At 69.5% G+C, this 45,724-nt stretch carries 40 protein-coding genes (1 of these 40 cut by a window edge); 23 read left to right on the forward strand and 17 right to left on the reverse strand.

Translation table 11 applies throughout. The annotated features are described in order from the left end of the window. On the forward strand, positions 1-137 hold the 3' end of the coding sequence (locus D457_RS0117055) for a suppressor of fused domain protein (RefSeq protein WP_017581889.1). The gene continues 952 nt to the left of window position 1, outside the view; the window shows 137 of its 1,089 coding nt (coding positions 953-1,089); its start codon lies beyond the left edge, outside the window; its stop codon occupies positions 135-137. A gap of 116 nt (positions 138-253) precedes the next feature. Beyond that, a complete protein-coding gene (locus D457_RS0117060; RefSeq protein ID WP_026116732.1) occupies positions 254-1,480 on the forward strand; it encodes an MFS transporter in 1,227 nt (408 codons plus the stop codon). On the opposite strand, the gene D457_RS0117065 is transcribed toward D457_RS0117060, so the two are convergent. Continuing rightward, the gene (locus tag D457_RS0117065; RefSeq protein ID WP_017581891.1) at positions 1,463-1,885 is read right to left on the reverse strand and encodes a BlaI/MecI/CopY family transcriptional regulator; all 423 of its coding nucleotides are present in this window, start codon (positions 1,883-1,885) and stop codon (positions 1,463-1,465) included. The two genes, D457_RS0117060 and D457_RS0117065, sit on opposite strands and share 18 nt — an antisense overlap. A 586-nt stretch (positions 1,886-2,471) precedes the next feature. On the opposite strand from D457_RS0117065, the gene D457_RS0117070 reads away from it, so the two are divergent. The 7 genes from D457_RS0117070 to D457_RS34830 all read left to right on the forward strand — a co-directional run bounded on the left by D457_RS0117070 (position 2,472) and on the right by D457_RS34830 (position 9,414). Next, positions 2,472-6,101, forward strand: coding sequence for a multifunctional oxoglutarate decarboxylase/oxoglutarate dehydrogenase thiamine pyrophosphate-binding subunit/dihydrolipoyllysine-residue succinyltransferase subunit (locus D457_RS0117070; protein WP_017581892.1), 3,630 nt, complete (start codon positions 2,472-2,474; stop codon positions 6,099-6,101). A 32-nt stretch (positions 6,102-6,133) separates the two neighbouring features. Next, complete coding sequence (locus tag D457_RS0117075) at positions 6,134-6,313, forward strand: DUF6104 family protein (RefSeq protein ID WP_017581893.1); 180 nt, start codon at positions 6,134-6,136, stop codon at positions 6,311-6,313. A 329-nt stretch (positions 6,314-6,642) separates the two neighbouring features. Continuing rightward, the gene (locus D457_RS0117080; RefSeq protein WP_017581894.1) at positions 6,643-7,494 is read left to right on the forward strand and encodes a DUF4097 family beta strand repeat-containing protein; all 852 of its coding nucleotides are present in this window, start codon (positions 6,643-6,645) and stop codon (positions 7,492-7,494) included. Continuing rightward, positions 7,495-8,457: a PadR family transcriptional regulator gene (locus D457_RS0117085; protein ID WP_017581895.1), complete on the forward strand. Its 963-nt coding sequence runs from the start codon at positions 7,495-7,497 to the stop codon at positions 8,455-8,457. It abuts the gene before it with no gap. Between the two features lie 88 nt (positions 8,458-8,545). Next, a complete protein-coding gene (locus tag D457_RS0117090) occupies positions 8,546-8,725 on the forward strand; it encodes a hypothetical protein (protein WP_017581896.1) in 180 nt (59 codons plus the stop codon). A gap of 255 nt (positions 8,726-8,980) precedes the next feature. Next, entirely contained in the window at positions 8,981-9,190 is a 210-nt protein-coding gene (locus D457_RS0117095) for a type II toxin-antitoxin system HicB family antitoxin (RefSeq protein ID WP_017581897.1), read from the forward strand. Continuing rightward, entirely contained in the window at positions 9,190-9,414 is a 225-nt protein-coding gene (locus D457_RS34830) for a type II toxin-antitoxin system HicA family toxin (RefSeq protein WP_017581898.1), read from the forward strand. The genes D457_RS0117095 and D457_RS34830 overlap by 1 nt, the downstream gene beginning before the upstream one ends. 59 nt (positions 9,415-9,473) lie before the next feature. Here D457_RS34830 and D457_RS0117100 read toward each other — a convergent pair whose 3' ends face one another. After that, entirely contained in the window at positions 9,474-10,667 is a 1,194-nt protein-coding gene (locus D457_RS0117100; RefSeq protein ID WP_017581899.1) for an NAD(P)-dependent malic enzyme, read from the reverse strand. Positions 10,668-11,048: 381 nt separating this feature from the next. On the opposite strand from D457_RS0117100, the gene D457_RS0117105 reads away from it, so the two are divergent. From D457_RS0117105 to D457_RS0117135, 7 genes are all read left to right on the forward strand, one after another. Beyond that, on the forward strand, positions 11,049-11,960 hold the full coding sequence (locus D457_RS0117105; protein ID WP_017581900.1) for an ABC transporter substrate-binding protein: 912 nt from the start codon (positions 11,049-11,051) through the stop codon (positions 11,958-11,960). A 101-nt stretch (positions 11,961-12,061) separates the two neighbouring features. After that, a complete protein-coding gene (locus D457_RS0117110) occupies positions 12,062-13,021 on the forward strand; it encodes an amino acid ABC transporter permease (RefSeq protein WP_017581901.1) in 960 nt (319 codons plus the stop codon). Next, positions 13,021-13,851, forward strand: a complete 831-nt coding sequence (locus tag D457_RS0117115; protein ID WP_017581902.1) for an amino acid ABC transporter ATP-binding protein — start codon at positions 13,021-13,023, stop codon at positions 13,849-13,851. Before D457_RS0117110 ends, D457_RS0117115 begins: the two co-directional genes overlap by 1 nt. A 184-nt stretch (positions 13,852-14,035) precedes the next feature. Further along, positions 14,036-14,626, forward strand: a complete 591-nt coding sequence (locus D457_RS0117120) for a class I SAM-dependent methyltransferase (protein ID WP_017581903.1) — start codon at positions 14,036-14,038, stop codon at positions 14,624-14,626. Positions 14,627-14,802: 176 nt separating this feature from the next. After that, positions 14,803-15,294 carry a GNAT family N-acetyltransferase gene (locus D457_RS0117125; RefSeq protein WP_017581904.1) on the forward strand — a complete coding sequence of 164 codons (492 nt, stop codon included), beginning with the start codon at positions 14,803-14,805 and terminating at the stop codon, positions 15,292-15,294. A gap of 123 nt (positions 15,295-15,417) precedes the next feature. Next, positions 15,418-15,843 (forward strand): ATP-binding protein, encoded by a 426-nt coding sequence (locus D457_RS0117130; RefSeq protein ID WP_017581905.1) that lies wholly within the window; start codon positions 15,418-15,420, stop codon positions 15,841-15,843. A gap of 41 nt (positions 15,844-15,884) precedes the next feature. Continuing rightward, positions 15,885-16,643, forward strand: a complete 759-nt coding sequence (locus D457_RS0117135) for an RNA polymerase sigma factor SigF (RefSeq protein WP_017581906.1) — start codon at positions 15,885-15,887, stop codon at positions 16,641-16,643. Positions 16,644-16,710: 67 nt separating this feature from the next. On the opposite strand, the gene D457_RS0117140 is transcribed toward D457_RS0117135, so the two are convergent. After that, positions 16,711-18,090, reverse strand: coding sequence for an acyltransferase family protein (locus D457_RS0117140; protein WP_026116735.1), 1,380 nt, complete (start codon positions 18,088-18,090; stop codon positions 16,711-16,713). A 93-nt stretch (positions 18,091-18,183) separates the two neighbouring features. After that, positions 18,184-18,582, reverse strand: a complete 399-nt coding sequence (locus D457_RS0117145; RefSeq protein ID WP_017581908.1) for a hypothetical protein — start codon at positions 18,580-18,582, stop codon at positions 18,184-18,186. A gap of 115 nt (positions 18,583-18,697) precedes the next feature. Between D457_RS0117145 and D457_RS0117150 the strand changes: the two genes are divergently transcribed. Together D457_RS0117150 and D457_RS0117155 are read left to right on the forward strand one after the other, a co-directional pair. Further along, positions 18,698-19,660, forward strand: coding sequence for a diacylglycerol/lipid kinase family protein (locus D457_RS0117150; protein ID WP_017581909.1), 963 nt, complete (start codon positions 18,698-18,700; stop codon positions 19,658-19,660). A 286-nt stretch (positions 19,661-19,946) separates the two neighbouring features. Continuing rightward, positions 19,947-20,201, forward strand: a complete 255-nt coding sequence (locus tag D457_RS0117155; RefSeq protein WP_017585070.1) for a WhiB family transcriptional regulator — start codon at positions 19,947-19,949, stop codon at positions 20,199-20,201. 99 nt (positions 20,202-20,300) lie between these two features. Here the strand turns inward: D457_RS0117155 and D457_RS0117160 are convergent, their stop codons facing one another. Beyond that, positions 20,301-21,845, reverse strand: coding sequence for a sensor histidine kinase (locus tag D457_RS0117160; protein ID WP_017581911.1), 1,545 nt, complete (start codon positions 21,843-21,845; stop codon positions 20,301-20,303). A gap of 145 nt (positions 21,846-21,990) precedes the next feature. Here D457_RS0117160 and D457_RS0117165 point away from each other — a divergent pair, with 145 nt between their 5' ends. Further along, positions 21,991-22,731: a GntR family transcriptional regulator gene (locus D457_RS0117165; protein WP_013154702.1), complete on the forward strand. Its 741-nt coding sequence runs from the start codon at positions 21,991-21,993 to the stop codon at positions 22,729-22,731. A gap of 174 nt (positions 22,732-22,905) precedes the next feature. Here D457_RS0117165 and D457_RS0117170 read toward each other — a convergent pair whose 3' ends face one another. The 4 genes from D457_RS0117170 to D457_RS0117185 all read right to left on the reverse strand — a co-directional run bounded on the left by D457_RS0117170 (position 22,906) and on the right by D457_RS0117185 (position 27,493). Next, positions 22,906-24,240: an HD-GYP domain-containing protein gene (locus tag D457_RS0117170; protein WP_017581912.1), complete on the reverse strand. Its 1,335-nt coding sequence runs from the start codon at positions 24,238-24,240 to the stop codon at positions 22,906-22,908. Next, positions 24,240-25,607, reverse strand: coding sequence for an HD-GYP domain-containing protein (locus D457_RS0117175; RefSeq protein ID WP_017581913.1), 1,368 nt, complete (start codon positions 25,605-25,607; stop codon positions 24,240-24,242). Before D457_RS0117175 ends, D457_RS0117170 begins: the two co-directional genes overlap by 1 nt. A 903-nt stretch (positions 25,608-26,510) precedes the next feature. Continuing rightward, a complete protein-coding gene (gene rsrA / locus D457_RS0117180) occupies positions 26,511-26,825 on the reverse strand; it encodes a mycothiol system anti-sigma-R factor (RefSeq protein WP_017581914.1) in 315 nt (104 codons plus the stop codon). Continuing rightward, on the reverse strand, positions 26,825-27,493 hold the full coding sequence (locus tag D457_RS0117185; protein ID WP_017581915.1) for a sigma-70 family RNA polymerase sigma factor: 669 nt from the start codon (positions 27,491-27,493) through the stop codon (positions 26,825-26,827). The genes rsrA and D457_RS0117185 overlap by 1 nt, the downstream gene beginning before the upstream one ends. A gap of 363 nt (positions 27,494-27,856) precedes the next feature. Here D457_RS0117185 and D457_RS0117190 point away from each other — a divergent pair, with 363 nt between their 5' ends. The 3 genes from D457_RS0117190 to D457_RS0117200 all read left to right on the forward strand — a co-directional run bounded on the left by D457_RS0117190 (position 27,857) and on the right by D457_RS0117200 (position 29,740). Further along, positions 27,857-28,678: a class I SAM-dependent methyltransferase gene (locus tag D457_RS0117190; protein ID WP_026116737.1), complete on the forward strand. Its 822-nt coding sequence runs from the start codon at positions 27,857-27,859 to the stop codon at positions 28,676-28,678. A gap of 90 nt (positions 28,679-28,768) precedes the next feature. Continuing rightward, positions 28,769-29,185 carry a DUF4345 domain-containing protein gene (locus D457_RS0117195; protein WP_017581917.1) on the forward strand — a complete coding sequence of 139 codons (417 nt, stop codon included), beginning with the start codon at positions 28,769-28,771 and terminating at the stop codon, positions 29,183-29,185. 9 nt (positions 29,186-29,194) lie between these two features. Continuing rightward, a complete protein-coding gene (locus D457_RS0117200) occupies positions 29,195-29,740 on the forward strand; it encodes a GNAT family N-acetyltransferase (protein WP_017581918.1) in 546 nt (181 codons plus the stop codon). 95 nt (positions 29,741-29,835) lie between these two features. Here the strand turns inward: D457_RS0117200 and thiC are convergent, their stop codons facing one another. The 8 genes from thiC to D457_RS0117240 form a co-directional block, all read right to left on the reverse strand. Further along, positions 29,836-31,503 carry a phosphomethylpyrimidine synthase ThiC gene (thiC, locus tag D457_RS0117205; RefSeq protein WP_017581919.1) on the reverse strand — a complete coding sequence of 556 codons (1,668 nt, stop codon included), beginning with the start codon at positions 31,501-31,503 and terminating at the stop codon, positions 29,836-29,838. 233 nt (positions 31,504-31,736) lie between these two features. After that, positions 31,737-32,591 carry an SOS response-associated peptidase gene (locus tag D457_RS0117210; RefSeq protein ID WP_017581920.1) on the reverse strand — a complete coding sequence of 285 codons (855 nt, stop codon included), beginning with the start codon at positions 32,589-32,591 and terminating at the stop codon, positions 31,737-31,739. A gap of 201 nt (positions 32,592-32,792) precedes the next feature. After that, positions 32,793-33,863, reverse strand: coding sequence for a DUF3068 domain-containing protein (locus tag D457_RS0117215; RefSeq protein ID WP_017581921.1), 1,071 nt, complete (start codon positions 33,861-33,863; stop codon positions 32,793-32,795). Next, positions 33,860-38,350: an alpha-(1->3)-arabinofuranosyltransferase domain-containing protein gene (locus D457_RS0117220; RefSeq protein WP_039831372.1), complete on the reverse strand. Its 4,491-nt coding sequence runs from the start codon at positions 38,348-38,350 to the stop codon at positions 33,860-33,862. The genes D457_RS0117215 and D457_RS0117220 overlap by 4 nt, the downstream gene beginning before the upstream one ends. Next, complete coding sequence (locus tag D457_RS37070; RefSeq protein ID WP_017581923.1) at positions 38,347-39,846, reverse strand: glycosyltransferase family 4 protein; 1,500 nt, start codon at positions 39,844-39,846, stop codon at positions 38,347-38,349. Before D457_RS37070 ends, D457_RS0117220 begins: the two co-directional genes overlap by 4 nt. 232 nt (positions 39,847-40,078) lie before the next feature. Beyond that, the gene (locus tag D457_RS36480) at positions 40,079-40,219 is read right to left on the reverse strand and encodes a hypothetical protein (RefSeq protein WP_017542507.1); all 141 of its coding nucleotides are present in this window, start codon (positions 40,217-40,219) and stop codon (positions 40,079-40,081) included. Continuing rightward, the gene (locus D457_RS0117235) at positions 40,216-42,111 is read right to left on the reverse strand and encodes a hypothetical protein (RefSeq protein WP_017581924.1); all 1,896 of its coding nucleotides are present in this window, start codon (positions 42,109-42,111) and stop codon (positions 40,216-40,218) included. The genes D457_RS36480 and D457_RS0117235 overlap by 4 nt, the downstream gene beginning before the upstream one ends. After that, on the reverse strand, positions 42,111-44,108 hold the full coding sequence (locus tag D457_RS0117240) for an SGNH/GDSL hydrolase family protein (RefSeq protein WP_017581925.1): 1,998 nt from the start codon (positions 44,106-44,108) through the stop codon (positions 42,111-42,113). The genes D457_RS0117235 and D457_RS0117240 overlap by 1 nt, the downstream gene beginning before the upstream one ends. Before the next feature lie 191 nt (positions 44,109-44,299). Here D457_RS0117240 and D457_RS0117245 point away from each other — a divergent pair, with 191 nt between their 5' ends. Further along, positions 44,300-45,211, forward strand: coding sequence for a hypothetical protein (locus D457_RS0117245; protein ID WP_017581926.1), 912 nt, complete (start codon positions 44,300-44,302; stop codon positions 45,209-45,211). The last annotated feature ends 513 nt before the right edge of the window (positions 45,212-45,724 follow it).

Below are 45,724 nucleotides of genomic sequence, written 5' to 3' on the forward strand. Positions count from 1 at the left end.
TCCAGGGCGACCCGGTGCGGTGGCTGTGGATCGTGCCGATCACCCGCCCCGAACACCTCTTCGCCAAGGAGCACGACAGTGCAACCCTGGTGGAGAAGCTGGCCGCCGAGGGCCGCAGCTGGGTCTTGGGCCGGTAGTACACCCCAGCGCTGGGTCCTAGGGCGATAGCCCCCCGTCCTCGGAAAACCGGTTGACCCACGCCTCCGGCTCGGGAAGGGTGCTCCGGTCGGCAGGCTGACCGGGGGGACGGAGCATGGCAGGGACGCGGGGCCCGGCCCCGGGCATCATGGCGCCGCTGGCCCACGCGCCCTTCCGCACCCTGGTCGCGGGCCGGGTGCTGATGCTCTTCGGCAACGGCATGGCGACGGTCGCGCTGGCCTTCGCCGTGCTGGACGTGACCGGATCCCTGGCCCAGGTGGGCCTGGTGGTGGGCGCACGCTCGATCGCCAACGTGGCTCTGCTCCTGCTCGGCGGGGTCCTCGCCGACCGGCTGCCACGGGCCCTGGTGGTCCAGGGCGCCTGCGTGCTGGCCGCGCTCACCCAGGGGCTGCTGGCGCTGACCCTGCTCACCGGAACCGCCACGCTCGCGGTGATGATGGTGCTGAGCGCGCTGAACGGGGCCGCGGCCGCCGCCAACCTGCCCGCCCTGGCGGCGCTGACCCCGCAGACCGTTCCGCACACGCTGCTGCGCCAGGCCAACGCGCTGGCCGGGATCGCCAAACAGCTGGGCATGTTCGCCGGGATGTCGGCGGGCGGTGTGTTGGTGGGCCTGGTCGGCCCGGGGTGGGCGATCGGCGTCGATGCGCTGCTGTTCGCCGCGGCCGGGACGGTCTTCCTCTTCCTGCGGGTGCCCTCGACGGCGGTGCCGGGCGGCGGCGGTGTGCTGCGCGACCTGCTGGACGGGTGGAGCGAGTTCGTGGCCCGGCCGTGGGTGTGGATCATCGTGCTGCAGTTCATGGTGGTCAACGCCGGATGGTCGGCGACCACCAGCGTGCTGGGCCCGGGTATCGCCGACGAGACGTTCGGCCGGACCACCTGGGGCCTGGTGATGGCCGCCAACAGCGTGGGGCTGCTGGTCGGCGGGATCCTGGCGGCCCGTTGGCAGCCGCGGCGCGCGCTCTTCTTCGGGACTTCGCTGGTCACACTCCAGACCCTGCCGTTCTTCGTCCTGGCCGATCCCGCTCCGGTGGTGCCGTTGCTGTTCGCCGCGATGTTCCTGGGCGGGGTGGCGGTGGAGCAGTTCAGCGTGGCCTGGGAGGTGTCGGTGCAGGAAAACATCCCGCCGGAAAGGCTTTCCCGGGTCTACTCCTACGACGCGCTGGGCTCGTTCGTGGCGATGCCGGTGGGCCAGATCGCGATCGGCCCGGTGGCCGAGGCGATCGGGCCGGGGCGATCCATCCTCATCGTGGCCGGCCTGACCGTCACGGCCACCCTGGCGGCGATCGCCGCCCCCAGCGTGCGCTCACTGCGCCGTCGCTGACGGAGCCGTTGACGATCGCACCGTCGGTGAGATGCGCCCCGCGCCGCGCCGGTCGCGCACCTGGCTGAAGACCTGGTGGAGGCGGGCCATCTCCTCCTCGTCGAAGCGCTCCACGAACCGCAGCAGGGTCGCACCGGGGTCGGGGCCGGTGTCGAGCACCTCCCCCATCACTCTGGCGGTGTACTCGGCGTGGCTCTCCCTGGCCCAGTAGACCCAGGCCCGCCCGGCCTTCTCCCGGTCCACCAGGCGCTTGTGGAAGAGGATGTTCGCGACCGTCATGACGGTCGTGTAGGCGACGTCCCGGTCGTAGACCATGTTCTCCCGGACCCCGCGCACGGAGAGCGGCACCTCCGTACGCCACAGGGCGCCCATGATGGCCGCCTCCAGTTCCCCGAGCCCTCTCATCGGCCTCCCACCCGCATGTGTCGGCGTTGACGTGGGGTGATCGTAGGCAGCGGGCGGACCCTCATGTGGCAGAACGGGGAAGAGCACACAGATCCGGACATCGCCGTCGTCGATCACCGGCGTTTCGCCGTCGAGCGCAGGTCGCGCGCCGTCGGTCGGGCACTGCCGGGACTGTTCCGTCACCGGTCGGCCGCCGCCAGGCCGCCGTTCAGCCGCGCCGACGTGGCTTGTGTTGGAATCGTGGTGCGCGCCACATCGGGGCTAACCGGAGGCGGTCACAGCAAAGCAGACCCAAAAACCCGACAAACAGGATCAAACGCTCCACTTCGACCACGCAAAGCAAGGGGACCGACACGTAGAGACAAGGTTCGTGTGAAAGATTGTTAGGTATCTCCCAGTTTCAACAAGACCGATGTTCCCGTCCGGGAGGTCTGTACAAGTAGCCTGGTACCCGACGAGTGCTGGCCAGGTCAGATTCTCCCTGTCAAGGGGAGCGACTTCATGCTTCTTTGAGCCCGCCTTGCCAGCAGCCACCCGTCTTTCCTACACATTCACAAGCGAGCTGCGGAAGTGGGCGATCTCCGCCGTGTCGTCTGAGGCGTCTCAACCCCTGACAGATTTCGGCCCGAACGAGTGGCTGGTCGAGGAGCTTTACCAGAAGTACCTCACCGACCCGAATTCGGTTGACAAGGCTTGGTGGAACTTCTTCGCGGACTACAAGCCCGCGGACTCGGCCAACGGGAAGGGTGGGGGAACTGCGGCCGCGAAGGCGCAGCCCGAGAAGGCCCCCGCCGCACCCGCGCCGAAGAAGAAGGCCGCTGCGGCCCCGGCACCCAAGAACACCGACGATGCACTCCAGGTCAACGAGGAGCGGCTGCGTGGCGCACCCGCCCGTACCGCGACCAACATGGAGTCCAGCCTGACCATGCCGACCGCGACGAGCGTGCGCGCGGTACCGGTCAAGCTGCTCTTCGACAACCGCATCGTCATCAACAACCATCTCCGGCGCGGCCGCGGTGGGAAGGTCTCCTTCACCCACCTCATCGGCTACGCCATGGTCAAGGCCGCCATGGCCATGCCCGAGATGAACTACTCCTACACGGAGATCGACGGCAAGCCCGGCGTCGCCAAGCCCGAACACGTGAACTTCGGCCTGGCGATCGACCTGCAGAAGCCGGACGGTTCCCGTCAGCTGGTCGTGCCCTCCGTCAAGAAGTCCGACGAAATGGACTTCAACGAGTTCTGGAGCGGCTACGAGGACCTGGTCCGCAAGGCCCGCAACAACAAGCTGGCCGTTCCGGACTTCCAGGGCACCACAATCAGCCTGACCAACCCGGGCGGCATCGGCACCGTGCACTCCGTGCCGCGCCTGATGCCCGGGCAGGGCACCATCCTCGCCGTCGGGGCCATGGAGTACCCGGCCGAGTTCCAGGGCGCGTCCCAGGACACGCTGAGCGAGCTGGGCATCAGCAAGGTCATGACGATCACGTCGACCTACGACCACCGGATCATCCAGGGCGCCCAGTCGGGTGAGTTCCTGCGCCGGATCCACCAGCTGCTGCTGGGCGAGGACGGTTTCTACGACGAGATCTTCAACTCGCTGCGTATCCCGTACGAGCCGGTCCGCTGGGTCCAGGACATCCACGTCAACACGGCGACCCAGCTCGACAAGACCACCCGGGTCCAGGAGCTGATCCACGCCTACCGCGTGCGCGGCCACCTCATGGCCGACACCAACCCGCTCGACCACGAGCAGCGCAAGCACCCGGACCTGGACGTGCTCGAGCACGGCCTGACCCTCTGGGACCTGGACCGCGAGTTCCCCACCGGGGGCTTCGGCGGCAAGCAGGTCATGAAGCTGCGCAACATTCTGGGCGTGCTGCGCGACACCTACTGCCGCACGGTGGGTATCGAGTACATGCACATCCAGAGCCCGGAGGAGCGGGAGTGGATCCAGTCGCACGTCGAGCGCGAGCACGAGAAGCTCGACCGCGACGAGCAGCTGCACATCCTGCACCGGCTCAACAGCGCGGAGGCCTTCGAGACCTTCCTGCAGACCAAGTACGTGGGTCAAAAGCGCTTCTCCCTCGAGGGCGGCGAGTCGCTGATCCCGCTGCTGGACGGTGTGATCTCCAAGGCCGCCAGGGACGAGCTGGACGATGTCGTCATCGGCATGGCCCACCGCGGCCGCCTGAACGTGCTGGCCAACATCTGCGGCAAGTCCTACGGGCAGATCTTCGGTGAGTTCGAGGGCAACCTCGACCCGCGCAGCGCGCACGGTTCCGGTGACGTCAAGTACCACCTGGGCACCGAGGGGACCTTCGAGACCCGCGAGGGCGACAAGATCCAGATCTCGCTGGCCGCCAACCCGTCCCACCTGGAGACGGTCAACCCGGTCGCCGAGGGCATCGTCCGCGCCAAGCAGGACGTGCTGGACAAGGGCCCCCACGGCTTCACCGTGCTGCCCATCCTCATCCACGGTGACGCGGCGTTCGCCGGTCAGGGCGTGGTCGCCGAGACGCTGAACCTGTCCCAGCTGCGGGGTTACCGCACCGGTGGCACGGTCCACGTCATCGTGAACAACCAGGTCGGCTTCACCACCTCGCCGACCGACAGCCGCTCCAGCGTGTACGCCACCGACGTCGCGCGGATGGTGCAGGCGCCGATCTTCCACGTCAACGGGGACGACCCCGAGGCCGTGGTCCGGGTCGCGCACCTGGCCTTCGCCTACCGTCAGGCGTTCAACAAGGACGTTGTCATCGACCTCGTCTGCTACCGCCGCCGCGGCCACAACGAGGGCGACAACCCCGCGTTCACGCAGCCGCTGATGTACGACGTCATCGACGCCAAGCGCTCCACCCGCAAGCTGTTCACCGAGTCCCTCATCGGGCGCGGGGACATCACGGTGGAGGAGGCCGAACAGGCCCTGCGCGACTACCAGACCGAGCTCGAGCGCGCCTTCACCGAGACCCGCGAGGTCGAGAAGAAGCCGATCGAGGCGGGCGCCGTGGTCAAGCCCGAGGTGTTCACCGAGTCCCGTCTGGACCACTCCAAGGTCGAGACGGCCATCAGCACCGAGACGGTCAAGCGGGTCATCGACACCCAGGTGACGATGCCCGACGGCTTCACGCCGCACCCGCGGCTGGCGCCGCAGCTGTCCCGTCGCGCCACGATGGTGGAGAACGACGCGGTCGACTGGGCCACCGGTGAGCTGCTGGCCTTCGGTTCGCTGCTGCTGGACGACCACCCGGTCCGCCTGATCGGCCAGGACAGCCGCCGCGGCACCTTCGGCCAGCGCCACGCCACGCTGATGGACCGCGAGACCGGCGAGACCTACACGCCGCTCAAGCAGTTCGACAACGGCACCACGAAGTTCCACGTGCACGACTCGCTGCTGAGCGAGTACGCGGCGCTGGGCTTCGAGTACGGCTACTCGCTGACCCGCCCGGACTCCCTGGTGATGTGGGAGGCGCAGTTCGGTGACTTCGTCAACGGCGCGCAGACCGTCATCGACGAGTACATCAGCGCCGGTGAGCAGAAGTGGGGCCAGCGCTCCAGCGTGACCATGCTGCTGCCGCACGGCTACGAGGGCCAGGGCCCGGACCACTCCTCGGCCCGTATCGAGCGGTTCCTGCAGCAGTGCGCGCAGGAGAACATGACCGTCGCGATGCCGAGCACCCCGGCGAGCTACTTCCACCTGCTGCGTTGGCAGGCGAAGTCGCCGTTCGAGCGTCCGCTCGTGGTGTTCACGCCCAAGTCGCTGCTGCGCCTGAAGGCCGCGACCTCGGCCGCCGAGGACTTCACCTCGGGCCACTTCCGGCCGCTGATCGGGGACGACTCGATCACGCCGGAGAAGGTCCGTCGCGTGGTCATCTGCTCGGGCAAGATCTACTACGACCTGGACGCGGCCCGTCGCAAGAGCGGCGACAAGCACACCGCGATCATCCGGGCGGAGCGGCTCTACCCGCTGCCGATCGAGGAGATCCGCGAGCAGCTCAAGGCCTTCCCGAACGCGGGCGAGGTCCTGTGGGTCCAGGAGGAGCCGGCGAACATGGGTCCGTGGCCCTTCGTCGCGCTGGTCTTCTCCGAGCAGCTCGACCGTCCGTTCACCCGGATCTCGCGTCCGGCCTCCTCCGCGCCCGCGGCCGGTTCGGCCAAGCGCCACGAGGCCGAGCAGCGTGCCCTGGTGGACACGGTGTTCCCGCCCGCCGAATAGGCCCGGGAACACGAGTAGGACTGGAAAACACTATGTACTACACCGATCGCGGGATCGAGGAGTTGGAGAACCGCCGCGGCGAGGAGGAGGTCAGTTTCGCCTGGCTCGCCGAGCAGCTGCGGGTGTTCACCGACATCAACCCCGAGTTCGAGACCCCGGTCGAACGACTGGCCACCTGGTTGGCCCGGTTGGACGACGAGGACGAGGAGTAGTCACACGGAGCCGCACTGACCGCCGAAAACGGCCGAGGGGCCCGGGTCATCACGACCCGGGCCCCTCGGCCGTTTTCGGCGGTCACACCGCGGTCGCGCGCTTCGGTCCTCCTCCTGAGAATGATCTTGCTACCAGAAGCAAGTTCGGCGCCGAACTTGCTTCTGGTAGCAAGATCACGGGGATTGGGGATAGCGGTCCGTGACGCCCGGCTCTCCGGGGCCGACCCCGAGCTCTCCCTGATCGGACCCTGAAATCCGCGACATATCTTGAGTTTGCCGGACTCGCGACATATCGTGAAGACATCGAGAGCGAGCGGAAAGGGTTCACGATGGCACGATGGACCATCGACAGTCCGATGACCCACACCTTGGACGGCATCGTCGCCCTGAAGGTGCGGATCGTCCACGGACAGGTCAACATCATCCCCACGGATGACCCGGTCACCTTCGAGATCACCGACATCGAAGGCGAGCCCCTGGAGGTCACCCAGGAGGCGGGCATCCTCACCATCCACTACAAGGACCTCACTGGCCAGGGCCTGCTGGACCGGCTCAAGCCCATCCAGCTGGGCGGATACCGGGACCTCTCCTCCCGCCGAGCCACGGTCAACCTCCGGGTGCCCCGGGAGTGCCCGGTGGAGGTGACCACAGCCAGCGCCCCCGTGGTGGCGGCCGGGCTGAACTCCCGCACCCGTATCCGCAGCGCCAGCGGCGAGGTCACCCTGGACCACGTCTCCGGTGAGGCCGACATCAACACCGCCTCGGGCGACGCCTCGGTGCGCAACCCGGGCGGCACCCTGGGCTTCAACAGCGCCACCGGACAGCTCGCGGTGGCCGGTGGCCGCCTGGCCGAGCTGCGCGCCAAGACCGCCTCCGGCCACGTTCTGGTCGACACGGACCTGGCGTCCTCCGCGCGGGTCCGGGTGAACACGGTCTCCGGCGAGGTGGCCCTGCGGGTGCCCTCGGAGAGCTCGGCCACCGTGGAGCTGCGCGCCGTCACCGGCAAGGTGGATTCCGACTTCGGTCTGGACCGCCGCACCGCCCCGGCCCGCAACTCCCTGAGCGGCAAGATCGGCGTGGGCGTTGACCCCGCCTCCATCAGCATCAACACCGTGTCCGGCCGGACCGCGCTGCTGCGGCGCGCGCCCGAAGCCCCGGCCGCGATCCCCGAGGGGGCCTGAATGAGCACCATCTTCGGCCACGGCAGACTCCGGCTGTACCTGCTCAAGCTGCTGGACGAGAGCCCCAAGCACGGCTACGAGATCATCAGCCTGCTCCGCGACCGCTTCCTGGGCGTGTACTCGCCCTCCCCCGGCACCATCTACCCGCGGCTCGCGCGGTTGGAGGAGGAAGGGCTGGTCACGCACACCGAGGAGGGCGGCCGCAAGGTCTACAGCCTCACCGACAAAGGGCGCGAGGAGCTGCGGGCCCGCGAGAGCGACCTGGACGACCTGGAGCGGGAGATCACCGACTCGGTGCGCGACATCGCCCGGGCCGTGAAGCAGGACGTGCGCGCGACCATCAGCTCCCTGCGCGACGAGCTCAAGTTCGCCTCGGGCGCGGCCCGCGGTTCGAGCGCTGAGCGCGACGCCAAGGACTCCGAGAGTTCGAAGAGTTCCGAGGAAGACAAGCGCGAGAAGCGCGAGCGCTGCGACGACAGCGGCATGTGGGCCCGCGAGTGGGAGCGGTTCGCCCAGGGTTTCGGCGCCTTCGGTGCCGCCTGGGGCAACCGCACCGACTCCGACCGCGACACCGAGGGCGGCTCCGAGCGCGAGGGCGGCGACCGCCCCGACTTCGAGCACGCCCTGCGGGACTTCTCGACCAAGGTCCGCGACATGGTGCGCGGGGCCGGTCAGGTCGGCGAGTCCGCCACCCACGACCTGCGCCGCATCCTCGACGACACCGTCGAGGTGATCCGCCGCGACCTGGGCCACTGGGGCCCGCCCGACCGGGGGCCCGGGGGCGCCGAGGACAAGGACTCCGCGCCCGGCGACTCCGGCCGGGACGCACCCGAGTCCCCTGAGCCCGAGGCCGCGAAGGACAAGGGGTCCGGCCCGGAGGACTCGGGCGCACACCCGATGCCGCCTTCGGGCGGCGACCCCTGGTCCGCCGCCACCGGCGAGGACGACCAGAAGAAGGACTGACCGGCGGGCGAGGGCCCGGAGGAGCACGCGGGGGCGTGCTCCTCCGGGCCCTTCGGTCGCGCATCATCCGACGGACGAGGAAGTACCGTTGCTGGTTCCGTACACGATCGAGCAGGACGGGGACGGGGTCTGGTGCGCCCACGCGGTGCTCCGGCCAGGGGTCTCCGCCCGCGGCGAGGGGGACACCCCGGATGCCGCCCTCGCCGAGCTGCGCGTGGCCTTCGCCCTCCTGACCGAGGAGCTCGACACGCCGGCGGAACTGATGTAAGGGTCAGAGCGAGGCCAGGGCCAGTAGGAGCGTAAGCCCGGCCAGAGGGTCTGCGGCAAGCTCGTCTCCTCCCGGGCGGCCCCGAGGTGTGCGTGGCCAGCTCCACCAACGTGATGTCGTCGAACCGCCGGGGCGGCGGGGCCGAGCCCGGGCAGTAGCTCCCGACTGTGGTGTCCAGGGTGGCCTCGACCCGATTCCACTGATCGACAATACCTAGTTAGGGTAAATTCGGATTGCCTAGGAGAGGGGGACCGCATGTCCCGCACCGTGCACATCCCATACACGATCGAACAAGACGAAGACGGAGTCTGGTGTGCCCACGCACTGCTCCGACCTGGCGTCGGTGCCCACGGCGAGGGGGACACCCCGGAGACGGCCATCGCCGACCTTCGGGAGGCGGTCAGCCTCATGATCGAGGAGTTCGGACCTCCTCAGGAACTCGAGCTCACTCTGGACGTCGCCTGATGCCGCCTGTACCGAGTGTTCGTGGTGACAAACTAGTCAAGGCGCTAGAGCGCGCGGGGTTTCACATGGTGCGTATTCGCGGCAGCCACCATGCGATGCGGCACCCGGACGGCCGAGGGACCTCTGTTCCTGTCCACGGGGGCCAAGACGTGGCGAAAGGCACGCTTCGAGGGATCCTCAAGGACTGTGGCATGAGTGTTGAGGAACTTCAGATGTTGCTGTGAGCGACGAGGGCCCGCGGACCGGTACGGTCCGCGGGCCTTGGCCGTGTGTTTCGGTGTGCCTAGCGGCGGGCGACGCCGTCCTGGCGGGCCTGGGCGGCGACGGCGGCGGAGACCGCCGGGACCACCCGCTCGTCGAAGGAGCTCGGGATGACGTAGTCGGCGCTCAGGTCGTCACCGACCAGCCCGGCCAGCGCCTTGGCGGCGGCCAGCTTCATGTTCTCGGTGATGTCGCTGGCCTGGACGTCGAAGGCGCCCCGGAAGACGCCCGGGAAGGCCAGCACGTTGTTGATCTGGTTCGGGAAGTCGCTGCGCCCGGTGGCGACGACGCTCGCGTACTTGCGGGCGACGTCCGGGTGCACCTCCGGGTTGGGGTTGGCCATGGCGAAGATGATGGCGTCCTCGGCCATCGTGGCCACGACCGACTCGGGGACCTCTCCGGCGGACAGGCCGACGAAGACGTCGGCGCCCTTGAGGGCGCTCTCGATGGAGCCCTGCAGACCGGCCTTGTTGCTGATCGAGGCCAGTTCCTGCTTGATCGGGGTCAGGCCCTCGCGGCCCTGGTAGATCATGCCCTTGGAGTCGGCCACGGCGATGTCGCCGATCCCGCCGTCGATGAGCATCTTGGTGACGGCGACCCCGGCGGCGCCCGCGCCGGAGACGACCACCCGCAGGTCGGCCAGGGTGCGGCCGGTGAGGCGGGCGGCGTTGTGCATCGCGGCGACGGTCACGATCGCGGTGCCGTGCTGGTCGTCGTGGAAGACCGGGATGTCCAGGCGCTCGCGCAGCTTGGCCTCGATCTCGAAGCAGCGCGGGGCGGCGATGTCCTCCAGGTTGATGCCGCCGAAGGACGGCGACATGCGCACGACGGTCTCGACGATCTCGTCGGTGTCGGTGCAGTTGAGCGCGATCGGCACGGAGTCGACACCGCCGAACTGCTTGAACAGCAGCGACTTGCCCTCCATGACCGGCAGGGAGGCCTCCGGTCCGATGTTGCCCAACCCGAGCACGGCGGTGCCGTCGGTGACGACGGCGACCAGGTTGCTCTTCCAGGTGTAGGTCTCGACCAGTTCGGCGTCCTCGGCGATCGCGTCGCAGACGCGGGCGACGCCGGGGGTGTAGGCGAGGGACAGGCCCTCATGGTCACTGACGTCCACGGTGGAGGTCACCTGTAGCTTGCCGCCGCGGTGCATGGCGAAAGCCGGGTCCTCGTCCAGATGGGACGTGTTCTGGGTACGCGAAGAAAAGGTGGTCACTACTCAAACCCCTCGGTCTGATGCTACGTCCCGCGTCGGCCATGACGAGGGACGGTGGGCAACGGATCACGCGCGAAGACGTAAGGGTGCTAGGGGAGCCCTTCACGGCGCCGGTCGGCCATGACCGGTGGTGTTCGCCGGAAGGGACGGTCTTCGCTGGACTCTTATCCGAGTACTGCGCGTCCGCATCTCACGGGGATGACCCGTTACGCAATCCTCTCACAACGGTGACCAGAGGAAAATCGCGGGTGGACACGATGGGATGTTACCGACGTATCGCCAGATCAAGCATAATGTCCTGCATCCCGACATCGGCAGTCCGCGTTCACCGTCGCACCCGGTTCTGACCAGGCACTCCGTGCTCCCAGAAGGAGACCCCACATGGCACTGCGCAAGCCCCACTCCGGGCCGTTCGCCCTCGGCGCCCTGGCCGCCGCCGGCATCCTGGCCCTGACAGCGTGCGGCAACGGTGGGGAGGGTGCCGACGACTCGGCAGCACCCGAGGTCTCCGCCGACGAGGAGCTCGCCGCCCTGGTCCCCGACGAGATCCGCGAGGCCGGTTCCGTCTCCATCGGCGTCGAGGCCGAGTACCCGCCCGGCGAGTACCTGGACGAGGACGGCGAGACCGTCCTGGGCTTCAACGTCGACCTGGTCACCGCCGCCCTGAGCAAGCTCGACCTCGAGGCCGAGTGGGTCCCCGCCAACTTCGACGCGATCATCATCGGCGTCGACAGCGGCCAGTACACCCTCGGCGCCTCCTCCTTCACCATCAATGAGGAGCGCATGGAGACCGTGAACATGGTCAGCTACTTCTCCTCCGGGACTCAGTGGTTCTCCCTGGCCGGCAACCCCGAGGACATCGACCCCGACAACGCCTGCGGCCAGCGCATCGCCGTGCAGACCGGTACCACGCACGACGCCGACGCAGAGGCCCGCAGCGAAGCCTGCGTCGAGGCGGGCGAGGACGCCATCACGATCGAGAAGTTCCCGAACCAGCAGCTGGCCACCACCAGCGTGATCTCCGGGGTGAACGACGCCTCCCTGGCCGACCTGCCCACCTCGCTGTTCGCCCTGCAGGAGACCGGCGACCAGCTCGAGTTCATCGGTGAGCAGTACGACGCCGCACCGTACGGCGTCGTCGTCAACCAGGAGGACACCGAGCTGGCTGACGCCCTGGCCGCCGCGTTCAACGCCATCATGGAGGACGGCACTTACGACACCGTCCTCGAGGAGTGGGGTATCGAGACCGGCGCCATCGACACCTCCGAGGTCAACCCCTCCGTCGAGGAGTAGGCCTCGAACCGCCCCGCCGCACGCCGAGCTCGCACAGGGCCGGCGTGCGGCCGTTTCACCCGGATCCGTCCGGGCGCCCGCCACTAGCGAAAGTCTGATCCGTGACGTCACCGAGTGCATCGGCGGACGATCCGGGGTCGAAGGAACCGACCCGGAGCCGTTCGGCCGACCCGATCACCGCCGTCCCCGTCCGTTACCCGGAACGCTGGGTCGCCGCCGGAATCGTGCTGGTCCTCGCCGCGATGTTCGTGAACATGCTGATCACGAACCCGGCGTTCAACTGGCCCTTCATGTTCGACCACATGTTCTCGGACCCGGTCCTGCGTGGTGTCTGGGTGACCCTCAGCGCCACCATCCTGGCCATGATCATCGGCATCCTGCTGGGCGTCATCCTCGCGATCATGCGCCTGTCCGGGAACCCGGTCCTGGTCTCGGTCTCCTGGATGTACACCTGGTTCTTCCGCGGCGTGCCCCGCCTGGTGCTGGCGGTGCTCTTCGGCAACATCGCCATCCTGTACTCGACCATCCACATCGGGCTCCCGTTCGACAACTACTGGATGCCGTGGCTGGGTCTGGAGGGCGACGCACGCTTCTTCGAGATCGACGTCCGCACGCTGCTGAGCGGCTACATGGCCGGTCTGCTCGCCCTGGCCCTATCCGAGGGCGCCTACATGGCCGAGATCATCCGTGCGGGCCTGCAGTCGGTGAACAAGGGCCAGACCGAGGCCGCCCAGGCACTCGGGATGAGCCGGAGCAAGATCATGCGGCGCATCACCCTGCCGCAGGCGATGCGCGTGGTCATCCCGCCCACCGGCAACGAGACCATCGCGATGCTCAAGGACACCGCCCTGTTGGCGTACGTGCCGGTGACCATCGAGCTCTTCTACCAGCTCCAGGCGGTCGGTACCCGCACCTACCAGATCTTCCCGATGCTGGTGGCGGCGTGCCTGTGGTACCTGGCGATCACCAGTGTCCTGATGGTCGGCCAGTACTTCATCGAACGCAGGTTCAGCCGGAGTGAGCGCGGGGTCCGGGACCGCATCGTGGGAGGGGCGCACTGATGACCGAGGAGAACGGCGTGACCGCGCACGACGGGGTCGTGGAGACCGCTGAGGGCGCGGAGCTGCCCGCGGACGCCCTCGTGGTGGCCGAGGACGTGCACAAGAGCTTCGGGCGCCTGGAGGTGCTCAAGGGTATCGACCTGGAGGTCAAGCGCGGCGAGGTCATGTGCATCGTCGGCCCCTCAGGGTCGGGCAAGTCCACGTTCCTGCGCTGCATCAACCACCTGGAGAAGCTCACCGCGGGCCGCCTGTGGGTCAACGGCGAGCTGATGGGCTACCGGCAAAAGCGCGGCCGCCTGTACGAACTGCGCGACGGTGAGATCGCCGCGCAGCGCAGCGACATCGGGATGGTCTTCCAGAGGTTCAACCTGTTCCCGCACCTGACCGTGCTCGGCAACGTCACCGAGGCACCGGTCCAGGTCAAGCGGGTTCCGCGGGCGAAGGCCACCGCGCACGCCATGGAACTGCTGGAACGAGTCGGGCTGCCGGACAAGGCGCACGCCTACCCCGAGCAGCTCTCCGGCGGCCAGCAGCAGCGCGTGGCGATCGCCCGCGCGCTGGCGATGGAGCCGTCGCTGATGCTGTTCGACGAACCCACCAGCGCCCTGGACCCGGAGCTGGTCGGTGAGGTCCTGGACGTCATGCGCGACCTCGCCAAGGGCGGTATGACCATGGTCGTGGTTACCCACGAGATGGGCTTCGCCCGCGAGGTCGGCGACTCGCTGGTCTTCATGGACGACGGCGTCGTGGTGGAGGCGGGGACCCCGGACGAGGTGCTCTCCAACCCCCAGCATGAGCGCACCCAGGCCTTCCTGTCTAAGGTCCTCTAGGAGCGACCGGTCCCACGGACCACCGTACGAATCACCGCGCGGAGCCCCGCGTTCCCCACCGGGAGCGCGGGGCTCCGTCATGTTCACCTCCGTGTCCAACGCTGTGTGCCCGCGTCGCCCTTGACCGGAGGGGCTCGCGGCCCCAAAGTCATCAGGGGGATCCCACCCGCCCCAGGGGAGAGGCATGAACGCGCGTACGGAGAAGGCCCGTGAGTTCTGGGAGGGCCGGGCGAAGAGATACGACACCGGGGCCCGGATCGAGCCTGCGGGTATCCGCAACACCCGCAGGCTCCTGTGCGGCGGCGCCAGGGGGCGCACCCTGGAGGTGGCCGTGGGCACCGGGATGAACCTGGAGCACTACCCGCCGCAGGTGAAGCTGACCGGGGTGGACCTGAGCCCCGCCATGCTGGAGCGGGCCCGGGAGAGAGCCGAGGAGCAGGGCCGCCCGGTGACCCTGGTGGAAGGCGACGCCCAGGAGCTGGACTTCGCCGACCAGTCCTTCGACACCGTGCTGTGCGCTCTGGCGCTGTGCACGATCCCCGACCAGGGGCGCGCGCTGGCGGAGATGCACCGGGTCCTGGCGCCGGGGGGCCGGCTGCTGCTGGTCGACCACATCGAGTACACCCGGTTCCCGTTCCGGCTCCGTGAGCGCCTGCGCAAGCACCCGCGCAGGCTGCCCCGGACCGTCGCGGAGGAGGCCGGGTTCGAGGTGGGCCACCACGACCGGCTGCTCTTCGGCATGGTGGAGCGGCTGGTCGCGCACCGGCCGCACTAGGAGAGGCGGGACAGCGGCGGCGCCAGGCGAGACGGGACAGCGGCGCCCTGACGGCGGGCCGGACCTCTGCTGACGGGCGAATCGTCCCTGGGCCCCGGCTGTCCCGCGAACCCCCTCCGTCCAGCGCATACTCTGGGGAGCGACCGTAGCCGTAGCTCCGCTCCCGAGGTGGTCCGATGATCCGTCCTGCCCGACCCGACGACGTTCCCGTCATCCACGGGATGATCCGGGAGCTCGCGGAGTACGAGAAGGAACCCGACGCGGTCGTCGCCACCGAGCAGGACCTGCACACCGCCCTGTTCGGACCGGACGCCGCGGTGTACGCGCACCTCGCCGAACACACAGATTCCGACGGCACCCCGGTCGCGGCCGGGTTCGCCCTGTGGTTCCGCAACTACTCCACCTGGACCGGCAGGCACGGTATCTACCTGGAGGACCTGTATGTCCGGCCCGAGCTGCGCGGCCACGGATACGGGCAGGCCCTGCTGAAAAACCTCGCCCGGATCTGTGTGGAGCGCGGCTACACCCGTCTCGAATGGTCGGTTCTGGACTGGAACCTTCCGGCGATCGGGTTCTACGAGACCCTGGGTTCAACGCCCATGGACGAATGGACGGTCCGCCGTATGGACGGCGACGCGCTGGCCGCACTGGGCTCTGAGAAGGGCTGAGCCAGGCCATTCGTCTCGTGTTCGGGCCTCTGGCCGGACACGATCTGTTCTCCCTGCGTCAGTGGCAGGGTGAAACGAGATACATTGCTCTCAAGCGGCAACCTCGCCCCCCGAAGGAGGGACGTGACCGAAGAAACCGCTGTGCCCACGGCCGATGCCACCGGTGTACGCGACGCTGTCACCGTCAACATGCCTGCCGACAGCGCTTACCTGTCTGTCCTGCGCACGGCGACGGCAGGGCTGGCCGCCCGACTCGACTTCACCCTCGACGAGATCGAGGACCTGAGGATCGGGGTCGACGAGGCCTGCGCGATGCTCCTCTCACAGGCGCTGCCCGGCACAGAACTGACCACGGAATTCGAACTCACCCCCGAGGGGATGCGCATATCCGTCTCGGTGCTGACCGCGGACGGCCGCCTTCCCGCCCGTGACACCTTCGCCTGGACCGTCCTGTCCGCTCTCGCGGGGGATGTCGACGCGGGGGTCGGTCCGGACGACCGCGTCTACATCGTCCTGTACAAACGCCGAGGCACCCTGGAGCCGGCGTGAGCGAAAGGGGGCCCGCTCTGACAGCGAAGACCGAGCACGCGGTGCCCGACCGGGCGCGCGCGAGAGAGTTGTTCGAGCGCCTTAACGAACTCGACGCGGACGCACCTGAGCGCCGGGCGATCCGTGACGAGCTGGTGGAACTCCACCTGCCGTTGGTGGAGTACCTGGCCCGACGGTTCCGCAACCGCGGTGAGTGGCTGGACGATCTCACCCAGGTGGCCACGATCGGGCTGATCAAGTCCATCGACCGGTTCGACCTGGAGCGCGGGGTGGAGTTCTCCACCTACGCGACCCCGACGATCGTCGGTGAGATCAAGCGTCACTTCCGGGACAAGGGCTGGGCGGTACGGGTTCCCCGTCGCCTCCAGGAGCTGAAGCTCTCGCTGACCAAGGCGGTCAGCGACCTGTCTCAGCGGGAGGGGCGCTCCCCGACCGTCGCGGAACTGGCCGCGCACCTGCAGATGACCGAGGAGGAGGTGCTGGAGGGCCTAGAGTCCGCCAACGCCTACTCGACGGTCTCGTTGGACGCTCCCGACAGCGGTGACGAGGACGCCCCTGCGGTGGCCGACTCACTGGGGATCGTCGACGAGTCTCTGGAGGGCGTGGAGTACAGGGAGTCGTTGAAGCCGCTCCTGGAACAGCTGCCGCCCCGGGAGAAGCGCATCCTGCTGCTGCGCTTCTTCGGGAACATGACACAGTCGCAGATCGCCCAGGAGCTGGGAATCTCCCAGATGCACGTGTCGCGCCTGCTGGCGCGCACACTGGCGCAGCTGCGACAGGCACTCACCACGGACGACTGAAGTCTCCCGTGGCGGCCCCGGTGTCTTCCGAAAACGAAGCACCGGGGCCTCCTTCGCTCTCTGGGGGCTACTCCGCTCGCCTCTGTTCCGCGCCAGCGTGTCGGCGGCGTGCCAGACGCAGCACGGTCGCGCCCGCGACGTAGGAGGCGAACGCGGCGGTCGGCAACATGCCGACGCCGTGGTCCTCAGGCCCCGCCAACGCCACCCACACCAGTCCGAGGATCACGGCCAGCAACGCGGGCCAGGTCACCGCGTTCCAGAGGACCTGTCCGGGCGGGAGCTCACGGAGGCCTCCCGCACGCCAACCGGCACTGGACGGGGTGGTGCGCGCCTCGATACGGCCGAACACCGCCAACAGCACGGCCATCACCGCCGAGACCGCGAGCAGCCACGGGATCCGGAACAGCAGCCATTGCGGCGAGCCCACCGCCGGTTCGGGGAAGAGACCGGTGCCGTGGAGCAGCGCCCCGGCGAGCACGGCGGCCAGCATGTGCCACAGGAACAGGGACAGAACCACCGAGTTCACGGCGACGACCACCGTCCAGGGGCCGATTCGGCGCAGCATCCGCCTCGCCGGCCTCGCCAGCACGAGGACGACCGCCGTCTGGACCAGACCAAGCAGTAGCAGCACGAACGTCGGTGGAGAGGCGTTGCCCAGGTCTTCCCCCGGGACGTCCACCATGCTCACCGGGTAGGGCCCGAACACCGTCAGCGTGACCAGCAGGCCGAGACCGGCTACCGCGACACCCCCGGGTACGAGCGGCCCGGTACCCGTCCAGCGATCGCGCCACAGGAACCCCACCTGGTGCATCGTGAGCCAGACAAGCAGGTAGTTGAGGTCACCCACCAGCGGCACCCCAGCACCCAGCCGCAGCACGTCGAGCAGCAGGACCACGCCGATCAGCAGGACTGGCACGACCGTACCCGCCCTCCGGTGCAGGGCGTACATGGCGGGGGCGCACAGCACCACGCCGAGGTAGGCGGCGAGGAACCACAGGGGGATCGAGGCGGCCCACACCCCGACCGCGATCAGGTCACGGTCGGCCCCGGCAAGCCCAGCGGCCAGTGCGGAGGCCCACAGCAGGGCGAGGAAAGCGCTGGTGGGGCGCAGCAGCCGGTCGGTGCGGCCGAGGAGCCAGCCCGCGCTGTCACCGCCTTTGCACTGGTGCGACGCCAGGGATGCGGCGTTGGAGTACCCCCCGACCAGGAAGAACACCGGCATGACCTGGAAGAGCCACGTCATCGGGCGGGCCCAGGCCAGCTCGGCCAGGGCGTTCTCGCCAGTCATACCGTTGGAAGAGACGATCACGACGGCGAGCCAGTGCCCGACCACCACGAGGAGGATGGCCAGGGCTCTGAGGAAATCGACGTACCGGTCCCGACTTGCGGGAGTATTGCGCGCCGCCCGCCTCACACCCCCGCCGAAGGTCTGGCCTCGGCTCGTCATCGCTCACCACTTCGTGGGCGCCCTACGGTGTTCCCAGCTAGTATGCCCAGCTCACCGGGGGGCACGCACGGATTCCGCAAGGGTTCATCGGTACTACCGGCGTTCGTTCCCGACCTCGGTGAACAGCACCGCGGTCGTCGGCGGTGCCAGAACAGCGGCCGCGGCGATGACGGCGGTGCCGATCATCACGGAGCCGATCACGAACTGCCCACCGGTGAACATGTAGTAGGCGATCACGGCCATGAAGAGCTGGGTCACCACCACCGGGGTCCGGGCCCAGTCCCGCAGCTGCCACAGCCCGTGCGCGACAAAGACCAGCAGCGCGCCGACCCCGACACCGATCACGGCGAGTGGGATGGCCGACGAGACCGGGTCGGTGGCCTGGCCGGTGATCGCGGTGTAGAGGCTGTAGATTCCGGCGATCGCCGCGACCAGCCCGATCAGGGCCTCGAGCGCGGCGGCGATGACGATGGTAATGGGACGCGAAGACACCTGACGAGCCTATACGCGCTCCCGGTGTTCCCCCTCCCGACCCCGGATCGTCCGCCGGCGCTTCATCCCCGCCTTCCGTATTACCAGTTGGTAGGGGAACGCCTACACTGGCGACGTGCGATCCCTCTTCATCATGAATCCCCAGGCGACCACGACCACTTCCCGTACCCGTGAGGTGATCCTCGGCGCTCTGACGGAGGAGTTGGACGTCACGGCCGTGGAGACCGCGTACCGGAACCACGCCCGCGAGCTGGCCCGTGGGGCAGCCGCGGAGGGGTACGAACTCGTGTTGAGCCTGGGCGGTGACGGCACCGTCAACGAGGTCGTCAACGGGCTCCTGTCCACCCCGGAAGGGCTGACCCGCCCCGGTTATGCGGTGATCCCCGGCGGCAGCGCGAACGTGTTCATCCGTTCCCTGGGCGTGCCCGGCGACCCGGTCGACGCGACCGGCGCGGTACTGAAGGCCATCAAGGCCGACCGTTGGCGGGATATCGGGCTGGGCCGGATCACCAGCGACCAGGACGACCGCTATTTCACCTTCTGTGCGGGTTTCGGCTGGGACGCCGACGTGGTGCACCAGGTGGAACTCGAACGCGAGGTAGGCCGGAAGGCGACACCCGCGCTGTACGCGGAAGCCGCGGCGAAACTGTTCTTCCAGGGGGATCTGCGCGATCCGTCACTGAGCGTCGCCACTCACGGAGGGTCCTTGGACGACGCGTATTTCGCCTTGGTCACCAATACGACACCGTGGACCTACGCGGGCGCCTTCCCACTCCAGCCGACCCCGGACTCCCGTTTCGAGCTGGGACTGGACGCTTTCGCGCTGACGAAGCCTTCGCACCCGCTGGGCGACGTGGCCGTTGTGCAAGACATGCATACCGGCTGGGTTCTTTCCCAAATGTTCTTGCCCAAGGGCCTTCCCGCACGTGGGGACGGGTACGCGACCTGGCACGACCAGCCGTCGCTGCGGATCTCCTCGACCCACCCGAGAGCCTTCCAAATCGACGGTGAATACCTGGGCGAGCGTGAAGAGGTCAACTTCCAATCGGTACCGAAGGCATTACGAATCTTCTGTTAATTGCAGGGAAAGCGGCCATTCCCGATCACTGTGACGCACCTGACACGGGGAACAGGACCTTTGGCCTCGCGAGCTCTTGCATGGCCCCGGTGATCCTGTCACGCTCAAGATATCGCCGCGAGTTACGGGCGAGTTAATTTGGGCGCTTCCCACGTGGCCGTGGGGTGAAACCTCAACTACCTCGGCCTTGACGACCCGCCGGTGGATCCCATCCACCGGGCGCCCTTGCACATTCCGATCGTGAAAAGCTTCACAAATGATCGCCTCACTGTGAGGAGTGGACCGCATGGACTGGCGCCATGACGCAGCCTGCCGTGACGAAGACCCCGAACTCTTCTTCCCCATCGGCAACTTCGGCCCCGCACTGATCCAGATCGAGGAGGCAAAGGCAGTCTGCCAGCGCTGCCCGGTCAGCTCGGCTTGCCTGAAGTGGGCGCTGGAGAGCGGCCAGGACGGCGGAGTCTGGGGCGGCACCTCGGAAGAGGAACGACGCCGCATCAAGCGCCGTGGTTCCGCGCTACGACCCATGGTCCGTAGCTAGCCGCCCCCAAGCACGAACAGACGATGACGCCGACCGACCCCCCGCTGGCGCGGCGGGGGACGGCGCACGGCCGCACGGCCCCCCACCGGGCTCATCACCTCAGGGAACCTCGCGTTCCTCGTGTTCCAGTGGCAGGCTGATCGCCACCTCGGTCCCTCCGGTCTCCTTCGGCTTGATCGCCAGGGTCCCTCCGAGCTCTCCCACGATCAGGGTCCGCACGATCTGCAGGCCCAGACTCGTGGTCCCCTCCAGGTCGAAGTCCTCCGGCAGTCCGCCGCCGTCATCGGAGACGGCCAGCTCCAGACTGCTCGGCCCCGGGAACCCGGGCCCGGCGTCGAACCTACGCACCTTCACCTCGATCAGGCCCGGCCCCTGATCCAGCCCGTGCTCCACCGCGTTCTGCACCAATTCGGCCAGGACCATCGAGAGCGGCGTGGCCACCAGCGCGTTCAGCAGCCCGAAGTGCCCGTCCCGGCGCGGCACCACCGCGCTGCCGGTCGAGGACACCTCCGCCGCCATCTGCATGACCCGATCGGCGATGTCGTCGAAATCCACGACCTCGTCCGGGGTGTGCGAGAGCATCTCATGCACGATCGCAATCGAGCCCACCCGGCCCACCGCCTCGTCCAGGGCCGCCCGCGCCTCGGGGATGTCCAGGCGCCGCGACTGCAGCCGAAGCAGCGCCGCCACCGTCTGGAGGTTGTTCTTCACCCGGTGGTGAATCTCCCGGATGGTGGCGTCCTTGGTCATGAGCTCGCGCTCGCGCCGCCGGAGCTCAGTGACGTCGCGGACCATCACCAGCGCGCCGATCCGCACCCCGTCGATGACCAAAGGTATGGACCTCAGTTGGACGGTGACCCCGCGCGCGTCGACCTCGGCCTCCTGCGGGGCGCGGCCGCTCGCCGTGTAGGTGAGGTTCTCGTCGCGGGCCTCGCCCTGTACGGCGAGTTCGAGCGTGGTGCGGTCCAGGCGCGCGCCCACCAGGTCAGCGGTCAGGCCCAGCCGCCGGTAGGCCGAGAGAGCGTTGGGGCTGGCGTAGACCACTTCACCGTTTTGGTCCAGTCTGAGTAGACCATCGCCCACCCTCGGCGAGCGGACCATGAGCGGCCCCTGGTCGCTGAACGGGAAGGCCCCCTCGGCAATCATCTGGGCCAGGTCGCCCGCGCTCTGGAGGTAGGTGAGCTCCAGCCGGCTGGGGGTACGCGCCGAGCTCAGGTTGGTGCTGCGCTGAATGACGGCGATGAGGTTGCCCGCGCGGCGGACCGGGATGGTCTCCTCGCGGACCGGCACCCCGCCCGACCAGTCGGGGTCGCCGTCCCGGCAGATCCGACCCTCGCTCCAGGCGCGGTCTATAAGGGCACGGCGGCCGACCACTCTGGGGCCGGAGCGGGACGTGACATCAGTCATGTCGTCCCGGAGCACCGTCTCGACCAGGTCGTCCTGGAAGGCGGTCGGTCCGGTGGTGGGACGCATCTGCGCGACGGCGACCCAGCCGTCGTCATCGCGGAGACGCACCCACAGCACGAGGTCCGCGAAGGAAAGGTCGGCCAGGAGCTGCCAGTCCGAGACCAGTGAGTGGATCCACTCCAGGTCCGCCTGCTTGAGTGACGTGTGGCGGCGAATGAGGTCGCTGAGGTGAGGCACTCACAAATCATCCCATGAAGACGTGCATACTCAAGAGACACGCACTCGACCAGTGGTCCACACCAATCGGCGGCCGAACAGCCGCCGGATCGGCCACTTCCGGGCGCGGTGCGAAAGCGAGCGCGGGACGCGGCGGAGGAGACTGATGACTGGTCAGCGCACACTGGACGGCAACCCCCGGGTGCCGAAGTACTACCAGGTCAAGAAACAGCTGTTGGAGCTGATCGAGGCGATGCCGGCCGGGAACCCGGTCCCGCCCGAGCGCGCCCTGGCGACGCAGTTCGGCACCTCGCGCACCACGGTGCGCCAGGCCCTGACCGAGATGGTCGTCGAGGGGCGTCTGCTGCGCATCCAGGGCAAGGGCACGTTCGTGGCCAAACCGAAGGTCGCGCAGGTCCTCCAGCTGACCAGCTACACGCAGGAGATGCGGGCGCACGGCCTGCACCCGGCCACCCGCATCCTGGACGTCAGCTACATCAACGCCGACGACCAGCTCGCCGAGCTCCTCGCCATCCGTTCCGGCGGCCGCGTGCTGCGCATCGAGCGACTCCGCCTGGCCAACGGCGAGCCCATGGCCGTGGAAACGGCCCACCTGGCCGCGCGACGCTTCCCCGGACTCCGGAGGCAGCTCGACCGCTATGCGTCGCTCTACGAGGCTCTGGCGAGCGCCTACGACGTCTCCCTGGCCGAGGCGGAGGCCTCCATCGAAACAGTGCTGGCCACGCCGAACGAGGCCCGCCTGCTCGGCGTGGACGTGGGCCTGCCCCTGGTCCTGCACTGCCAGCACAGCTTCGACGGCGACGGCCACCCCGTGGAGTGGGTGCGCTCGCTCTACCGCGGCGACCGCTACAAGTTCGTCACCCGTTTGCGCCCGCCCCGCGACTGATCCATGGACCCCGTGCCTGGTCCGAGCACCCCTGCTGGGGCCCACACCCCGGGGCAGGGTGGTGCGCACCCCCTACCCCACCGGGGTTCTCACGCCCTGTTCCGCCTCCGAACCGTCGTCCAGGTTCGAGGAGACGTCGCGGACCTGGCCGAGCGGCCCCTGAACGGCTGACCGCTACCGGCGTTCGAGCACGCGGGACAGGGCGTCGACCACGCGGGGGTCGTACTCGCTGTCGGTGTCCATCCGCAGGCGCTCCACGACGGCGGCGCGGCGCTCCGCGTCGCCGTTTTCACCAACCAGGTCGTCGAAGGCATTGGCCACCTTGATGACCCGGCTGCCCAGCGGGGGCACCCCCTCGTCGCCGTCTCCGGCCAGCGGCTCGCACTGGCGGCGGACCATCTCGGCGACGTTGTCCAGCACCCCGGTCTCACGGATGATGGCTGAACCCAGCTCCGCGATCCGGCGTTGCTCCCTCGGCGAGGCCAGGACGGTCGCCCCGCCCGCGATGGGTTCGCGCAGCGACAACTGGCCGATGTCGTGCATGAGCGCCGCGTACTCCAGCTCCAGCAGCTCGGCTTCGGCCAGTCCGAGTTCGCAGGCGATCCCGTGAGAGAGCTGGCTGACCCGGCGTGAGTGCCCGTTCTCCACGTACCCGCCCACCTCGGTGACCCGGGACAGCGCCCGCACAGTCTCCAGGTAGGTGCGGCGCACCTCGGCGTGCCTGCGGAAGGCCACCTGTGACACCAGCAGCGGGGCGAGGAAGACCAGCAGGCCCACCAGGCCGGTCACCGTGCAGGCCAGGGCGATCAGCACGCCGCTGGAGGCGATCGCGCCCCCCGTGGCGACCTGGGCCCGGGCCTCGTCGCGCAGCGCCACCCGCAGCCGGGTGCACAGCCTTTCGGCGCGGAGTACGGCCGAGAGCGCAACGTCCAGAGCCCAGGCCAGAGCGACCGTCCCGGTCATGAGCAGGGCGACCGCGACGGAGGGTCCGGTCAGGGCCAGCGCCTCCACGATCGGGCGGAAGGCCGCGGCGAGCAGGAGCGCAGTGAGCACCCGGCGCGCCACGTCCTCCAGGCGGGGGCTGCGCCCCACCGCCACGTGCGGCAGCTCACCCAGCGCGACGCCCAGGGCGACCACCGCCACCACCTGCCAGGCAGTGTGGTGGCTCAGTTCACCGCCCAGGCCGATCAGGAACGCGTAGGCGATCGCGCCGGCCAGGGCGATCGGCGCGGACTCGCGGTTGCCGGGCAGCGTGATCCTGGCCAGCTCTCCCCCGGCGATGACCAGGCAGAAGACCAAGGCCACGTAGGGCTGGTCGAATCCGGCCGCGGCCGTCAGCACCAGGGCCGCCAGGGAGGCGGCGCCCACCCCGCCCACCAGCAGGGCCCGGAAGGGGCGCGCTGTGCGCCAGAACGGCCCTCCCGAACGCTGATGGCCCAGCGCCCCGCCCTCCGGTCCACCGGGTTGGGGACCGGAGGGGCCCGCCCCGTCCGACTGCTTCTGCGTCATCACCGGTCCTGACCACCCGTCACCGCTCCGGCCGACGTGGACTCCGCTACCGGTGTCGTCTTCTTCTCCTCGTCCGGGGAGTTCACCTCGGCCGGGGGGTCGGGTACCGGCGCGCCCGGTTCGTCGGGGTCCGGGCGCTCGGTGGCACCGTAACGGCACCCGGGGGGCTCCGCGATGTCCGGGGTCTGCCAACCCTCACGGGAGACGGCCCGGACGAGGGCCTCGACCATGCGCGGATCGAACTGGCTCCCCGCACAGCGCCGGAGCTCGGCGATGGCATCCTCGACCGACCACGCCTTGCGGTAGGACCGCGTGGAGGTCAGGCAGTCGAAGACATCGGCCACGCTGATGATGCGAGCGGACTCGGGGATCTCCATCCCGACCAGCCCCATCGGGTAACCGCGGCCGTCCAGCCGCTCGTGGTGGTGCCGGATGCCCGCGAGCGCCTCGTCCAGGAAGCTGATCTCGCGGACGATCTCGTACCCGCGCGTGGGGTGAAGCTTGATCGCGGCGTACTCGTCGTCGGTGAGCTTTCCGGTCTTCTGGATCACCTTGGTGGGCACGCCGAGTTTGCCGATGTCGTGCAGCATGCCCGCGTACCGAATCTTCTGTACGCGCTCGGCGGGCATGCCCAGCTCGGCGGCGATCATCGCCGAGCCCTCGGCCACCCGCATGCAGTGGCCCCGTGTGTAGTAGTCCTTGGTCTCCACCGCCTGGCACAGGGTGGCCAGGGTGGCCTCGTGCGCCCGTGCCTCGGCGGTCTGCTGGCCGAAGACCCACCTGGCGATGAACAGCGGCAGCAGTACGAGGAGCGGGGCGATGATCCCCACCGCGCCCCAGATCGCCGCGATCGCTAGGCCGAGCATCTGGTAGCCAACAGAGGCGATCTCCAGGGCGGCCAGCGGCCGCCAGCGCAGACGTCCCGCACCGGCGGGCCGGGTGACGCCCAGGCACCACATGAGGATGCCGATGAGCGCCGAGTTGAGCAGTGTGTGTGTCAGGACGGCGGCGACGTACGGCAGGACGATGCCGGGAAAGTCCGACTGTCCCGGAACACCGACGGTGCCGCCGAGTAGTAGGTAAACGTGTCCGGCCGCGTAGGCCGCCAGGGCGAACTGCGCACCGTTGAAGGCCCGTTTCACCAGGCCCTGCCGGCGAATCGCCAGGCAGGAGGCTAGGCCCACCACCGCAGCACCGGCCGGCCCGACCAGCACGACCGCGGCCAGCGCCACAGCGGAGCTCGGTGAGATACCGGCTTCCTTGACGTCGACGACCACGTGTGTGCTTATCGACTCCGCGACGACGAAGAGAACCGCGATGAGTACCAGGGTCCCCACATCGATACCTGTGTAAGGACCGATGAGCACGATGGCGACAGCACTGACAACGATGATTCCGACGTAGACACGCGCGCCCCCAGAAAGAGCCCGCAACCCCGTTCACCCCCCGCCGACGACGACCGGACTGTCATGGTTTCACCGGTTCTGTTCTACCACCAAGACCATCCGGTAAAAGTGGAAGCCACCAAAACAGCAGTCATCATGACACCGAACATAGTGACGAACATCGTCGTTCCCCTCTCCCCGGCCGCGACAGCCCGCTCATCCCCCGAGCACGCCGCGCAAATTACCTCATTCGTTGGATAAGGCCTCCAGTTTAACGGGCCACAACACCCACCCGATTACCCCCAACCCGAACCGGCGGCACCACAGGCGCCAACCTGGGCAGTAAGTTCCGAAGAGCGGAATTACTAATTCCATTAGTAATGACAAACAACTACACAGAGTAACAATAGGCCCGAGTGGCCCCTCCAGCAACCACCGGCAGATCGGGCAATCCAGGAAGCCCTCCCATCGGAGGCCAGCAGGCACGACTACTCATCGTGAGCAAACGAAACAGCCGCGAGAGAGTTCGAGGAAATTCATTCCGAGTCGGTCACGGTCAAAAACAGATTCCCGGCATCGGGCGTGTCGATCCCCCCGAGAACCACCCACCCGACACCTCAGTGACCAAAACCCCCGGACCCCATGGGAGGCTTCTCGCACTTTCTACAAAACCACACAAAAGGACAATAATCCGACAGATTATAATATTCATCACCAGACACACAAAAGTGGCGAAGGTTGGAGTTCCAACCTTCGCCGCTTCGTATTGTCGGGCCGCTGCCCGCTACCGTCGGGCCCTCAGCCCGACCCCCAGCCCCGCAGAGCCTGTCCGAAACCACCCCCGACCGGCGGCAGAACCGTTCCAGGCGGGTGACCGAACCGCTCTCAGGCCGGCGCTTGGGGAGACTCGGCCCTGGCCTCACGGGCCAACTGCTCGTTGCGTGCCTCCGCCAGCCGCCCCAGGACCTTGTCCCGCAGGTCCAGGGGAACGGGGTCGCAGCCGCAGTGCTTGGCGACGAGCTTCTTCACGGCCTCCTCCAGGCCGTACTCGTCCAGACACGGGCTGCACCCCTCCAGGTGCGCCTTGACCTCGGTGTAGTTACCTTCCTCGAGCTCACCGTCGAGGTAGGTGTAGAGCTTGTCGAGCACCTCGCTGCACGGGGTGTCGTCCGTCTCAGGCTTGTCGTGGCCGCCGCTCATCACCGGTCTCCTCGCTCCGAACCACTCACCTGTCCCCGACCACCGGCCGACGATCCCGAAGCGACCGCTGAGGCCTCCGCCGCCCGCGTGGCGGGCAGGAAACCGCGGTCCACCGCGTACTCCTCTAGGTGGGAACGCAGCTGGCGCCGCCCTCTGTGCAATCGGGACATGACCGTTCCGATCGGGGTGCCCATGATCTCGGCGACCTCCTTGTACGCGAACCCCTCAACGTCGGCGAGGTACACCGCGATCCGGAAGTCCTCCGGCAGCTCCTGCAAGGCGCGCTTGACGTCGCTGTCGGGGAGGTGTTCGAGCGCCTCCGCCTCGGCGGACTTCAGGCCCGCCGCGGTGTGCGAGGCAGCCTGTGCCAGCTGCCAGTCCTCGACGTCCTCGGTCCCGGCCTGCTTCGGCTCCCGCTGCTTCTTGCGGTAGGAGTTGATGAAGGTGTTCGTGAGGATGCGGTACAGCCACGCCTTGAGGTTGGTCCCCGCCTTGAACTGGTGGAAGGAACCGAACGCCTTGGCGAAGGTCTCCTGGACCAGGTCCTCGGCGTCAGAGGGGTTGCGGGTCATGCGCAGCGCCGCCGAGTAGAGCTGGTCAAGGAAGGGAAGCACGTCCCTCTCGAACCGCTCATCCCGTTCCTCAGCTGTCTCCTGGCTCTGGTCCAAGCCCTTCGGCCTCCTCGCGCTGGTCCCTGGTGGGGCGTCCATATCCCAACGATACGGTCCCACACCCCGGACCTGCGCATCGACGCCGCGTGGCGCCGACACCGTTTCCCCGCGCTCAAGGCACGCACCAGCGGTCGGCATGTTCCGAACCCAGCCCCTTCCGTGTTCCCAGCGTCGCGAACACCCTCCGAGCTCCGCGCTCCTCGGACGGTGATGGTGACAACAACACCCTCCGCGACCTGATTCCGTGCGCGGCGGAGGGGGACGAAGGTCCCGGTCCGGTCGAAGTTTGTCGTTTGCCCCTGTCATCGGAGGTGAGGCATGGCAGAGTGCGGGTAGAACTCTTTGAAGGATGGGAGAGGAGTGCACGTGCGACCGTCCCCGACTCCGGCCTCCGACCGCCCCCGATCGCCCGCCACGCAGTTCGCCACCACAGACCGGCTCTCGGACTACTGGCGGTTCTACTGGGCAGTCGCCGAGGCACAGATCAGCCGTTGGCTCCCCAGGAGCCCCTCCCGACTACTCGATCTGTCCAGTCCGGACTTCCAGGGCACCCCGCGCGCCGTGGCCGCCGGGCACGACGTCGTCACCCTGCTGCCGTCGGTGGACATGGCCATGCGCCGCCCGCTCACCCTGGTGAACGGCCGCGCCGTGGTGCCGCCTCCCGCTCCCCGGGGTCGGCTGCGGCACGTGGTCGGTGACTCCGCCCTCCTGCGCACTTTCACCTCCGAGTCCTTCGACGGCGTGATCGCCGACAACCGGGTCCTCTCCCGGCATCTGGCCACCGAGTCCTCGATGGCGGAGGTGGCCCGGGTGCTGCGTCCGGGCGGCCGGGCGCTGGTCTGCGTGGACTCGGTGGTACTGGGCATGGCACTGCTGGCCGAACAGGACTACTGGCCCGAGCTGAGCCACGCGCCCAGCGCGGACGTCCTCCTGGTCCCCTGGCCGGACGGCTCCATCACCCGCTGCTTCACCGCTGAACAGCTCACCGAGATGGTCACCGAGGCCGGACTCGAACTGGAGTGGATCAAACCGCGCACGGTGCTGTCCGCCTCGACCGTGGAGATGATGCTGGCCCGCGACCCCCGTTCGATGGCGCGGCTGGTGGAGATGGAGTTGCACGCAGCCGACTCCGACGACTACGTCGGCGTCCACCTGGTGTCCAGCGTGTACAAGCCGCACTAGCCGTTCGGGCCGCGCCGGCCCCGCCCGCTCCGCTCCGGAGGGCAGCCTTAGGGTCGGCAGAGGCATCCCTACCGGACGGAGTCCCCCCCTGTGCGTTCCCTACGGTCCTTCCAGGTGCTCGTCATCCTGTCCGCCTTGGTCCTGGTCGGCACGGGCGCCCTGAACGTCGTCCTCGGCCCGACCGCCCTGCCCGGCGACACCGCCATCGGCCTGAACGCGGACAGCAACTACCGCTTCTTCGCCGGGGTGTGGCTCACTCTCGGCCCGGCCCTGCTGTGGGTGGTCCCCCGCCCCCTGGAGCGGGCCCCGGTCCTGATGTGGATCATCGCCGCTGTCTTCGTCGGTGGGCTGGCCCGGGCCCTGGCCGCCCTGTTGGAGGGCGTGCCGCACCCCTTCCTCCTGGTCCTGCTCGCCGTGGAACTGGTGATCCCGCCCGTCCTGTTCCTCTGGCACCGGGCGCTGAACCGTGAGAGAAACCGGGTTGCGGGCGACAGCGCGGCCGGATAGAAAGCTTGAATGCTCAGAGGAAGTAAGGTCGGGCTCCGTGCCCGGCACGAGGACGACATCCCGGTCCTCCAGGCCGACCTCTACGACGACCCGGTGACCCACTCGCGGGCTCAGGGGTCGCCGTGGCAGCCGACCATGCCCGGTTCGAAGTACTCCGCGGTCACCGTGGACGACGGTGCGGTGTCCATGGCCGCCTTCTCCGTGGTCGACCTGGGCACCGAGGCGCTGGTGGGCACCGCGAGTCTGTGGGGAATCGACACCCACAGCCGGTCCGCGCACCTCGGCGTAGGCATTCTCTCGTCCGCCCGCGGCAAGGGCTACGGCACGGACACGGTCGCGGTGCTGTGCCACTACGGTTTCGTCGTCCGCGGCCTGCACCGGCTCCAGATCGAGACGCTCGCCGACAACACCGCCGTGCTGGCGATGGCCGAGAACAACGGCTTCGTCCGCGAGGGCGTCATGCGCTCCTCGGCCTGGGTACTGGGCGAGTTCCTGGACGAGGCGCTGTACGGACTCCTCGCCGAGGAGTGGAAGCCGGCGCTCCCCCACTCCTAGAAACACGGTTTCCCGGAGCCCCGGACTCCAGGAAACCGGACTCCAGGAAAGCGAACTGTGGGCTCCCGGTACCCCGGTACCGGGAGCCCACAGACTCAGTCGGCCAGGGGCAGGTAGACGCGGTTACCGCCGTCGGCGAACTCCGCGGACTTGTCCGCCATGCCCTTCTCGATCGCCTCGACGGTGTCCAGGCCATTCTCCGCCGCGTACTTGCGCACGTCCTGGGAGATCTTCATCGAGCAGAACTTGGGCCCGCACATGGAGCAGAAGTGCGCGGTCTTGGCGGGTTCGGCGGGCAGGGTCTCGTCGTGGAAGGACTGGGCGGTCTCGGGGTCCAACGACAGGTGGAACTGGTCCTGCCAGCGGAACTCGAAGCGCGCCTTGGACAGCTCGTCGTCCCACTCCTGCGCCCGGGGGTGGCCCTTGGCGATGTCGGCGGCGTGGGCGGCGAGCTTGTAGGTGATGACACCGGTCTTGACGTCGTCCCGGTTGGGCAGGCCCAGGTGCTCCTTGGGGGTGACGTAGCAGAGCATCGCGGTGCCGTACCAGCCGATCTGGGCGGCGCCGATGGCTGAGGTGATGTGGTCGTAGCCGGGGGCGACGTCCGTGGCCAGGGGGCCGAGCGTGTAGAACGGCGCCTCGCCGCACAGCTCCTCCTCCAGGCGCACGTTCTCCTTGATCTTGTCCATCGGCACGTGCCCAGGGCCCTCGATCATCACCTGCACGTCGTGCGCACGGGCGATGTGGGTGAGCTCGCCCAGGGTGCGCAGCTCGGCGAACTGGGCCGCGTCGTTGGCGTCGGCGATGGAGCCGGGCCTCAGACCGTCACCGAGGGAGAAGGTGATGTCGTACTGGCGGAAGATCTCGCAGAGTTCCTCGTAGTGGGTGTAGAGGAAGCTCTCCTTGTGGTGGGCCAGGCACCAGGCGGCCATGATGGAGCCGCCGCGCGAGACGATGCCGGTGACGCGGCGGGCGGCCAGCGGCACGTACCTGAGCAGGACGCCCGCGTGGACGGTCATGTAGTCCACGCCCTGCTCGGCCTGCTCGATGATGGTCTCGCGGTAGATCTCCCAGCTGAGCTTGGTGGGGTCGCCGTCGACCTTCTCCAGCGCCTGGTAGATCGGGACGGTGCCGATGGGCACCGGCGAGTTGCGGATGATGCGCTCGCGGGTCTCGTGGATGCGCTTGCCGGTGGACAGGTCCATCACGGTGTCGCCGCCCCAGCGGGTGGCCCACACCATCTTCTCGACCTCCTCGGGCACCGACGAGGTGACCGCGGAGTTGCCGATGTTGGCGTTGATCTTGACCAGGAACTTCTTGCCGATGATGGTCGGCTCGGACTCGGGGTGGTTGCGGTTGACCGGGATGACCGCGCGACCGATCGCCACCTCCTCGCGGACGAACTCGGGGTCCATGCCCTCCCGGGCAGCCACGAAGCGCATCTCGGGGGTGATGATCCCGGCCTTGGCGTAGGCCAGCTGGCTGACCGAGCCGTTCACGGGGTCCAGGGCCCACGCCTCACGGGTGCGCGGGAGTCCCTGGTGGACGTCGATGTGTGCGGATTCGTCGGTGTACGGACCGGAGGTGTCGTACAGATCGAAATGGCTGCCGTTGCTGAGTTCCACCCGGCGCTGCGGGACGCGGAGCGTGAGACCTTCGGGGGTGTCGATCTCCTGGTAGACCTTGTGCGATCCCATGATGGGACCGGTGGTCACCTGGTGCTCATCGGTGGTGGAAACGTCACGACTGTCGATAGCCGTCATGGCATGCCTCCCTACGTCGGAATTACCCGAACAGGTTCTGCGGTCGGCGACACCCTTGAGTCGCCCTCTCAGCCCGCCATGGCGCGAGCTCCCGCGTTGCGTATTCATATGTGCGCACGTCAAACGTGCTCGGAACACCTCGATCACGGTGCCCCGGGCTCAGGGGAAGCACTCCCCTGTGGCCTCGCACACCATACACAGGCCGTCCCCCGGCCTGTCCACCCGCCTCAAGGTCAGAAAAGTGTCTCCGGATGGGAAGGGCCCGCGTCCTCGACGGGTTCCAGCAGGTCAGGGCGGTTGTTCTTGATGCTGTTGACGTCGGTGGAGACCTCGTCGACCTCGAACCGGGCCACCGGGGTCTCGTCCAACAGGTGGGACAGGTCGTCCGGGCCGGAGGCCGGGTCGAGCCAGGCGGCCCAGCCGTCGGCGGGCACCACCACGGGCATGCGTTCGTGGATGTGCGCGAGCTGGGGCGCGGCCTCGGTGGTGATCACCGCGCAGGACCACACCCAGGCCGCGGGGTCGTTCTCGTCGTCGACCTCGGGGTCGCGCCAGCGCTCGAAGATCCCGGCCAGGGCGAGCGGTTCGCTCTCCTGGTAGTGGATGGAGAACGGCTTCTTGAGGGCCTTGGCCTTGCGCTTCTTGTGGTGGGGGTCGGTGGCGGGCGAGGTGCTGGCCTCGGCGGTGCCGTCCTTGTTGAGCAACTGCCACTCGTAGTAGGCGTCGGCCGGGAGCAGGCAGCGGCGGCGCCGGTAGGCGGTGCGGAAGGCGGGCTTGTCCGCGACGGTCTCGCTGCGGGCATTGATCATCCGGTAGCCGATGTTGCGGTCCTTGGCCCAGGAGGGCACGAGCCCCCAGCGCATGGTGTGCAGGGAGCGCGGCCCCGGCGGGCCGGTGTCCTCGCCCTGCGGTGGCGGCCCGAGGACCGCGTAGACGGGTCGGCCCGGCGAGATGTTGTAGTCCGGGTCGAGCTCCTTCAACGGCGGCCAGGCCCGCGGGTCGCCCTCCTGGCCCAGCGCCTCCTCGGGGAGGTCGAAGGCCAGCTGAAGCTGGTGCACGTTCCTGGACTGGGCATAACGTCCGCACATGGGTTCGATGGTACTGCTTCAGTCACTCTCCGCGCGGGCCATGTGGACAACGAGCGCCCCGAGCAGCACGGCCGCGCGGATCCGGCGGGCGGCCCGGGTCCGCGCAACGGCGGTGGACTAGCTGGGCATGTCGGCTCCGAACGAGTGGACTCGGAACGATCATGCCAGCGGACCCGCCGCCCGTCACCGGGCTTTCGCGCGCTACGGCCTGCGTGCCTCGGGCTCCGGCACCGGGGCCTTCTCCGGCACCTTCTCCGCTTCCGCCTCCGTCTCCGCCGGGGTCTCCTCGTCCTGTGCCGTGCGGGCCCGCCAGGCGGTGACCAGTCCGGCCAGGATCGCGAGCATCCCGACCGGGCCCAGGGTCCAGGGTGCCCACCGGTCCAGCCCCCGGAGCAGCAGCGACCGCGTCCGGGCTTGTTCCGCGTAGCCGGAGACCTGCCCGTCGGCCAGGGTGAGCTCGGCGTCGAGCAGGGCCACCTCCCCGGAACCGTTCTGCGGGCGCAGGGTCTCGGAGCGGCTCTCCGCCATGTTCACCACCATGCCGGTGACCGGCTCGACCCAGAAGGTCCGCTCCGCCGTCAGCCAGCGGTTTGCCCGGACCGTGCCCTCGGCGCCCGGATCGAACAGGGCGGCGGGCACGTCCCGCGCGGACTCGGGGACCTGGGTCCGGTCCACGGTCTGGGTGTAGCGGCGCACCGGAACCCCGGCGACCTCGTCGTTCTCGTCGAACTCGACCGAGGGGGCCGAGCGCACCTCGGCGTCGTAGAAAGAGTGACCGCCCTCGGGCACGCCCGGCGGCCAGTACAGCACCAGCCCGGCCTGGCGGACCGCGCGGTCGCCGTTGACGTGCTCACCGCAGCAGTTGACCGCCCGACCGGTCTCCCGGTCGACGATGACGCGACGGCTCCAGTGGTCGATGACCTGGTCCGACGCGGAGGTGTTCACCGTCATCTCCCAGGCCGACCAGTCACTGCCGTGCGCGGAGGCCTCAACCCGGGTGACCTGTTCGAGCTCGGCGGTCTCCACCCGCGTCCAGGTGGCGGTGTCCAGGTAGGCGGCCTCCTGGTCGGTCATCCGCAGGTCGAAGGAGGCCGCCGCCGGGAGCGGGGCGACCCGGTCGTGGACGTAGAGCGGCAGCAGCAGGGCCAGGGTCAGCAGGAACGCGCCCGTCGCCACCAGGAAGGTGCCCTTGGGCAGACCGCGCCCCGGCTCCGGGCCCAGGGGCTGGAGCCGGGTTTTGGGTGCCGCGCCCACCTGCGAGAACGTACTCACCTGCGGGCCTCCTCGACGTCGTGCTCAGGGTCGGGCTCGGTGTCGCGCTCGTGACCGGGATCGAACTCCGGAACGGACCCCGGATCGAACTCCGGTCCGGGCACACGCTCGGACTCGGCACCGGTTTCGGGCTCCGGCGTCGGCTCCGACCCGGCCGGGGGCCCGGCGGCGGCCCGGGCCGGCACGGCGGCGGGTTCGGACACGGGCGGTTCGACTTCGGCCCCGTGCTGGCCCAGGGCCAGGACCAGGCGCGCCATCGCGGGCAGGCACAGCGCCTGCGGCACCCAGCCGCGCAGGGCGGTTCCGAGCGTCTCCGTGATGTCGTGGAAGGGCATGTTCACCACCAGGTACGTGCCCGAGGCCATGGCCAGTCCGGCCAGGGCCAGCGACAGGGTGACCACCCACGGACCGGCCAGGTGCGGCAGCGTCCGGCCGCCCATGGACGGTCTTCCGGGTTTGGCGTGGCGCAACCGTTGGGGGACCCTGCGGGCCAGCCACCACAGGGATACCAGGAGCACGCCGACCACGGCCGCACCGGCCCAGCCCGCGATCCACACCCCGTAGGCCAGGCCCAGCGGCAGTACCGCCCAGCGCGGCAGCCAGCCGGGGCCCGCCTCGGGCAGGGCGCGCGAGCGGTGCGGGGGTTCGGCCGTCAGGCGCCTTCCGCCCGGCAGCCAGCGGCGCGGCCACAGTGCGAGCACCACGAGCAGTGCGGCGAGCGCACCGCCCGCGGCCAGCACGCGGTGGTAGACGGCGTCGGGCGTGTAGGTGAGCGTGACCGTCCCGGCGCTGCCCTCGGGCAGGACCCAGGCCTGCTTCCAGCCTTCGAGCCGCACCGGTTCCAGCGGCCCGTCGCCGCCGTCCAGCCGGGCCTCCCAGCCCTCGTTGAAGTTCTCGTTCACCACCAGGAGGCTGTCCTCGTCGACGTCCACGTCGAAGCTGCGCTCGCTCGGGCCCCAGGCATGCAGGGTGTCGACCTCGGCCATCTGAACGGCGGGGGCATCGGTGACGCTCTGATCGGCCGACTCCACCAGCGCCGACCGCACCTGGTAGCGGTTGCCCGGGTCGACGACGACCCGGTTCTCGCCCTCGTTCAGGTCCAGGTCGGTGCAGGTCTCGTAGCGCAGCGGGTTGCCGGTGAGCTGGTCGGCCAGGGTGCCGTCGCTGATCCGGGTCTCCACCCGCTGGCCGTTGACTCGCAGGGTGGGGCCCAGGCCGCAGGTGGTGGAGGCGTCGCCCTCGGGCAGCGGGTTCACCGGGGGCACCCCGGGGAGTTCGACGGTGCCGATCTCCAGGGCCTGGCCCTCCGGGCGCTCGAAGGTCACCCGCAGGGACGCGGCGGTCAGCTCCGCGAAGTCGACCCGGCCGCTGCCGTCCAGCCAGCCCTCACGGACCGTTCCGCCGCCCTCGACCGTCACCTTGATCGGCCGCATCACGCTGTCGGCCCGGGGGAAGTCGACCTTCAGGTGGTCCACGGCGGTCGCCGCGCCCAGCTCGATGTCGAGCCAGGGGCTCTTCTCCTCGGGGTCCGGGTACCAGACCGTGCCCTCCTCGTCGTCGAGCGCGCCCCGGCCCATCGCAGCGGGGTGCTGGACGGCGGTGGAGGAACCGGTCACGTGCGGGAACCCGCTGGCCCGGTTGGCGGCGTTCTCCGCCTCGCGGGGGTCGGTGAGGACGACCTCCCCGGAGATCTGATGGGTTTCGGCGGCCGCACCCGGCGAGAGTTCGAAGGTGCGGTCGAGCTTGCTCGCGTCCTCGCCGCTCACCTCCAGCCGGGGGTTGCACACCCACACGTGCGAACCCTCCATGCAGCCGGGTGCGGTGCCGGTCGACCCGGTGAAGAGCAGGGTGCCGGTCTCGGCCGGGCCGGGCACGTGCAGGGTCCGCGCGGCCTCCAGCCCGGGCAGGGAAATCCACGCAATACCCACCCGGGTGCCGAAGCGGTACTCCGGTTCCCAGGCCAGCTCGTCGATCCGCACCCGCAGCGTGGAGGTCTGCCCGGGCGGGGCCGCGAGCTCCTGGGGGTCGTCGGTGGCGGCCACGGCCGCCTCGGACTGGCCGTTGTCGGTGATGAGGGTCACCCTCGAGGGCGGCGGCTCACCGGGCAACTGCTCGAAGGCCACGCTCAGCCCGCTCAGGTCCCGGGGTTCGGTGAACTCGACCTCGATCCACTGGCCGAGGGCGCCCGCGAAGGCGCTGGACCGCCAGGCGGTGCCGAGGTCGGTGTCCAGGGCCGCGTAGGGGGCGTGCCCCGGGTCGCGGTCGCTGGCCCGGGCCTCCACCCCGGCCTCGGAGGTGGACGCGGTGATCCCGGCGATGCCCAGGTCCTCGGCGTGGGCGACGTACTCCTCCCACGCGGGGTCCATGATGTCGGGCGCGGGGACGTCGCGTTCGAGTTCCTGGTCCTCGGTCATGGTGGCCGAGACGTTGCGGCGCACGTCGGAGTAGACGACCTCGCGGCGGCGGGCGGTGTCGGTGACGATCGTGTTCTCCGCCGCGATCTCCGACGCTCCGGGGTCGTCGCCGAGCAGGATCGGGCGGTCGTCGTTGACCAGGCCCTGTTCGGCCAGGTGCAGGACGGACTCGGGGCCGCCGGTGACCCGCAGCGCGTCCCTGGAGGGCACGGTGCCCACCGCGGGCGCGGCGTCCTCGACCTCGTAGACGGTCAGGGACGGGTAGGGCTGGTCGAACCACTGGGAGGCGGACGAGTGGTCCAGGGAGCCGATCACCGGGCCGAACTCGGCGGCCTCGGTGATGCCCGGGGAGTTGCCCAGCGACTGGTGGACGCGGGCGGGCCAGGCGCCGTTGTTGCCCACGCGCTGGAGGTCGTTGCGCACGATCAGGTGGGTGACGCCCAGGCGCGCGAGGGTGTCCGCGAGCCCTTCGGAGCCGCGCCCGGAGGAGACCCGCTGGTCGATCTCATGGGTGATCCGGGAGATGCCGGAGGAGCCCCAGGGGATGATCTGGTGGTTGGTCCAGGCCCCGGAGAGCAGGGGCTGCATGGGTTCGTCGAGCGGTCGGCCCCACTCGTACTCGCCGCGGGCCGAGCCGGGCAGCGCCATGGTCATGCCGCGCTCGTCGCCGCGGTCCTCCAGCCAGTCCACGGCCTCGTACCAGTAGTCCGGTATCTCCTCGAAACCGCCGCGCGGGGCGATGCCGACGGTGGCGATCGGGGTGAGCGTGATGAGGAAGACGGCGGCGCTGGCCCCGGCCACGGTCCTTCTGACCCTGGCCAGCGTCTCCGGGCCACTGCCCCTGCGGTCGGACCAGTCGCGGGCGACCACGACCGGCAGGTGCGCCAGGCCGAGCACGATCGGCAGGCGGATGAGGGCGTCGAACTTGTGGACGTTGCGGAAGGGCGCGAGGGCGCCGTCGAACAGCTCACGCATGAACGGCGCCAACGGGCCGGTCAGTGCGCCGGTGAAGCCCGCGACGACGATCGCGGTGCCCACCAGGAGGGTGCTGATGAGGAAGAGGCGTTCGGGGGTGCGCCGGTTGATCAGCCCGGCCAGGCCCAGCCCGGCGACCAGCGCGGTGACCGCGACCAGCCACGGGGTCAGGGAGAGTTCGGCGCCCGAGGGCAGCGCGGTGTTGCCCATGTCGGGCAGGAAGCCCATCCAGTTGGAGGTGCCGCGCAGGGAGTTAAACAGGGAGGTGATCCCCGTGGTGACGGCGGCGTCCTCGGTGTAGGGCATGAACGAGTACACGTACCGCGACATGATCAGCAGCGGGACGATGTACCAGAACGAGGCGAGCACGAGCGCGCCCGACCACCACAGGATCAGCCGCCACTTGCGCGGCCCGTTGGCCCGGGTGAGCAGGTAGAGGCCGGGGACGACCAGGACCGCCAGCTCGGAGGCGGCGTTGGTACCGCCGCACATGAGGAAGGCCAGCCCGGACAGCAGGGCCATCCGCGCGGGCGGGTAGCCATGCTTGGTGCCCAGGATGAGCGGCAGCAGGATCCACGGCATGAGCAGCATGGGCTGCAGCTCGGCCGAGTTGTACGAGAGCAGTGTGAGCACGCGCGGGGCGAGCGCGTAGGCGACACCGGCGAGGATGCGGGTGTTGACAGTGCCCAGGCCCAGGGCCTCGGCGACCTTGTACACCCCCACGAAGGCGGCGATGAGCAGCACCGCCATCCACACGCGCTGGATGAGCCACTCGGGCATGCCGAGCACCTCGAACAGCAGGTGGAAGGGGCCGTTCGGGAAGAAGTACCCGTAGGCCTGGTTCTGGAGCTGGCCGAAGTAGGAGGCGTCCCACAGGTGGAGGGCTCGCTCCATGAACCCCAGGGGGTTGATCGTCAGGTCGATCTTGGTGTCGCTGACGATCCTGCCGGGGTCGATGCTCGCTGCCAGTGCTCCCAGGAGCAGACACACCGCGAGGACCTTGAGCCGCGCCAGCAGCTTCTCGTCCACTCCGCCGGGGGCGGTCGGTGTTCTGGAATCCTCCGGTTCGCGCCTGGCGGTGGATTCCGCCGAAGTCACATCTTCGCTTTCTTGCCTGCTGCGGGGTCGGAGGCGGGGACGGGGGTTCCCAGGGACAGTTCCGCGGCGACCAGTCGGGTCATGCGGGCACCGCTGGCCTCCCAGGTGAACTGGGCCGCCCAGGCGCGGCAGGCGCGCCGGACCTCCTCCGCCCGCCGGGGGTCGGACAGTTCCTTCAGGGCCCGGGAGACGACGTCCTCGAGGGTCTCGCCCTCGCGGACGAGCCAGCCGGTCTCGCCGTCACGGACCGAATCGCGAAGTCCGTCCACATCGTAGGCCACGGTGGGCACGCCGAGCCGGGCGGCCTCGATGACGGTCAGGCCCCAGCCCTCGAATTCGGAGGCGGTCACGTGCAGGTGGCAGCTGGCCAGGACGGAGTTCTTGTCCTCCTCGGAGAGGAAGCCGTGCAGGTCCACCCGGTCTCCGAGACCGTCGCGGCCGACCTGTTCGGCGAGGTGCTCGCCCTCGGGGCCGCGGCCGATGATGTGCACGCGCAGGCCGGGGTGGTCGTCCTCGAGCGTGCGGGCCAGGTCCACGACCCGGGAGACGCGCTTTTGCACGACGAGCCGGCCGAGGCTGACCAGCGCGGGCGCGGCGTCGTGGGCCGGGGCCGCGGCTGCCAACTCGGGTGGGGCCGCTGAAACGGACTGCGCCGAAGGCGACGTTTGAGGGTGGTGGAGGGTGACGTCGGAAGAAGCCTGCGCCGAAGGCGACGTTTGAGGGTGGTGGAGGGTGACGTCGGAAGAAGCCTGCGCCGAAGGCGACGTTTGAGGGTGGTGGAGGGTGACGGGTGGGCATCCGTTGTGGATGACCTCTATCGGCGCGCGCCAGCCGAGCTTGTCGCGCATGGCAGCGCGGGAGGACTCCGAGACGGTGACAGTGGTGCACTTCCGGTAGACCCGGGAGGCCACCGCCGACTCCAGGAAGCGGCCGAACCAGGCCATCGGCGCCGGGAAGTAGGCGTTGAACTGGAGGTCGTGGACGTGATGGACCACGCTGACGACCCTGGTGCGGCGGCGCAGGACCAGCCGGGAGAAGAACGGGATGCCGTTCATGCAGTCGAAGGCGAGGTGGTACTCGCGCCGCCACAGGGCGAGCCAGGCCATCACGCGCGGGTAGACGGTGAACTTTCCGCCCATCCGGCGGATGACGATGCCGTCCTTGGTCTCGACCCGGGCCTGGTGGGGTTCGCGGCTGGTCAGGAAGGTGACGATGGCGCCGCGTTCGGCCAGGTGGCGGCTGATCCGCCAGGCGTATTCCTCGGCTCCGCCGGCGGTGGACTGCCAGGGGTCGCGCCAGTTGACCATCACGATCCGGACGCCGTCGAGGCGGGGGCCGGGGTCGGCTGGGTCGACCGGTGCGGCCCGGACCGTGACCGGTTCGGGTGCGGTGGATTCGGCGGGCTCCGCCGGTGCGGGGGCGGGAATCACGGCCGGAGCGGGGGTGATCATGGGGAGACCGGGCTCCACCCGGGTCGGGACCTTCTGGAAGACCACACGCTCTCCTTCCGCGCGGTACCGGGCGCGGGACCTGAGCGATGCCACTCAGGGATTGCGAGTGGACACGCTGCGTGAGTGCCGTGGGGTAGCACTGAGCGCACGCCGAACAGGCCCGTCGACCGGACGTCACTGGGGTGGGCGGCCGCGAGGGGTGCGACCGCGAAAAGTGGGTGGGGCGGGCGCCCCACTGGTGGCGGGGCGCCCGCCTACCTCAACCGAAAACGGCCACCTAGCGGTCGCCGTAGTTGTAGAGGGTTTCGTTCACCGGTTCCGCGGTCGCGGTGGACTCGGTGGCGAGGTTGGTGGCCACCACAGTGGCACCACCCGCCAGAGCCGCGCCGATCACACAGGCGGCGATTACCTTGATCACTTGGGGATCTCCTTCCGCGCGCCCCGCACCGTTTGTGGTTGGGGACGCTGGAACCCGAGACTAGAACCTGATCTAGCTATAGACCAGATGATTGCCCCAACTGTAACTAACCCCCCGGTAACTTCCAACCCCGAAATGTCGTCTTTATCAGCATTGATGTGCTGATCTGACACCTCAAGGAGGGTCAGATCGACCCCCTCGACCACCACCGAAAGCTCCTCCGCACCAGACCAGAACCGGTTATCGACCGGCGCTGACACGGCCACGTAACGCACCCCGAGGCCACCCAGAAGTTCTGCCAGGGCATCGGGGTCCGCGAGCAACTCCGGTCCGGGCAGACCGCTCTCAGGGTCGGGTTCGAGAAGGCGGGCGGCTTCCCGCGCCCGGGCGTCCTCACCGGTCACCACGACCCGCCCGCCGTCCGCGGTGCCCACGCTCAGGTCGTCGTTCCACAGCGTGCGGCGGTCGAACAGCTTGGCTGCCGGGTCCAGCACCACCACCGGCTCCCCCGACCACTTCAGCCCGCGGTAGGCGCTCCACGGCAGGACGAGGACCGCCCCCGGTCGGTCGTCCGCCGCCACCGCCTCCCGGGCCGCCAGCCACTCCCCGGGGTACTCCACCGGGGCCAACCGCCCGCCCGCGCCCCACAGCAGCCCCGGCAGCACCACCACGGGTGCCAGCACCAGGAACACCACGGCCACCACCCGCCACAGGGCCAGGACCCGCAGCAGCCAGAGCACCACGGCGCCCAGGCCGAGCGCCTGCACCAGGGCGAGCGGCGCCAGGTACAGCTGACCGTCGCGCAGCGGCCCGAACCCCGGCCACAGGCCGATCAGCGCGGCCAGGAACTCCCGCCCCGGGGCGAACACCCCCAGCAGAGCGATCCCGAAGCCCACCGCGGCCGACACCGAAAGCCCGATCCCCACAGCCGGACGCGACCGCCACAGCCACCAGGCCCAGCCGGTGAGGGAGACCGCGCAGAGCAGCAACCGCGCCAGCGCCGTGACCAGCTCCCCATACCCCGGCGGCACCGCACCCGAGTTCCACACCCCGCCCAGCAATAGCAACGACCCCAGCACCCCGAAGGGCGTGTCCGACCGGGCCGCGAAGGCCTCCACACCGGCCGGATCGGTGGCCGCTCCGCTGGTCAGCGACGGCAGCAACCACGGCAGGGAGATCAGGACCAACGCGAACACGAACAGAGCGGCGTCCCGACAGCGGCGCGGTCCGACCAGCGCCTGCGGACCAGCGGTGAGCGCGCTGAGGACCACCGAGGAGAACCCGCCGACCGCCGCCGGAACCAGTGAGCACACCAGCCCGGCCAGCCCGGTGCCCGGCCGCGCCGACGCCAGCCGGACCACCGCCCGCAGCACCCACGGCAGCCCGGCGTACCCCAGCAGGACCGCCCACTGTCCGAGCAGCAGACGCTCGGCCACAAACGGGTTCCACACGTAGGCGACCCCGGCAGCCGCGCCCGCGGCCAGCACGGCCCCCTGCGGGGCGTCCGGCAGCCGGGCGGCCAGCAGGGGCCCGGCCAGGCGGACCAGCAACCGGAAAGCGCCCGCCCCGCCCAGTGTGAACACCGCCAGCAGGGCGAGGGTCTGCACCACGTCACCAGGCAGCAGGAGGGTCAGGGCCGCCACCACGGCGTCGCTCGGGATCGCCCGGGGAAAGCCGTCCGCGCCCGCCAGCACCGCGGGCAGCGAGAGTTCGGGGACGAAGAGCATGTCGTAGCGGAGCACGTAGCCCGGCCCCAGCGCCGGGCCCAGCGCGAGCACCCCCGCGACCGCGCCCACCAGCCAGGGCAGCAGTGCGGCCGCCGGCCGGGAGGCCGTGGCGGGCGTCGCGGGCGCCCCGGGGGACGAAGGCCGGGCGTGGTCGCGGGCGGTCATCAGCCCTCCAGGAGGACGCTGTCGGAGTATCCACCCTCCACGTAGTCCCGGTAGGAGCGGATCACGATCTCGTACGGTCCCGAGACCGTCGCCGCCCAGCGCGGGTCCTCTCCTGCTGAACCGAGCGTGCGCCAGCCCTCGCCGTCCCGGGGGCCGCGGTCGTCCCGGGGCTCGCAGGTGGTGCCCGGCGACGGCGGCGGAACGGCGGGAACCGAGGGTTCGGGGGTTGGATCGGGTTCGGGGCGCGGTGTCGTCGGCGGCGAGGAGGGGGTGGGCCCGGGCTCTTCGCCGCCCTGGCCGCCACCGCCGCCGGGGGTGTCCTGGTCGTCGGTGGTCGAGTTCCCGGTGTTGTCGCCCCCGGTCAGCCCGCGGTTGTCGGCGGGCGCGCGGCGGCCATCGGCAGGAGGGCGGCTGTCGTCGGGCACGCACTCCAGCACCCGGACCCACACCTCGTAATGCCCGGCCTCGGGAACGTCCTGCCAGGTCACCACGGAGCCGCTGCCGTGCGTGCGGACCCAGTCGGGCGCGGGCGGCGGCTCGTCGTCCCACACCAGCTGGAGCGGTTCGGACTCGGTGCCCTCGTCCCTGCCCTTGTAGGGGTGCACGACGAACTCGTAGCGGGCCCCGCTGAAGAGCGACCCGATCACCAGGAAGTGTTCGTCCTCGTCGCTCTCGATGTCGGCCGGGATCACCGCGGCGTCGTCCGGGTCGGGGGCCACCCTGCGCTGCACCACCCGGTAGTCGGTGGCTCCCGGCACGTTCTTCCAGCTGAGCAGGAGCCCGTCGTCGGTCTCCTCGTACTCGGGTTCGGGCGCGGTCAGCGGCCCCGCGGACAGCGAGGGCAGCGGTCTCGGGTACTCCTCCCCCACCCCCAGCGGCGCGGCCAGGGCGTCGGCGAAGGCGGCGGCGATCTTGAGTTCGCCGCGCACATTGGGGTTGGTCGCGTCCCAGTTGTCGTGGACCGGAGCGTACTCCTTGGCGACCTGGGCGACGACCACGGGCGAGGTACCGGAGGTGAGCTGCTCGGCGAGGTCGACCAGGCCCATGTTGAAGCGCTCGATCTCGCCGTTGACCCGGGTGTCGTCGGCACTGCCCTCCACGTCGGGGAGCTCGCCGACCACGAAGCGGGCGTCACCCAGCACCACCCGCACCGTGGAGACGGTCTCGGCGATGCCGTCGAGGGCGTGGTCGGCGCTGCCACCGGAGAGGATGTCCTCGGTCCCGGCGAGGAGGAGCAGGTACTGGGGTTCGTGCTCGGCGGCGATCTGGGCGATGTCGGCGGACAGGTCCTGGGCGGTGGCGCCCCAGCGGGCGGCGTGGGCGGTGTCGAAGTCGGGCACGGCGTAGCTGTGGTCGCCGGAGCCCTCCTCGTCGGCGAGGGAGTGCAGGTCGTCGCGGGGGCCGACGAATGCGAACTCCACGTCCTGCTCGGACAGGTGCGACCACAGGTGGTAGCGCCAGGTGTGGTCGCCGCTGCTGCCCTGGGTGGCGGAGTCACCCACCATCATGATGCGCAGCTCGCCGTCGGGCGGGCCGGGGACGGAGACCGGTTCGTCGGCGAACTCGCCCTGGTCACCGCCGATCCCGCCGGAGCCAGCCTGCAGGAGCAGCAGGGTGACGGCCATGGCCGCGAGCATCACGCCGAGCAGGCCCAGAGGGCCGGGCTCGAAGCGGGAACCGGGCCGTCGCAGGCCGGGGACACGCCAGGCCAGGCGGCGCCAGGGGGCCGCGGTGAGCCAGTAGGGGGCGCGCTCGGACCACCGGCTCCGCCAGGAGGCCTGTTCGGAATCCTGATCCTGGTCCGGCTCCTGGTCAGGCTCCGTGTCCTGGTCAGGTTCCTGGTCCTGGCTCCGCTCCGGCTTCGCTGCCTTGGCGGTGCCTTCGTCCGCACGCCCCTCCGGGGCCTTCGCGGCCCTCGGATCCTTCGGGGGTCGTTCTTCCACCCTTTCGGGGACGGCCCTGTCCTCGGGGGTGGCGTCCTCGCCCGGGTCCTGCACCGTGCCCCATCTCTCGCCGCCGCGCCTCGCGGGTAGTTACAGGTTCCTGTTCGACAACGAACCGCCATTACTCTTAGTCGGCCGACCAGGGGGTAGGCGCTCGCCAGACCAGACTAGAACTGGTTATATGGAGGCCGTCAACCTTCTGGCCCAGTCGGGTTCAGCGGTACCGAGCCGAAAGGCCCCCTCCCGTGATCGGACTCCTGGTCGCGCTGCTCTCCGCAGTGGTCTACACGATCGGCCTGACCGTAGAACAGCGTGCGCTGCACGGCTCCGAGTCGATCTCGATCCACCGTCCTCTTCACCTGGCCAGAGTACTGCTGGGTAACCCGCGCTGGGTGTTCGGCTGCGTCTTCGCCGCCCTGGGCAGTGTGGGCCTGATCGTCTCCCTCGGCCTGGCCCCGGTGTCGGTCGCCCAACCGGCCTTCGCCGCCGGCGTGGCAAGCACGCTGCTGTTCATCACGTTGGTGATGGGTGAGCGGATCACCAGGGGCGAGTACGTGGCGCTGGGCGTCATGCCGGTGGCCCTGGGTCTGCTCAGCCTTTCCACCGTGGACGGCGCCGAGACCGGGACCACCGCGAACACCCCGCTGCTGGTGACCGTCAGCGTGGTGACGGTCGTGGCCTGCGTGGCCGCGATGGGTTTCGTGGGCGGCCGGGGCAAGTACGTCTCCGCCGCCGCGATGGGCGCCGCCGCCGGGCTCGCCCAGGGCAGCGCGGGGCTCCAGGGCAAGGGGTTGGGCGGTCTGCTCGCCGACAACGGCTTCCTCGCCGCGATCGTGCCCGCCCTGCTCTCTCCCTACCCCTACCTGTACGCGCTGGGCTGGGCGGTGGGCATCGTGCTCTTCCAGACCTCGATGCAACGCTCCCGGGCCTCCATCACCGCACCGGTGTCCAACGTGGTCGGCAACGTGTTCGTGGTGGTGGTCGGCACTTTGCTCTTCGGCGAACAGCTGCCCGAGGACCCGCTCCTGCTGGCGCTGCGGGTGGGCGGCTTCGCGCTGACCCTGGTCGTGGTGGTCCTGGTGCGCGGCAACGTGGCCCAGGCCGAGGCCGACACCAGCCGGCTGCGCGAGGAACGCGTCCCCGCCAAGGCCGAATAGGCCCGACCGCCAGGAATCAGCAGAGGCCCGCGCCCGGATTCGGGATGCTGTTGGTTGATTCCGGGGTGGGGTCTGTGTGCGGCCTGTGTGGGGTCTGGGGCTTGGGGCCTGCGGTTCGGGTTGCGGTTCCCCCGTTTCCCGCCGCTTGATGGTTGCCGTCTCCGCTGCGCGCGTCAAGGTCGTCGCCGTCGCGGCTTCGCCGGATCGGGGCGCTCCACCTTGACCCGCTTCGCTACGACGGCGGTGGGCGGCTATCGGGAAACGGGGGAGGTGTGGTCCGGGGTGGCCAACGGGCCCCAAAGGGGCCCAACTACCAACTGCGCGGCCTTCGGCCGGTGCCCTCCACACGCCGGTGCCCACCGCCTGAACGTGTCGCGGCCGGTCAAGGTAGGCGACGGAAAGTGGCAGCGAGGGCAGCAGTCTCCCCAGCCCTGCGGGGATCGGGTCGCGTGTCGCGGCCGGTCACGCGTGCCATCGGGCACCCGGCGGTGAGGGCTGGGTTCAGCGCTGTGG

Origin of the sequence: Nocardiopsis valliformis DSM 45023, from assembly GCF_000340985.1 — a bacterium.
Classification (GTDB): Bacteria; Actinomycetota; Actinomycetes; order Streptosporangiales; family Streptosporangiaceae; genus Nocardiopsis; species Nocardiopsis exhalans.

What these genes read in the sequence shown, in the direction of transcription:
- D457_RS0117060 (WP_026116732.1), top strand. Translation starts at nt 254, where the DNA reads ATGGCAGGGACGCGGGGCCCGGCCCCGGGCATCATGGCGCCGCTGGCC.
- D457_RS0117065 (WP_017581891.1), bottom strand. Translation starts at nt 1,885, where the DNA reads ATGAGAGGGCTCGGGGAACTGGAGGCGGCCATCATGGGCGCCCTGTGG.
- D457_RS0117075 (WP_017581893.1), top strand. Translation starts at nt 6,134, where the DNA reads ATGTACTACACCGATCGCGGGATCGAGGAGTTGGAGAACCGCCGCGGC.
- D457_RS0117080 (WP_017581894.1), top strand. Translation starts at nt 6,643, where the DNA reads ATGGCACGATGGACCATCGACAGTCCGATGACCCACACCTTGGACGGC.
- D457_RS0117085 (WP_017581895.1), top strand. Translation starts at nt 7,495, where the DNA reads ATGAGCACCATCTTCGGCCACGGCAGACTCCGGCTGTACCTGCTCAAG.
- D457_RS0117095 (WP_017581897.1), top strand. Translation starts at nt 8,981, where the DNA reads ATGTCCCGCACCGTGCACATCCCATACACGATCGAACAAGACGAAGAC.
- D457_RS34830 (WP_017581898.1), top strand. Translation starts at nt 9,190, where the DNA reads ATGCCGCCTGTACCGAGTGTTCGTGGTGACAAACTAGTCAAGGCGCTA.
- D457_RS0117105 (WP_017581900.1), top strand. Translation starts at nt 11,049, where the DNA reads ATGGCACTGCGCAAGCCCCACTCCGGGCCGTTCGCCCTCGGCGCCCTG.
- D457_RS0117115 (WP_017581902.1), top strand. Translation starts at nt 13,021, where the DNA reads ATGACCGAGGAGAACGGCGTGACCGCGCACGACGGGGTCGTGGAGACC.
- D457_RS0117120 (WP_017581903.1), top strand. Translation starts at nt 14,036, where the DNA reads ATGAACGCGCGTACGGAGAAGGCCCGTGAGTTCTGGGAGGGCCGGGCG.
- D457_RS0117125 (WP_017581904.1), top strand. Translation starts at nt 14,803, where the DNA reads ATGATCCGTCCTGCCCGACCCGACGACGTTCCCGTCATCCACGGGATG.
- D457_RS0117140 (WP_026116735.1), bottom strand. Translation starts at nt 18,090, where the DNA reads ATGACGAGCCGAGGCCAGACCTTCGGCGGGGGTGTGAGGCGGGCGGCG.
- D457_RS0117155 (WP_017585070.1), top strand. Translation starts at nt 19,947, where the DNA reads ATGGACTGGCGCCATGACGCAGCCTGCCGTGACGAAGACCCCGAACTC.
- D457_RS0117165 (WP_013154702.1), top strand. Translation starts at nt 21,991, where the DNA reads ATGACTGGTCAGCGCACACTGGACGGCAACCCCCGGGTGCCGAAGTAC.
- D457_RS0117170 (WP_017581912.1), bottom strand. Translation starts at nt 24,240, where the DNA reads ATGACGCAGAAGCAGTCGGACGGGGCGGGCCCCTCCGGTCCCCAACCC.
- rsrA (WP_017581914.1), bottom strand. Translation starts at nt 26,825, where the DNA reads ATGAGCGGCGGCCACGACAAGCCTGAGACGGACGACACCCCGTGCAGC.
- D457_RS0117200 (WP_017581918.1), top strand. Translation starts at nt 29,195, where the DNA reads ATGCTCAGAGGAAGTAAGGTCGGGCTCCGTGCCCGGCACGAGGACGAC.
- thiC (WP_017581919.1), bottom strand. Translation starts at nt 31,503, where the DNA reads ATGACGGCTATCGACAGTCGTGACGTTTCCACCACCGATGAGCACCAG.
- D457_RS0117210 (WP_017581920.1), bottom strand. Translation starts at nt 32,591, where the DNA reads ATGTGCGGACGTTATGCCCAGTCCAGGAACGTGCACCAGCTTCAGCTG.
- D457_RS0117235 (WP_017581924.1), bottom strand. Translation starts at nt 42,111, where the DNA reads ATGACCGCCCGCGACCACGCCCGGCCTTCGTCCCCCGGGGCGCCCGCG.